Annotated in this window: 49 protein-coding genes, 1 tRNA gene and 3 pseudogenes (1 of these 53 running past the window's edge); 29 read left to right on the top strand and 24 right to left on the bottom strand. The window is 68.7% G+C overall.

Translation table 11 applies throughout. The annotated features are described in order from the left end of the window. A protein-coding gene (locus VJT49_RS28005) for an acyl-CoA dehydrogenase family protein (RefSeq protein ID WP_324167929.1) crosses the window boundary here: on the bottom strand, nt 1-1,462 show its 5' portion. 473 nt of this gene lie to the left of the window's left edge; the window shows 1,462 of its 1,935 coding nt (coding positions 1-1,462); its start codon is at nt 1,460-1,462; its stop codon lies off the left edge, out of view. A gap of 179 nt (nt 1,463-1,641) precedes the next feature. Between VJT49_RS28005 and VJT49_RS28000 the strand changes: the two genes are divergently transcribed. Continuing rightward, entirely contained in the window at nt 1,642-2,511 is an 870-nt protein-coding gene (locus VJT49_RS28000) for a patatin-like phospholipase family protein (protein ID WP_324167928.1), read from the top strand. A 109-nt stretch (nt 2,512-2,620) separates the two neighbouring features. After that, complete coding sequence (locus VJT49_RS27995; protein ID WP_324167927.1) at nt 2,621-3,844, top strand: L,D-transpeptidase; 1,224 nt, start codon at nt 2,621-2,623, stop codon at nt 3,842-3,844. Between the two features lie 367 nt (nt 3,845-4,211). Here VJT49_RS27995 and VJT49_RS27990 read toward each other — a convergent pair. The 5 genes and pseudogenes from VJT49_RS27990 to dnaE form a co-directional block, all read right to left on the bottom strand. After that, a pseudogene (locus VJT49_RS27990) lies at nt 4,212-5,330 on the bottom strand (MFS transporter); the annotation flags it as partial. A 14-nt stretch (nt 5,331-5,344) separates the two neighbouring features. After that, nucleotides 5,345-5,710, bottom strand: a pseudogene (locus VJT49_RS27985) (transposase); the annotation flags it as partial. 191 nt (nt 5,711-5,901) lie between these two features. Further along, nucleotides 5,902-6,150: a hypothetical protein gene (locus VJT49_RS27980; RefSeq protein WP_324167926.1), complete on the bottom strand. Its 249-nt coding sequence runs from the start codon at nt 6,148-6,150 to the stop codon at nt 5,902-5,904. Nucleotides 6,151-6,499: 349 nt separating this feature from the next. After that, a complete protein-coding gene (locus tag VJT49_RS27975; protein WP_324167925.1) occupies nt 6,500-6,829 on the bottom strand; it encodes a hypothetical protein in 330 nt (109 codons plus the stop codon). Nucleotides 6,830-6,831: 2 nt separating this feature from the next. Beyond that, entirely contained in the window at nt 6,832-10,413 is a 3,582-nt protein-coding gene (dnaE, locus tag VJT49_RS27970) for a DNA polymerase III subunit alpha (protein WP_324167924.1), read from the bottom strand. Between the two features lie 763 nt (nt 10,414-11,176). Here dnaE and VJT49_RS27965 point away from each other — a divergent pair. The 6 genes and pseudogenes from VJT49_RS27965 to xylA all read left to right on the top strand — a co-directional run bounded on the left by VJT49_RS27965 (nt 11,177) and on the right by xylA (nt 16,855). After that, a complete protein-coding gene (locus tag VJT49_RS27965; protein ID WP_324167945.1) occupies nt 11,177-11,848 on the top strand; it encodes a FadR/GntR family transcriptional regulator in 672 nt (223 codons plus the stop codon). A gap of 79 nt (nt 11,849-11,927) precedes the next feature. Next, nucleotides 11,928-12,842, top strand: coding sequence for an asparaginase (locus VJT49_RS27960; protein WP_324167922.1), 915 nt, complete (start codon nt 11,928-11,930; stop codon nt 12,840-12,842). Between the two features lie 103 nt (nt 12,843-12,945). Continuing rightward, entirely contained in the window at nt 12,946-13,968 is a 1,023-nt protein-coding gene (locus VJT49_RS27955; RefSeq protein ID WP_324167921.1) for a DUF222 domain-containing protein, read from the top strand. Between the two features lie 264 nt (nt 13,969-14,232). Then, the gene (locus VJT49_RS27950; protein ID WP_324167920.1) at nt 14,233-15,405 is read left to right on the top strand and encodes an aminotransferase class V-fold PLP-dependent enzyme; all 1,173 of its coding nucleotides are present in this window, start codon (nt 14,233-14,235) and stop codon (nt 15,403-15,405) included. 96 nt (nt 15,406-15,501) lie between these two features. After that, a pseudogene (locus tag VJT49_RS27945) lies at nt 15,502-15,677 on the top strand (carbohydrate ABC transporter permease); the annotation flags it as partial. Between the two features lie 20 nt (nt 15,678-15,697). Then, nucleotides 15,698-16,855: a xylose isomerase gene (xylA, locus tag VJT49_RS27940; RefSeq protein ID WP_324167919.1), complete on the top strand. Its 1,158-nt coding sequence runs from the start codon at nt 15,698-15,700 to the stop codon at nt 16,853-16,855. 128 nt (nt 16,856-16,983) lie between these two features. Here xylA and VJT49_RS27935 read toward each other — a convergent pair whose 3' ends face one another. After that, on the bottom strand, nt 16,984-18,621 hold the full coding sequence (locus tag VJT49_RS27935) for an ABC-F family ATP-binding cassette domain-containing protein (protein ID WP_324167918.1): 1,638 nt from the start codon (nt 18,619-18,621) through the stop codon (nt 16,984-16,986). Between the two features lie 12 nt (nt 18,622-18,633). Next, nucleotides 18,634-18,780 carry a hypothetical protein gene (locus VJT49_RS27930; RefSeq protein WP_324167917.1) on the bottom strand — a complete coding sequence of 49 codons (147 nt, stop codon included), beginning with the start codon at nt 18,778-18,780 and terminating at the stop codon, nt 18,634-18,636. A 68-nt stretch (nt 18,781-18,848) separates the two neighbouring features. Between VJT49_RS27930 and VJT49_RS27925 the strand changes: the two genes are divergently transcribed. Together VJT49_RS27925 and VJT49_RS27920 are read left to right on the top strand one after the other, a co-directional pair. Continuing rightward, the gene (locus VJT49_RS27925; protein ID WP_324167916.1) at nt 18,849-19,196 is read left to right on the top strand and encodes a hypothetical protein; all 348 of its coding nucleotides are present in this window, start codon (nt 18,849-18,851) and stop codon (nt 19,194-19,196) included. Between the two features lie 187 nt (nt 19,197-19,383). Beyond that, entirely contained in the window at nt 19,384-21,747 is a 2,364-nt protein-coding gene (locus VJT49_RS27920) for a hypothetical protein (protein WP_324167915.1), read from the top strand. Nucleotides 21,748-21,911: 164 nt separating this feature from the next. Here VJT49_RS27920 and VJT49_RS27915 read toward each other — a convergent pair whose 3' ends face one another. Beyond that, nucleotides 21,912-22,664 carry a glycosyltransferase family A protein gene (locus tag VJT49_RS27915; protein ID WP_324167914.1) on the bottom strand — a complete coding sequence of 251 codons (753 nt, stop codon included), beginning with the start codon at nt 22,662-22,664 and terminating at the stop codon, nt 21,912-21,914. 717 nt (nt 22,665-23,381) lie between these two features. Between VJT49_RS27915 and VJT49_RS27910 the strand changes: the two genes are divergently transcribed. From VJT49_RS27910 to VJT49_RS27895, 4 genes are all read left to right on the top strand, one after another. After that, nucleotides 23,382-24,476, top strand: coding sequence for an AI-2E family transporter (locus VJT49_RS27910; RefSeq protein ID WP_324167913.1), 1,095 nt, complete (start codon nt 23,382-23,384; stop codon nt 24,474-24,476). 95 nt (nt 24,477-24,571) lie between these two features. Further along, nucleotides 24,572-24,997 (top strand): DUF7144 family membrane protein, encoded by a 426-nt coding sequence (locus VJT49_RS27905; protein ID WP_324167912.1) that lies wholly within the window; start codon nt 24,572-24,574, stop codon nt 24,995-24,997. A 90-nt stretch (nt 24,998-25,087) separates the two neighbouring features. Next, a complete protein-coding gene (locus VJT49_RS27900) occupies nt 25,088-27,274 on the top strand; it encodes a hypothetical protein (protein ID WP_324167911.1) in 2,187 nt (728 codons plus the stop codon). Then, the gene (locus VJT49_RS27895) at nt 27,271-27,849 is read left to right on the top strand and encodes a hypothetical protein (RefSeq protein ID WP_324167910.1); all 579 of its coding nucleotides are present in this window, start codon (nt 27,271-27,273) and stop codon (nt 27,847-27,849) included. Before VJT49_RS27900 ends, VJT49_RS27895 begins: the two co-directional genes overlap by 4 nt. On the opposite strand, the gene VJT49_RS27890 is transcribed toward VJT49_RS27895, so the two are convergent. Next, on the bottom strand, nt 27,774-28,571 hold the full coding sequence (locus VJT49_RS27890; RefSeq protein ID WP_324167909.1) for a glycosyltransferase family 2 protein: 798 nt from the start codon (nt 28,569-28,571) through the stop codon (nt 27,774-27,776). The genes VJT49_RS27895 and VJT49_RS27890 overlap by 76 nt on opposite strands. A 636-nt stretch (nt 28,572-29,207) precedes the next feature. On the opposite strand from VJT49_RS27890, the gene VJT49_RS27885 reads away from it, so the two are divergent. Both VJT49_RS27885 and VJT49_RS27880 read left to right on the top strand, forming a co-directional pair. Beyond that, on the top strand, nt 29,208-29,831 hold the full coding sequence (locus VJT49_RS27885; RefSeq protein ID WP_324167908.1) for an ATP-dependent Clp protease proteolytic subunit: 624 nt from the start codon (nt 29,208-29,210) through the stop codon (nt 29,829-29,831). After that, entirely contained in the window at nt 29,828-30,418 is a 591-nt protein-coding gene (locus VJT49_RS27880; protein WP_324167907.1) for a ClpP family protease, read from the top strand. Before VJT49_RS27885 ends, VJT49_RS27880 begins: the two co-directional genes overlap by 4 nt. Nucleotides 30,419-30,428: 10 nt before the next feature. Here VJT49_RS27880 and VJT49_RS27875 read toward each other — a convergent pair whose 3' ends face one another. The 4 genes from VJT49_RS27875 to VJT49_RS27860 form a co-directional block, all read right to left on the bottom strand. Next, on the bottom strand, nt 30,429-30,776 hold the full coding sequence (locus VJT49_RS27875; protein ID WP_324167944.1) for a helix-turn-helix transcriptional regulator: 348 nt from the start codon (nt 30,774-30,776) through the stop codon (nt 30,429-30,431). 162 nt (nt 30,777-30,938) lie between these two features. Next, a tRNA-Val gene (locus VJT49_RS27870) sits at nt 30,939-31,010 on the bottom strand. A gap of 42 nt (nt 31,011-31,052) precedes the next feature. Continuing rightward, nucleotides 31,053-31,517 (bottom strand): peroxiredoxin, encoded by a 465-nt coding sequence (locus VJT49_RS27865; protein WP_324167906.1) that lies wholly within the window; start codon nt 31,515-31,517, stop codon nt 31,053-31,055. A 62-nt stretch (nt 31,518-31,579) separates the two neighbouring features. Continuing rightward, nucleotides 31,580-32,008 carry a DUF3052 domain-containing protein gene (locus VJT49_RS27860; RefSeq protein WP_324167905.1) on the bottom strand — a complete coding sequence of 143 codons (429 nt, stop codon included), beginning with the start codon at nt 32,006-32,008 and terminating at the stop codon, nt 31,580-31,582. 366 nt (nt 32,009-32,374) lie between these two features. Between VJT49_RS27860 and aceE the strand changes: the two genes are divergently transcribed. The 3 genes from aceE (at nt 32,375) to VJT49_RS27845 (ending at nt 36,878) form a co-directional block, all read left to right on the top strand. Next, complete coding sequence (gene aceE / locus VJT49_RS27855) at nt 32,375-35,170, top strand: pyruvate dehydrogenase (acetyl-transferring), homodimeric type (RefSeq protein WP_324167904.1); 2,796 nt, start codon at nt 32,375-32,377, stop codon at nt 35,168-35,170. A 64-nt stretch (nt 35,171-35,234) separates the two neighbouring features. Further along, nucleotides 35,235-36,446, top strand: a complete 1,212-nt coding sequence (locus VJT49_RS27850; RefSeq protein ID WP_324167903.1) for an alpha-hydroxy acid oxidase — start codon at nt 35,235-35,237, stop codon at nt 36,444-36,446. A 54-nt stretch (nt 36,447-36,500) separates the two neighbouring features. Further along, nucleotides 36,501-36,878, top strand: coding sequence for a VOC family protein (locus VJT49_RS27845; protein ID WP_324167902.1), 378 nt, complete (start codon nt 36,501-36,503; stop codon nt 36,876-36,878). Nucleotides 36,879-36,972: 94 nt separating this feature from the next. Here the strand turns inward: VJT49_RS27845 and VJT49_RS27840 are convergent, their stop codons facing one another. Beyond that, nucleotides 36,973-37,611 (bottom strand): nicotinamide mononucleotide transporter family protein, encoded by a 639-nt coding sequence (locus VJT49_RS27840; protein ID WP_324167901.1) that lies wholly within the window; start codon nt 37,609-37,611, stop codon nt 36,973-36,975. Nucleotides 37,612-37,845: 234 nt separating this feature from the next. Here VJT49_RS27840 and VJT49_RS27835 point away from each other — a divergent pair, with 234 nt between their 5' ends. The 5 genes from VJT49_RS27835 to VJT49_RS27815 all read left to right on the top strand — a co-directional run bounded on the left by VJT49_RS27835 (nt 37,846) and on the right by VJT49_RS27815 (nt 42,822). Next, nucleotides 37,846-39,072, top strand: a complete 1,227-nt coding sequence (locus VJT49_RS27835) for a PucR family transcriptional regulator (RefSeq protein ID WP_324167900.1) — start codon at nt 37,846-37,848, stop codon at nt 39,070-39,072. A 159-nt stretch (nt 39,073-39,231) separates the two neighbouring features. Next, nucleotides 39,232-40,140, top strand: coding sequence for an ACP S-malonyltransferase (locus VJT49_RS27830; protein ID WP_324167942.1), 909 nt, complete (start codon nt 39,232-39,234; stop codon nt 40,138-40,140). Then, on the top strand, nt 40,137-41,108 hold the full coding sequence (locus tag VJT49_RS27825) for a beta-ketoacyl-ACP synthase III (protein ID WP_324167899.1): 972 nt from the start codon (nt 40,137-40,139) through the stop codon (nt 41,106-41,108). The genes VJT49_RS27830 and VJT49_RS27825 overlap by 4 nt, the downstream gene beginning before the upstream one ends. A gap of 177 nt (nt 41,109-41,285) precedes the next feature. Further along, nucleotides 41,286-41,531: an acyl carrier protein gene (locus VJT49_RS27820; protein WP_324167898.1), complete on the top strand. Its 246-nt coding sequence runs from the start codon at nt 41,286-41,288 to the stop codon at nt 41,529-41,531. A gap of 43 nt (nt 41,532-41,574) precedes the next feature. After that, the gene (locus tag VJT49_RS27815) at nt 41,575-42,822 is read left to right on the top strand and encodes a beta-ketoacyl-[acyl-carrier-protein] synthase family protein (RefSeq protein ID WP_324167897.1); all 1,248 of its coding nucleotides are present in this window, start codon (nt 41,575-41,577) and stop codon (nt 42,820-42,822) included. A gap of 63 nt (nt 42,823-42,885) precedes the next feature. Here VJT49_RS27815 and VJT49_RS27810 read toward each other — a convergent pair whose 3' ends face one another. Together VJT49_RS27810 and VJT49_RS27805 are read right to left on the bottom strand one after the other, a co-directional pair. Further along, nucleotides 42,886-43,482: a hypothetical protein gene (locus tag VJT49_RS27810; RefSeq protein ID WP_324167896.1), complete on the bottom strand. Its 597-nt coding sequence runs from the start codon at nt 43,480-43,482 to the stop codon at nt 42,886-42,888. Nucleotides 43,483-43,553: 71 nt separating this feature from the next. Further along, entirely contained in the window at nt 43,554-44,057 is a 504-nt protein-coding gene (locus VJT49_RS27805; protein ID WP_324167895.1) for a DUF3145 domain-containing protein, read from the bottom strand. A gap of 439 nt (nt 44,058-44,496) precedes the next feature. On the opposite strand from VJT49_RS27805, the gene VJT49_RS27800 reads away from it, so the two are divergent. Continuing rightward, nucleotides 44,497-45,873 (top strand): hypothetical protein, encoded by a 1,377-nt coding sequence (locus VJT49_RS27800; RefSeq protein WP_324167894.1) that lies wholly within the window; start codon nt 44,497-44,499, stop codon nt 45,871-45,873. Between the two features lie 133 nt (nt 45,874-46,006). Here VJT49_RS27800 and VJT49_RS27795 read toward each other — a convergent pair whose 3' ends face one another. Continuing rightward, complete coding sequence (locus VJT49_RS27795) at nt 46,007-47,401, bottom strand: NAD(P)/FAD-dependent oxidoreductase (RefSeq protein WP_324167892.1); 1,395 nt, start codon at nt 47,399-47,401, stop codon at nt 46,007-46,009. 79 nt (nt 47,402-47,480) lie between these two features. Between VJT49_RS27795 and VJT49_RS27790 the strand changes: the two genes are divergently transcribed. Further along, on the top strand, nt 47,481-48,236 hold the full coding sequence (locus VJT49_RS27790) for an Lsr2 family protein (RefSeq protein ID WP_324167891.1): 756 nt from the start codon (nt 47,481-47,483) through the stop codon (nt 48,234-48,236). Nucleotides 48,237-48,249: 13 nt separating this feature from the next. Here VJT49_RS27790 and VJT49_RS27785 read toward each other — a convergent pair whose 3' ends face one another. The 5 genes from VJT49_RS27785 to VJT49_RS27765 form a co-directional block, all read right to left on the bottom strand. Continuing rightward, on the bottom strand, nt 48,250-49,629 hold the full coding sequence (locus VJT49_RS27785; protein WP_324167890.1) for an NAD(P)(+) transhydrogenase (Re/Si-specific) subunit beta: 1,380 nt from the start codon (nt 49,627-49,629) through the stop codon (nt 48,250-48,252). Beyond that, nucleotides 49,626-49,940 (bottom strand): NAD(P) transhydrogenase subunit alpha, encoded by a 315-nt coding sequence (locus tag VJT49_RS27780; RefSeq protein ID WP_324167888.1) that lies wholly within the window; start codon nt 49,938-49,940, stop codon nt 49,626-49,628. Before VJT49_RS27780 ends, VJT49_RS27785 begins: the two co-directional genes overlap by 4 nt. Before the next feature lie 37 nt (nt 49,941-49,977). Further along, the gene (locus tag VJT49_RS27775; RefSeq protein WP_324167887.1) at nt 49,978-51,093 is read right to left on the bottom strand and encodes a Re/Si-specific NAD(P)(+) transhydrogenase subunit alpha; all 1,116 of its coding nucleotides are present in this window, start codon (nt 51,091-51,093) and stop codon (nt 49,978-49,980) included. A 136-nt stretch (nt 51,094-51,229) separates the two neighbouring features. Further along, entirely contained in the window at nt 51,230-52,588 is a 1,359-nt protein-coding gene (locus tag VJT49_RS27770) for an NtaA/DmoA family FMN-dependent monooxygenase (RefSeq protein ID WP_324167885.1), read from the bottom strand. Nucleotides 52,589-52,604: 16 nt separating this feature from the next. After that, nucleotides 52,605-53,729 (bottom strand): LLM class flavin-dependent oxidoreductase, encoded by a 1,125-nt coding sequence (locus VJT49_RS27765; protein WP_324167884.1) that lies wholly within the window; start codon nt 53,727-53,729, stop codon nt 52,605-52,607. Between the two features lie 141 nt (nt 53,730-53,870). On the opposite strand from VJT49_RS27765, the gene VJT49_RS27760 reads away from it, so the two are divergent. The 3 genes from VJT49_RS27760 to VJT49_RS27750 all read left to right on the top strand — a co-directional run bounded on the left by VJT49_RS27760 (nt 53,871) and on the right by VJT49_RS27750 (nt 55,996). After that, nucleotides 53,871-54,281 carry a secondary thiamine-phosphate synthase enzyme YjbQ gene (locus VJT49_RS27760; protein ID WP_324167883.1) on the top strand — a complete coding sequence of 137 codons (411 nt, stop codon included), beginning with the start codon at nt 53,871-53,873 and terminating at the stop codon, nt 54,279-54,281. 137 nt (nt 54,282-54,418) lie between these two features. Next, entirely contained in the window at nt 54,419-55,102 is a 684-nt protein-coding gene (locus tag VJT49_RS27755) for an HAD family hydrolase (protein ID WP_324167882.1), read from the top strand. A gap of 39 nt (nt 55,103-55,141) precedes the next feature. Continuing rightward, nucleotides 55,142-55,996 carry a hypothetical protein gene (locus VJT49_RS27750; protein ID WP_324167881.1) on the top strand — a complete coding sequence of 285 codons (855 nt, stop codon included), beginning with the start codon at nt 55,142-55,144 and terminating at the stop codon, nt 55,994-55,996. Here VJT49_RS27750 and VJT49_RS27745 read toward each other — a convergent pair. Continuing rightward, nucleotides 55,993-57,671, bottom strand: a 1,679-nt coding sequence (locus VJT49_RS27745) for a proline--tRNA ligase (protein ID WP_324167880.1), incomplete at its 5' end; no start/stop codon positions are given. The two genes, VJT49_RS27750 and VJT49_RS27745, sit on opposite strands and share 4 nt — an antisense overlap.

Raw genomic sequence — 57,671 nt, 5'->3', positions numbered from 1 at the left:
CGCGGAACGCGGCCGGTGACTGCCCCTTGCCGGTGACGAGTTGCGGCAGCCACCGCGCGTAGAATCCGCTGGCCTTCGCCGCCGCCTTCGCCTTCGCCGGCAGATCGGCCTCGGTGTCGGCGAGCGCGCCGGCCGCGGACAAGTGGGCATCAACGGCTTCGCGTGCGATGAGCAGGTGCATGATCTCGGTGGAGCCTTCGAAGATCCGGTTGATCCTGAGGTCCCGCACCACCTGTTCGACGGGCACGGCACGTTCCCCGCGAGCGGCAAGGGATTCCGCCGTTTCATACCCTCGGCCGCCGCGGATCTGCATCAGCTCGTCGCCCAGCTTGCAGGCCATTTCGCTGGACCAGAGCTTCGCCAGCGCGGCCTCGATCCGGATGTCGTTGCGGCCTTCATCGGCCATATGCGCCGAAAGGTCGAGCACGCTTTCCAACGCGTACGTGGTCGCCGCGATGAAGGAGATCTTGTTGGCCACCGCGGCGTGCTCGCCGATCGGCTTGCCCCACTGCACCCGCACGGCCGACCACTCACGGGCGATCTTGAGCGCCCACTTGCCCGCACCCGCGCACATCGCCGGAATGGACAGCCGGCCGGTGTTCAGCGTGGCCAGCGCGATCCGCAGGCCCTGCCCCTCGCCGCCGACGACGTTCTCCTTCGGCACCCGGACCTTGTGGAACCGGGTCACCCCGTTCTCGATGCCACGCAGACCCATGAACGAGTTGCGCCGCTCGACGGTGATGCCCGGCGTGTCCATCTCCACGATGAACGCCGTGACGCCGCCGCGATGGCCCTCGGACTTCGGCACCCGGGCCATCACCACGACCAGTTCGGCCACCACACCGTTGGTGGTCCACAGCTTCACGCCGTCGAGCTCGTAGGCTTCGCCATCCTCGGTCGGCGTCGCGGAGGTGGCGAGCCGGGCCGGGTCGGACCCGACATCGGGCTCGGTGAGCAGGAACGCGGTGACGGCGCCCTTGGCGCACCGGGGCAGGAACCTCGCCTTCTGCTCCGGGGTTCCCGCCAGTTTGAGCGGCTCCGGCACGCCGATCGACTGGTGCGCCGAAAGCAGCACGCCGAGTGACGAATGCACCGAGCCGACCAGCATCAGCGCCTGGTTGTAGGCGACCTGGGTGAGGCCGAGCCCGCCGTAGGCCTCCGGGATCTTGATGCCGAAACAGCCGAGTTCGGCCAGGCCCTTGACGTAGGTGTCCGGGATGCGGGCCTCGCGCTCGATCACGCTGCCGTCCAGGGTTCGGCAGTACTCGCGCAGCTGGGCGAGGAACTTCTCGGCCTTGGCGCCGGCTTCCCCGCCGGTGCGCGGGTAGGGATGGATCAGGTCGAGCCGGAACCGGCCGAGATAGAGCTCCTTGGCGAAGGACGGCTTGCCCCAGCCACTTTCCCGCGCTTCCTCGGCGACCGCCCGAGCTTCCTTCTCCGTCACCTTCGGTTGATCAACCACGAGGCACCTCTTCAGGAGGAGTCAAGTCTTTGTGACCTGAGTTACTCACCAGTGTTACCCATCGGTAGCGCCGAGAAAACCCCTCTCGGCGAATGTTTCACCGCAGCCGGCCACCCGCTCCGGTAATCTGGCTCACCACACCTGGCGGCGGGTCGCCCCTTCGCGCGACCATTCATCCGATGCCCGAACTGACCCTCCCCCGCCCGATCGGCTTCGTGCTGGGCGGCGGTGGCAGCCTGGGTGCCATGCAGATCGGCATGCTGCGCGCCCTCGAGGAGGCAGGGGTCCGGCCCGACCTGGTGACCGGCACCTCCGTCGGCTCGCTCAACGGCGCGATGCTGGCCTTCGACCCCATTGACGCGGTGGACCGCCTGCGCAAGACGTGGTCGCACATGACCAGGCCGGAGGCCTTCCCCGGCGGTCTGCTCAGCCAGATGCGCACGCTGCGCAACGCCAAGACCCACCTGTTCCCGAACACGGGACTCGCCGCGATCATCAACGACAACCTCGGTCCCGATGTGCGGTTCGAAGACCTCGCCGTCCCACTCGGCGTGGTCGCCACCGACGTGGACACCGCGGAGCCGCTCCTGGTCCGCTCCGGCGAACTGCTGCCGATCTTGCTCGCCAGCGCCGCCATCCCGGGCATCTACCCACCGGTGGCCAGCGACGACCATCTCCTCTACGACGGCGGCCTGGTCGCCAACGTACCGATGCGGCAAGCGCTGGAAATGGGCGCGCGCTCGCTGGTGGTCCTCGACTGCGCCTTCCCCGGCCAGGTGCACTCGCCGCCGCAGACCTTCGCCGAGGTCCTGATGTACACCGCCATGGTCAGCATGCGAAACCAGGCGGTGCTGGAGGCGCCGATCGCCGCGGCCCAGGTACCGGTGGTCTACCTGCCGGGGCCCGCCCCGGTCCGGATGAGCCCGCTCGACTTCAGCCACACCGAGGAACTGACCGTGCAGGCGTACCACGCGGCCCGCGGCTACCTGAGCGAACTGACCGTGGACGGTCCCGGACTGTACGGGGGGCCGGGAGTCAGAGCACTCTAGGCACCGGTGACACCGGCCACTTGCGGACAACAAACCGGGTCGGTGCGCGTCATGTCGAGCGCGGTATTTTGAACCGTCCCACGCCTGCCCCCTCCGCAGAAGAGACGACATGTTGTTCACGCAGATCTCACATTCCCGTGGCAGATCGAGCGCGATCGCGGCCGTACTGACCGCCGCGCTCGCCCTGCCGGCCTGCAGCAGTTCCAGCGATTCGGGTGGCAATTCGAACGCGGCCGGTCAGGCTTCGGCCGCCCCCGGCGCCGCGGTGACCTTGTCGATCTCACCCGCCACGGACGCCACGAACATCAGCCCGGCCACGCCGATCGTGGTCAAGGCGGCGGGCGGCACCCTGACCGACGTCACCGTCACCAACACCGGCAAGAACAAGACCATTTCCGGCAACTTTTCCGCCGACAAGACGACCTGGACCACCTCGGAACCCCTGGGCTACGGCAACGCCTACGCGGTGAGCGCGAAAGGCGTGGACGGCGCCGGGAAGACCGTCGAGCAGCAGGGCAAGATCACCACCCTGTCCCCGGCCAAGCAGGCGAACCCGAACCTGATCCCGGCACCGGCGACCGTCGGGCAGACCGGGGTCGGCGTCGGCCAGCCGATCGTGTTCCAGTTCAGCTACCCGGTCAAGAACAAGGCCGCGGTGGAAAAGCAGCTTTCGGTGGTGTCCAATCCGCCGCAACAGGGCGGCTGGTACTGGATCGACGACAAGAACGTGCACTACCGGCCCAAGGAATACTGGCAGGCAGGCACCACGCTGACGGTGAGCGCGAAAATCTACGGGGTCGATTTCGGCAACGGCGTCTACGGCGCCGAGGATCGCACCGAGACGTATCGCGTGCACGATTCCTGGATTGCCAAGGCGGACGGCAACACCGAGCAGATGCAGATCTTCCACAATGGACAGATGGTGAAGTCCATGGCGATCTCGCTGGGGAAGGACTCCACCCCGACTCACCTCGGCCCGCACGTGATCTCGTTCAAGGCGCAGAAGTACACCATGGACTCCTGCACCTACGGCGTCTGTCAGGGCCAGCCGGGCTGGTACCGCTCGGACGAGTACTGGTCCGAGCGGATCTCCAACGACGGCGAGTTCGTGCACGAGAACCCGAACAGCGTGGGCGCCCAGGGCAACACGAACGTCTCACACGGCTGCATCAACCTGAACGAGGCGAACGCGGAGTGGTTCTTCAACAACCTCGGTCTCGGTGACGTGGTCGAGGTGACCAACTCTGGCGGACCACAACTCCCGCTCTGGGACCTCTACGGCGACTGGTCGCTCTCCTGGGACCAGTGGCAAAAGGGCAGCGCCCTGAACTGAAGACTGTCTTGAAAGCGTTTGCGTGGCGGTGCGGGTCGCGGAACCCAGACGACGCCGTCCGGGCAGGCAGTTTGCGCCGCCACCCGCACCGCGAGTCGCTCCAGCGCTGGGACCCGGGCGGGCCTGGCTCTCCCTCGTCCAGGTCCGCCCGGGCAGGGCCTTCGCGTGTTCCGCCGTACGGTCCCCCGCAGCCGCCGGCGGCGCTGCGGAGGGATCCGGCCGGTTCGTGATCCCATCCCCGGATCACGGCGTCCGACCACCACTTTCCGTAGCGAGGTGCCGCGAAGACCAGACAAGATTTACCGGCTTTGCGGTCTGATAACCAGCAGGTGCCGAAAGCTCTCACTCGGATGGAGCAGCAAGAGTGACGTTCAGTAGCTGATTGTCGTGCCCGTCGGGCCCGGAGTTCGGCAAGGCCAGCGCCACGAGGAGGAACGTGATGGCGCGCGCCATCGCCGCCGCGAGCGCCACCGAGACGGCACGCGTGTCCGAGGCGACCATCCGGTAGACCCGCCAGCACCGCGGTATCGATCACGGTGCCGATCCGCTGGCCGGTCTGGAGCGCGGCACCGGCGACCCCGACCATGGCGGTCGGCACGCATTCCAGAGTGAGCGCGGTGTTCGGGGAGATCACCATGCCCCCGCCGACACCCGCGGCGAGCAGCGGAAGGGCGGCGAGGATGCCGAAATTCTCGCTGGGCGCCAGCCAGGCCAGCAGCGCCACCACGGTCAGGCCGGCGACGACCAGGACCAGCCCGGCCAGCGTCAGGGCCCGGCCCCAGCGTGCGACGAGCCTGCCCGCGACCGCCGAGGCGATCGACGATCCGATCGCGAACGGCGTCACCGCCAGCCCCGACTGCAGCGGCGAATACCCCACCCCTGCTGGAAGAACAACGCGAACACCAGCCAGAGCCCGGCGAATCCGCAGAAGTAGGGCGCACCGAGCAGGGCACCCGACGCGTAACCGGGCGTCGAGGTGAACAGCCGGACGTCCATCACGGGCGGGCGTCCGGCGCGCGCGGTTCGCTGCTCCCACACGACGAACGCGAACCCGAACACCGCCGCGACGGCGAACAGCCACCACAGCCTGCGCAACCCGTCCTGCTCCGCCTCCACCAGCGGCAGCAGCACGCCCAGCACAGCCAGTCCGAGTAACAGGATGCCCACGAAGTCGATCGTCGAGATTTCCGAGGCCAGCCGCACGGAGCACCCCGCGACTGGCGGCCCCAGCCGCATCGCCAGCACAAAGGCCAGCGCCCCTGGCGTAGAACACCCACCGCCTGCCCTCCTCGGGACCGAACGCGGTGATGACCAGCCCGCCCAGCACCGGACCGACCGCCGTGGAGACCCCGATCATGGCACCGAACAAGCCGAACGCGCGGCCGCGCTCGGCGCCGCGGAACAGGTCCTGGATGAGCCCGGTGTTCTGCGGGGTGAGCAACCCGGCCGCGTACCCCTGCAGCAGTCGCGCCACGACTAGACGAGTAGGTCTGAATACGATCAGTGATCGTAGGCGGTGAGTGAGCGGGTGACTGGCTGGCTGGTGCGGAAGTTGTGCCAGATCGCTGCGCTGAGGGCCAGTAGGCGTTGGGCGATGCGGGCGCCGATGCCTTCGATGCTGCGGGCGCCGTGTTGTTCGAGGTCGAGTTGGCCCTTGAGGGTGTCGTTGACGGATTCGATGAGCTGGCGGACCTTGTTCAGCATCGGTTCGCCCGCCCGCAGGACCTCCTTCTTGCGGGAGGGACGCAGGAGCGTGATGCCCTGTTCGGACAGTGATCGTTCGAAGGTTTTCGCGGCGAAGCCCTTGTCGCTGATCAGCAACAGCCCAGCCCGGTCCTTGATCATCTCGGCGTCGACCTCGAGCATCACGAAGCCGGCCGCGAGTGTGACCGCGAGGGCCTTCCAACGTCGTGGTCGGGTTGGTAAGGCCGTTCCGTCACCTGTTCATGGTGACATCGGCCGACCACTCGCTGTGGACCGGACCAGCGCCGGCACGAACGCCTCCCACAACGCCTTCCACACGTCGTGCCCCGACCGGTCAAAACAAGCCCCACCGATCAGCAGGATCGCCGGATCAACCGGATTTCCGAAGATCTCGACGCACAGCCGCCGTTGACACCCAGGAGGTGCTCACCATCGGACAGGCAATGGGCCACACTGGAATGTACCTTCGCAGTGTCGAGAAGTGCCGTGCCCCAGGCAGGCTTGCCCCACTCATCGGGTCCTTCCTTCGGATACCAGGCCACGGCCAGCTTGAAGGCGTCGCCTTCCACGCCGCCGTAGCGGGTGGACAGGTCCTGCAACATGCTCCGGAAGTCATCCAGGAACTGCTGGCGCCGTTCCGGTCACACCCGGATTTCCCCGCGACGCCGAGTGACGGCAGTTCCGGCACGGCGCGGTCGAGTGCTGCTACCTCAGCCTGCACCTCCTTCATCAGGCTTCACCAGGTCGAGGAGGTAGCCGAAACTCAACTCGTCACGGTGGCGACGCCCGCCGATCGGGCCGACAAGACGCGGAGAGCCAGTACGAGCGCGCCGTGGTCTGGTAGATGCACCAGGGCCTGCAACTCGCCGCGTTCCCGCGTCGTCAGCTCCACCGGCCCAGTCAATACCATGACTGGTCACCCCCACGTAAACTACACAGAATCACGAGACACTAGGGGGCGCCGACGAAACCGAGGGCTTCGCGGGCGAGGTCGGGCCAGGACAGGTCCGAGTCGGGGTCCAGGGCGAGCCACTCCTTCATCGGGGTGCCCTTGTTCGCGTCGAAGCGAACACCCTCCCCCGCGGCGACGAGCTCGTCGACCCGGGTTTTCGGCAGCTTCAGCACCAGGTTTCCGCGCACGAACATCGCGAAGATCTTGTTGTTCACCCGCAGTGCCGTGCGCCCGAATCCACGGCTGGGCCTCGGCGGCGTGACACCTGGCAGCCGAAGCATCTCGTCGACGAGCGCTTCGAACCGTTGCTCACCCGGTGCCGCCGCCATGATCACGTCCCCGCGGTGATTCCCGGGATGGCCTTCAACTCGCCCATCAGCATCGAGGTGACTTTCACCGGATAGTCGTAAAGCGCGAACACCGTCTCCCGCTGCCTGCCGATCAGCTTGAGCCGGACTGGCGTTTCTCCCTTATGTGCCAACAAGGTCTGCTTGAGTTCGCCGACCACGCTCTTGTCCAGTTTCTCGGCCGCGCAGTGGAGCACGAGCGGAGGTTCGTCATCACCGTCGCCCACCTCGGACAGGTCCAGCGGCACCAGTCCCCCGCCGAAGACCGACATCTTGTCCTCGCGCCAGTTCACCCTGCCCTTGACGAGCACGGCATTGTCCTCGATCAGGTCCGCGGCGAACATGGTGTAAGCCTTGGGGAAGAACAGCACTTCCAGGGCGGCGTCCATATCCTCGACGGTGCAGATCGCCCAGGGCTCCCCCTTCTTGTTCACCCGGCGCTCCAGCGAGGTGATCAGCCCGGACACCACCAGTTCGCCTTCCCTGGGCGGGTTGTCCAGAATGGCCGCGATGGGCCGCGGGGCGTGCTTGCGCAGGATCCGCTCGGCGCCGTCCAGCGGATGCGCCGACACGTACAGGCCCAGCATCTCCCGCTCGTAGCCCAGCAACTGCTTTCGCGGCCACTCCTCCTCGCCGAACTTCAGATGCGCCAGCGGCGAGGACGAGTTGCCGACGTCGGCTGTCTCGTCCGCGGCGCCGAACAGGTCGAACTGGCCCATCGCCTCCTGTCGCTTGAGCGGGACCACCGCGTCGACCGCGTCCTCGTGCACCTGGATCATCGACAGCCTGGTGCTGCCCAGCGAGTCGAACGCGCCGGCCTTGATCAGCGACTCGATCACGCGCTTGTTGCAGGCCACCAGCTCCGACTTGTCCAGGAAATCGGTGAACGAGGCGTACTTCCCCTTTTCCGTGCGGGTCTTGATGATCGACTCGACCACGTTCGCGCCCACGTTGCGCACCGCACCCAGGCCGAACCGGATCGCGTCCCCGACCGCGGCGAACCGCTGCCCCGATTCGTTGACGTCCGGCGGCAGCACCTTGATGCCCAGCCGGCGGCACTCCGACAGGTAGACCGCCGACTTGTCCTTGTTGTCGCCGACCGAGGTCAGCAGGGCGGCCATGTACTCCGCGGTGTAGTTCGCCTTGAGGTAGGCCGTCCAGTACGCGATCAGGCCGTAGGCGGCGGCGTGACTCTTGTTGAACGCGTAGCCGGCGAACGGAAGGATGGTGTCCCACAAGGCCCGGACCGCCTCGTCGGAGAAGCCGCCGGGGACGATGTCGCTGGCCTTCATCCCCGCGTGGAAGCCCTCGAACTCCTTTTCCAGGACCTCCTTCTTCTTCTTGCCCATCGCGCGGCGCAGCACGTCGGCTCGGCCCATCGAGTAGCCGGCGACCTTCTGCGCGATCTGCATGATCTGTTCCTGATAGACGATCAGGCCGTAGGTCTCGGCCAGGATGTCCTTCAGGGGCTCTTCCAGTTGCGGATGGATGGGCTTGATCTGCTGCCGGTTGTTCTTGCGGTCGGCGTAGTCGTTGTGGGCGTTCATGCCCATCGGGCCGGGCCGGTAGAGCGCGAGGACGGCGACGATGTCCTCGAAGCCGGTGGGCTGCATACGGCGGAGCAGGTCGCGCATGGCGCCACCGTCGAGCTGGAAAACGCCGAGCGTGTCGCCGCGGCCGAGCAGCTTGTAGGCCTCGGCGTCGTCCAGGCCCAGCCGGTCGAGGTCGATCTCCCCGCCGCGGTTGGCCTTGATGTTGTCCAGGGCGTCACCGATGACGGTGAGGTTGCGCAGGCCGAGGAAGTCCATCTTCAACAGGCCGATGGCCTCGCAGGACGGGTAGTCCCAGCCGGTGATGATGGAGCCGTCGTCCCGCTGCCAGACCGGGATGGCGTCCGTCAGCGGCTCGCTGGACATGATCACCGCGCAGGCGTGGACGCCCGCGTTGCGGATCAGCCCCTCCAGGCCGCGGGCCGTGGTGAAGATCGTCGAGACCTCTTCGTCGGTCTCGATCAGCGAGCGCACCTCCGACGCCTCGGCATACCGCTCGTGCTGCGGGTCCACGATGCCCGACAGCGGGATGTCCTTGGCCATGATCGGCGGCGGCAACGCCTTGGAGATCTTGTCCGCGATCGCGTACCCGGGCTGCCCGAAGTGCACGCGCGCGGCGTCCTTGATCGCCGCCTTGGTCTTGATCGTGCCGAAGGTGATGACCTGGGCGACCTTGTCCACCCCGTACTTCTCCGTGGCGTAGCGGATCATCTCGCCACGGCGGCGGTCGTCGAAGTCGATGTCGATGTCGGGCATCGACATGCGCTCCGGGTTGAGGAACCGTTCGAACAGCAGCTTCTGCGGAATGGGGTCCAAATTCGTGATGCCGAGCACGTACGCGACCAGGGCGCCCGCGGCCGAGCCACGGCCCGGACCGACCAGGATGCCCACCTCGCGGGCGTGGCGGATCAGGTCGGCCACGATGAGGAAGTAGGCGGGAAAGCCCTTTTGCACGATCACGTCGAGCTCGAACTCGCACCGCTCGACGTACCCCTCGGGTATGCCGTCGGGGAAGCGCCACTTGAGCCCTTCCATCACCTGGTGCCGCAGCCAGCTCGCCTCGTCGTGCCCCTCGGGCACGTCGAAGACCGGCATCCGGTCCTTGTGGGTGTAGACGTCCTCGTACGACTCGACCCGCTCGGCGATCAGCAGCGTGTTGTCGGCCGCGCCGGGCACCTCGGCGTCCCAGTACTCACGCATCTCCGCGGCGGACTTCAGGAAGTAGCCGTCACCGTCGAACTTGAACCGGTTGGGATCGTTGAGCGTCTTGCCGGACTGCACGCACAGCAGCGCCGAGTGCGAATCGGCCTGGTCCTTGGTCACGTAGTGCGAGTCGTTGGTGGCCAAGGGTTTCAGGCCGAGCTTGGCGCCGATCTCGAGCAGGCCCTCGCGCACCGACCGCTCGATCGGCAGCCCGTGGTCCATCAGCTCGAGGAAGAAGTTGTCCGCGCCGAAGAGGTCCCGGTAGTCCGACGCCGCCTGGATCGCCTCGGCCCGCTGGCCCAGCCGGAGCCGGGTCTGCACCTCGCCGGACGGGCAGCCGGTGGTGGCGATGATCCCCTCATGGTGCTCGGCGACCAGTTCGCGGTCCATCCGGGGCTTGCGGTAGTAGCCCTGGATGCTGGCCAGCGAGGACAGCTTGAACAGGTTCCGCAGGCCCGTCGCGCTCGCCGCCAGCATCGTCATGTGCGTGTAGGCACCGCCACCGGAGACGTCGCCACCCTCGCCGTACTCGTCGGCGCCGCGCTGGTTGCTCTGCCCCCAGAACACGGGTTTCTTGTGGAACCGGCTCTCCGGCGCCAGGTACGCCTCGATCCCGATGATCGGTTTCAGCCCGGCCTTGCGCGACTGCTGGTAGAACTCGTCGGCCCCGTACATGTTGCCATGGTCGGTCATGCCGACGGCGGGCATCTCGAGGCGCTTCGCCTCGGCGAACAGCGGGGCGATCTTCGCCGCACCATCGAGCATCGAGTACTCGGTGTGCACATGCAGGTGGACGAAGGAATCGTTCGACACCAGCGAAAACCTCCCCATAAGTGGCGACCGCGACTGGATGGCTAGCCTAGCTCGCGCCCCCGACAGTTTCGCGGAGGCGTGCCGCACCGCGCGCGGATGATCACAGGACAGGGCCCGACCTGGAGTCCTTCCCCCAGGCCGACCCGGACGACGTGCCGTGATCGGCCGGCCGCGGCGTGTACGTCATCAGCGGACTCGGCTTCCCCGCCAGAGACGGTCTTCCCGAACTGACCGGGGAGGAGCGCACCACCCTCGCCCGGCTTTCCGGGCAGGACTGGATGAGCGGAGTCGACCACCACGCGCTGCCGCGCGCCGCAGACCTTCGCCTACGGCTGGCACGACTCGCCGACCGCCGCGCTGGCCGGCATGACGCAGAAGTTTCGCGAGTTCAGCTTGGCGGGAGCGCCCGTGCAGCTGATCCCCGGGCCCTGATCCTGACCAACCCCTGCGTCCACTGGTTCACCGGGACGTTCGGTGGCTCGTCCTGGCCGATGCACCTTACGCAGGACCCTCCACTGTAGACAGGAGCGCTGCCGGCTTCACCGGCGAGCGACGAAGTCGTCGCGGCGACCGCCGTGAACGTGCCGAGGACGTGCCGTGAACGTGCCGAGGACGTGACGGCGTCCGGGACCGTACCGAACTGATCAGGAGAGCGGTCACGGGGCACGACGCTTGACAACGAGCGGAAGGGCCTGGACTATTATTTTCCATGAACCTGTCCGACAGCAGTACAGCCGGACATCTCCCGCGCCGGGTCAGCGCGATGGAGGTCGTGCTGGCGCACCTTCGCCACGCGATCGAGCGCGGCGAGTACGCGGTCGGCGACCGGCTGCCGTCGGAAGCGAACCTGGCCAAGGAGTTCCAGGTCAGCCGGTCGGTGGTGCGTGAGGCGTTGCGCGGGCTGCAAGCGCTCGGACTGACCGAATCGCGCACCGGCAGGGGCACCTTCGTGCAGGCCTGCCGGCCCGCCGAGCATCCGACGTTCGGCTCCTACACCGCCCGTGACCTGCTCGAGGTCCGGCGCCACGTGGAGATCCCGGTCGCCGGATACGCCGCGATCCGGCGCGGGCCCGACGACCTCGACCTGCTGAACCAGTTGATCGCGCGGATGCAGGCCGAAACCGACGACCTGGCCTGGGTGGCGCTGGACACCCTGTTTCACATCACCGTGGCCAAGGCCTCCCAGAACCCGGTGTTCGGCAAGGTCATCAAGGAGATCCGCAACGCGCTGGCCGGCCAGTCGACCTTTCTGAACAAGCTCGGCGATCGCCGGGAGCGGTCCAACCTGGAGCACCGAAGAATCGTGGCGGCCATCGCGGAAGGGTCGCGGGAAAACGCGATCGACGCGATGACCGACCACCTCGACCATGTCGCCGGCGCGGTGGAAAGGTTGCGCCGCGGTGTTTCCCCCGCCGCGGGAGAACGGGAAACGTGACCGATCGGATTCTGCGGGCCACCAGCACCGCCCGGACCGACGCCGGATACCGGGACTGCGCACGAGGGCGGGTCCGGTCATGAGGCATGAACCACTGGTTGAGGTGTGGCGCGACGGCCTGCCCGAGAGTGTCCATTATGGATCGCTCGTGGTGCTCGGCCCGGACGGGGCCGTGCGCTTCGCGCTCGGCGAGATCGATGCTCCTTGCTATCCCCGGTCGACCGCGAAGCTGATGCAGGCGGTGGGGCTGGTCAGGCTTGGGCTCGACCTGCCGCCCGACCTGCTCGCGCTGGCCGCGGCGAGCCATTCCGGCGAGGAGTTCCAGCTCGCCGGAGCGCGGCGGATCCTGGACACCTGTGGGCTGACCGAGCACGACCTGGGCAACCCCGAGAGCCTGCCGTACGAGGCGGAAATCCGCGACGTCTGGCTCGCCGCCGGACGACCCGCGCGGAAGCTCGCGCACTGCTGCTCGGGCAAGCACGCCGCCATGCTGGCCGTCGCCCGTGCCCATGGATCGTCCACAGCGGACTACCTGGATCCCGGTCACCCGCTACAGCGGGCGCTGGCGGACACGGTCGAAGACCTCACCGGCGAACACATCGCGTGCGTGGCGGTGGACGGCTGCCGCGCGCCCCTGTTCGCGGTTTCCCTGCGCGGGCTGGCCCGGGCCGCCGGCCGGATCGCCGCCGCGCCCGCCGGATCGCCCGAGCGCCGGGTGGCTCGGGCGATCCGGCGTCATCCGGAGATGCTCGCCGGTCCCCGCCGTGACGTAACCCGGCTGATGACCGCGGTGCCGGGCCTGATCGCCAAGGACGGCGTGGAGGCCGTCCAGGTGGTCGGCCTGCCGGACGGCACCGCGATCGCGCTCAAGATCGCCGATGGCGGGGATCGCGCACGCATGCCCGCCACGCTCGCGGCGCTCAGCCTCACCGGTACGACCCTTCCCGGCCCGCTGGGAATGCCGGACAGCTTGAGGGCGACCTTCGGGGCCTGACACTTTTGGAAAGCGGCCTGAACTCGGGCTTCCTCGGTCGCCACCAAGAGGATTACCCTATCGTGTAAGAACACCTGTTCGCATCGGTGGCTATTATGAACGTATGTACGAGGGGATTTCTGAAGCAGGGGAGGGGGTTCCTCCCGAACCTGACGACTACCTGCGAGAGGTGTTGGAGTCCGATCTTGGGGAGTTGTCCGCGGCCGGGTCGCTGAAGTTCGCGCGGGATGTGGCGCGGCTGCGGTCGGCACTGGAGGCGCGGCGGTTGGCGGCGATCCATCGGTACGAGGAGTCGCGGGCCGAGGAGGAGTGGTCGCCGGACCTTCTGGCGTCGGAGACCAAGGTGAGCATCGCCCGCGCCAACCGGGAGGTGAGCCTGGCATGTACGTTGCGCGATCGGCTGCCCCACACCTGGGCCGCGCTGCGCACCGGCGACCTGGACCGCGCGCGGGTCGACCAGATCGAGCACGCCACCGCGGTCCTCGACGATGCGAAGGCACGCCCGGTGGGCAAGTGGCTGTTTCCGAAAGTATTGGGCTTGAATCCCCGCCAGCCGGCCGATTTCGCGCGCCTGCTGGTCGCCCGGATCGATCCCGACGGCGCTGCCGAACGGGCCCGGATCCGGCGCGAGGAAGGCCGGCTCCGCATCGAACCCGTCTCGGACAGGATGGCATGGATGAATATCCTGGGCGGTATCGAGCGCGTCCTCGCCTGCAAGGACCGCGTCGACCGGATCGTCAACGCCCTGCCCGCGGACGATCCGCGCACCTGGGACCAGCAGGTAGCGGACACCATCCTTGACCTGATCGAAGGCACCACGACCAGCGACACCCAGGCCCACATCTATGTCACCGTCGACGTCAAAACCCTGCTGGGACTGAACAACTTCCCCGGGAACCTACGCGGCTACGGCCCGCTGCCCGCCGACATCGGGCGGGAGCCGGCCTACAGCCTCAAGACTGAATGGGCCGGAGTCCTGGCCGATCAGGACGGGCGCAAAAGGAATGGTCACCAAAAAATACCGATTCCGCGGCCGACTCGCCGAATTATCCGGCTCCGAGACCAAAAATGCGATTTTCCGGACTGCAACCGTTCCGCCCGATACACCGACGTCGACCACACGTAACCACACCACGCCAACGGCCCCACCGACGAAGACAACGGCCAATGCCGCTACCGACAGCACCATCGCGCGAAAAAAATTCCCTTTTGGACAGTCAAACAGCATGCCGACGACAGCACCACCTGGGCCTCCGACTTCGGCAACACCTACGCCACGCAACCCGAACCGATCGCCGACCCGGACGTTGAGCCACCATACTTCTCAGACCCGTTGGCCTGGTCGGCAAACGGCTGAGCAAGGCGGAAAATCCCTGCTAGGGTCGGACACATGCGAGACGACGACGTGGTGCGGCTGCGGGCGGAGACGCCAGGCTGTGCCGAGGTGGTCCACCTCAACAACGCGGGCTCGGCGCTGCCGCCTGCCCCCGTGACCGACGCCGTGATCGACTACCTGCGAACGGAGTCCGTGCTCGGTGGGTACGAGGCTGCCGACGCCGCCGCGGATCGCCTCGAAGCCGTATACGCTTCACTCGGGCGTTTACTCAATGCCGGCGTCGACGACATCGCACTGACCGACAACGCCACCCGCTCGTGGCAGGCCGTGTTCTACGCGCTCCGGCTCGGGCCCGGGGACAAGATCCTCACCTGCCGTTCGGAGTACGCCGGCAACGCCATCGCCTACCTCCAGTCCGGTGCCACCGTGGAGGTCGTCGGCGATGACGAGACCGGACAGCTCGACGTCGCCGACCTGGAGCGCCGAATCGACGACCGCGTCAAGCTGATCTCGATCAACCATGTGCCCACACAGGGCGGCCTGGTCAATCCAGCGGAGGAGGTCGGCGCGGTCGCCGAGCGGGCCGGGATCCCCTTCCTGCTCGACGCCTGCCAGTCCGCCGGCCAACTCGACCTCGACGTGACCCGCCTGCGCTGCGACGCGCTGAGCGGCACTGGGCGCAAGTACCTGCGCGGCCCGCGCGGCACCGGGTTCCTCTACGTCCACCCGCGACTCCGCGCGAGGCTCGAGCCCGCGATGCTCGATCTGCACTCGGCTGCCTGGACCGAGCCCGGGAAATACGAGATCCTCGATTCGGCGCGGCGGTTCGAGGTGTGGGAGCGCAACATCGCCGCGACCCTCGGCCTCGGCGTGGCCGTGGACTACGCGCTCGCGATCGGCCTGCCCGCGATCGAGGAACGCCTAACCGGGCTGGCCGCCCGGCTGCGCGGCCTGCTTTCCGGGATCGACGGCGTGAGCCTGCACGATCAGGGCAAGCGCCAGTGCGGCATAGTCACTTTCAGCGTCGCGGGGGTGCCCGCCGACAAGATCAAGACACGGCTGAGTAACGCGAAGATCAACACCTCGATCGTGCACCGCTCCTCGGCCCAATATGACTTCACCGCTCGGAACCTGCAAGAGACGGTGCGAGCCTCGGTGCACTACTACAACACCGACGACGAACTCCGCCTCCTCGCCGAGGAGGTCGAGCGCATCAAACAGGAGTAACGGTGACCGGGGTGGCCAGGACGCGGTCGTGGCCGATTTCCCGGCCGGGACGGTCAGCCCGAACGACGCCAAAGCACGGCAGATCGGCCGAGGCCGCAGGATCCGGAGCAGCGGGTGCTGCCGATGTCACTATGGGCGTGGCAGGGCAAGCTTTGGGGAACGTTTCCGCGGTGCTGGCGGCCGTCGTGTTCTCGACGCTGTCAGTGTTAGCGCTATACATTCTGGGCCGGCGACGGCTCGTGAGCGGGCTGACGCCGGGCTTCGGCAAGTGACCGGCAAGGAGGCAGTAGGCATGCCAGACTTCACGCCTACCCGTGAAGACAAGTTCTCGTTCGGGCTATGGACCGTGGGCTGGCAGGGGGTGGACGTGTTCGGCAGCGCCGCCCGGCCGCCGCTGGACCCCGCGGACGCGGTACACAAGCTCGCCGAACTTGGTGCGTACGGAATCACCTTCCACGACAACGACGTCTTCGCGTTCGGCGCCGGCGCGGGGGAAAAGGAGGCGGCGCTCAAGCCGTTGCGGGAGGCACTGGCCGCGACCGGGCTGGCGGTGCCGATGATCACCACGAACCTGTTCTCGCACCCGGTGTTCCGCGATGGCGGTTTCACCAACAACGACCGGGACGTGCGCCGGTTCGCGCTGCGCAAGGTGCTGGACAACCTCGACCTCGCCGCCGAACTGGGCGCGCGCACGTTCGTGTGCTGGGGCGGGCGCGAGGGCGCCGAATCCGGCGCCGCCAAGGACATCCGGGCCGCGCTGGACCGGTACGCCGAGGCGGTGAACGTGCTGACTCGGTACATAGTGGACTCTGGTTACGACCTGCGGATCGCGATCGAGCCCAAGCCGAACGAGCCGCGCGGCGACATCCTGTTACCGACCGTCGGGCATGCGCTGGCGTTCATCAACGAGCTGGAGCGCTCCGAACTGGTCGGGCTCAACCCCGAGGTCGGCCACGAGGAGATGGCCGGACTGAACTACGCCCACGGACTCGCGCAGGCACTGTGGCACGGCAAACTGTTCCACATCGACCTCAACGGCCAGCATGGCCCGAGGTTCGACCAGGACCTCCGCTTCGGCGCCGGCAACGCGCGTGGTGCGTTTTGGACGGTCGACATCATCGAAAGCGGCGGCTACGACGGCCCCCGGCACTTCGACTTCAAGCCACCGCGCACCGAGGACTTCGACGGCGTCTGGGCCTCGACCGCAGGCTGCATGCGGAACTACCTGATCCTGCGGGGAAAGGTCCGCGCGTTCCGGGCCGACCCGGAGGTTCAGCAAGCGCTCACCGCGGCTCGCGTGCCGGAGCTGTCCGAACCCACCTTGTCGCCGGGCGAGACGCTCGAATCCCTGCGTTCCGACGAGTTCGACCCCGAGGCCGCCGCAGCTTCCGGCATGGCGTTCGAGCAACTCGACCAGTTGGCCCTGGAGCACCTCTACGGCGTCCGCTAAGGACAGGACGGGTGAGCATTGCCAAACGTTGTCACCGCGGCGAAACAGTGCTCAGGCCCATGGCCCGCTGAGCGCGAGAGGAGCGGGCCATCCGCCTGATCTGGTCAACAACGAGCCCGATCAACCGGTTACCGCTCCACGACCTTCCCGGCAAAGACCTCAAGGCGGCGGGTGGTGTGCACGGCATCGAGCATCCGGCGGTCATGGGTGACCAGCAGGAGCGTGCCGGGGTAGCCCGCCAGCGCCGACTCCAGCTGCTCGATGGCGGGCAGGTCAAGGTGATTGGTGGGCTCGTCGAGCACCAGCAGGTTGACCCCACGCGCCTGCAGCAGCGCGAGTGCGGCGCGGGTCCGCTCACCGGGGGACAGCGTGGCGGCCGGGCGCAGCACGTGCGCGGCGCCGAGGCCGAACTTCGCCAGCAGGGTGCGGACCTCGGCAGTCGCGAGCTCCGGAACCGCCGCACCAAACGCTTCGACCAGCGGCGCGTCGCCGTGGAAGAGTCCGCGGGCCTGATCGATCTCGCCGACCACCACGCCCGGGCCGAGCACGGACTGCCCCTCGTCCAGCGGAATCCACCCCAGGAGGGCGCCCAGGAGCGTCGACTTGCCTGAGCCGTTCGCCCCGGTGATCGCCACCCGGTCGGCCCAGTTGATCTGGAGGTCCACCGGCCCCAGGGTGAACGCACCGCGCTGGACCACCGCGCCGCGCAGGGTCGCCACGACGGCGCCCGCGCGAGGTGCCGCGGCGATCTCCATCCGCAGTTCCCATTCCTTGCGCGGCTCCTCGACCACTTCGAGCCGTTCGATCAGGCGCTCGGTCTGGCGGGCCTTCGCAGCCTGTTTTTCGGTGGCTTCGGTGCGGAACTTACGGCCGACCTTGTCGTTGTCGCCCGCCTTCCGCCGCGCGTTCTTGACACCCTTCTCCATCCACGCCCGCTGCGCCCGCGCCCGCTCCTCCAGTGCGGCGCGGGTTTCGGCGAATTCTTCGTACCGTTCGCGTGCGTGCCGCCGCGCGACCTCTCGCTCCTCGAGGTACGCCGCATAGCCACCGCCATAGCTCCGCACCTGCTGTTGCGCCAGGTCGAGCTCGACCATCCGGTTCACCGTCCTGGCCAGGAATTCCCGGTCGTGGCTGACCACCACCGTGCCCGCACGGAGCCCGGTGACGAACCTTTCGAGCCGGTCCAGACCATCAAGGTCCAGATCGTTGGTCGGCTCGTCGAGCAGGAAAATGTCGTACCGGCTCAGCAACAGGGACGCCATCCCGGCTCGGGCCGCCTGCCCGCCCGACAGCGCGGTCATCGGCTCGTCGAGGGCGACCACCAAGCCGAGTTCGGCGACTATCACTTCCGACCGCTCGTCCAGGTCGGCACCGCCGAGCGCCAGCCAGCGCTCCAGCGCCTCGGCATAAACGTCTTCGGCGCCCTTTTCGCCCGCGCCCAACGCTTCCGCGGCCACGTCCAGCGCGACCTGCGCGGCGCCGACCCCGGTCCGGCGCTCCAGGAAGGCACGCACGGTCTCGCCCGGCCGCCGGTCCGGCTCCTGCGGCAGATGTCCGACCGTGGCGTTCGGCGGGCTGAGCCGCACTGTGCCCTGCTCGGCCGGGATCAAGCCGGCCAGTGTCCGCAGCAAAGTCGACTTGCCGGCACCGTTCGCGCCGACCAGCCCGACCACGTCCCCGGGCGCGACCACGAGGTCGAGTCCGTTGAACAGCACGCGGTCCCCATGGCCGGCGGCCAAGCCCTTCGCGACGAGTGTGGCGCTCACTCCCTGATGGTGTCATGCGCGAAATCGACGAATTCCTTGGCCACCCGGTGGGGTTTCGTCGCTGACCGCGAGCACGCCCGCCGCCGCGGAGAAGGCGGCCATGTCGTCGCGCGCGCGGAAGGCCAGGGCGCCTGCCACGCGGTCGCGGCGGGCCTGCACACGAAACGAATTCCTTGGCCACCCGATGGGAAAGTATCCTAGCATCCGGTGAACACTGGGAGGATCTCATGACTTCAGACCGCTGCGCCGTCGTGATCGGGGCGCTCCTGCTCACAGCCCTGGCGAGCCCGGCGACGGCCTCGGCCGACGTCAGCCCGCACTGCCAGGACAGCAACTACTGCCTTTTCCCGGGCGCCAACTTCACCGGGACCAAAGCCGTCGCCTCCGGCCGCGGCTGCCAGCCGGTGAGCCGTCTCGGCTTCACGCCCGCGCGTTCGGTGGCCCGCGGGTATGGCGACAGCTACGCACTCGAGTTGTATGCCGACACCAGCTGCACAACTTCACTCGGCACGGTCTCGTATGAAGTGCCGGACACCTCGGCCTTGGCCTACCAGCTCGTCGCCATTCCGGGCTGACGCTTCGCCATCCGCTCGACGAGAAAGTAAACAACTTCCACTCCTTGGGGTAACGACCGGGTGTCAACCAAATGCATGGCGTAACCGGCGGGACCACGGTTGCGAATCCCAGTCGAGACCGACTGGGGGAGGTTCGTTCATGCGAAGACGGTGGAGCCGGAATCGTCCGGGGGCCGATCGGGTTCCCATGCCCCATCCGCTCCGGTGGACGTTCGTCTTTCTGGTGCTGTTCACGGCTTCCGCCACGCTTTTTCTCGCCGGGACCGTCTTCCTGGCTCACCTGACCGCCTGGCTTCGCACGGTTCGTGACGCGCACCTGCTCGACGTCGTTTCCGCGGTACTCGCGGTCACGGGAATTCTTGCCGTGCGCAGGGCGCTTTTCGCCAGACTCGCCCGCAAACCCGGCCCGATCCAGATCACTTCGGCCGGGAGCACGATCACGGAGGGCGGGCCGGCTGTCGACGGGATTCTGGCCGACATCCGGCAAACGCTGACCACCATCAGCATTTCGACTCCGCAATCGTTTCCGAACGCACCGTCCTCCAGCAACATTCTCGACGACGTGAAAACCGCGGCCGATACCACGAAGAACGTGGTGGCCACGGCCGCGGCGTTGCTGAACGCGATTCTCCAGGTTCGGCACGCCTACCGCGTTTCCGTGCTCGTGCGCGGCCCCGAGGGGGCACGGCCGTGTGGGTTGACCGTGCACGTGACGATGCTGCCGGGCAATCACGGGGTGATCGAAACCGTCTGGGGCGACGACTGGGCCGACGTGGTGAGCCAGGCCGCGCACCTGATCGGTTCGTTCATCCTGCCCCGCAGCCGCCTCGCCGCACTGCCGCCGTGGACGTCCTGGCACGGCCGGAACATGCCGAGCGAACTGTTCCATCACCATCAGCAGGCGCGGCATCACCTTCGCGAGCGCGAGTACGAGCGGGCCATCGGCGCGTTCCACCGCGCGCTCAAGATCGATACCCAGAACTCCTACCTGCGGATCGAGCTGGGCCAGGCGCAGGAACAGCTGGGCCTGTTCATGGACGCGCTCGCGACCTACGCTGACGTCATCTCGGTCGAGTCCTGGTACGACCGGCAGCTGTGGCGTCGCCTGTGGGGAGTCCACAAGACCAGCATGGACGGCACGCCGCCGAAACGCTTCGGGCGCAGTCCGCACGGGCGCGACGCGCTGCTCATCGCCCGCTACCGGCTCGTTTCCCGGTTGGCCGCCGCCGACCGGCTCGCCGACCAGTGGCAGCGCGGGCTGGCCCCCACCGACGGCGGAACTCCCCGCAATCCGATCCGCGCCGTCGAACGGCACGCGCTCCGCGGGCGCCTCAAGGGGTGGCTGGCCGGATATGCGGTGGCCTACTGCGACCAGCAGGGGCTCACCGACCCACAGGCCGACGTGTTCGACGCCGGCCGAACCCGCGTTCGCCATTTTCTGCAGTATGTCGCCACCCGTGAGTCGGCACAGCTGGTTTCCGACTACCGGTGGACCGGGGGCCGCCGCCGGCCGGGAATGCCGGTATCCCAGACGGCGCTCAACGTCCTCGCCGTCTGGGCACCGCTCTACCTCGATTTCGCGGATGCCTGGCTCCACACCAATGGCACCGACGAGCGACGGAAGAAACCGCCCACCGCGGCCGAACTCGACCTCAAGATCGAAAACGTCCTCAAAAAGAAACCCGCCAGGGCACGAGAATGGCAGGAATACTACAACGCCGCGTGCGCCGTCGCCGTCGCCTTGGGCGACTGGCCGGGAAACACCGTCGACGAACAGAGCCGGAAAGAGCTGGCTCGGTGCGCGGTCCGCTATCTCGAGCGCGCCGTGAACTGCACGGACAGCGGAAACGTCAGCGTTTACGCGCAATGGCTCGCCACCGGTGACCAGGATCTGAACCCGCTGCGCACGACGAGCGAGTTCGTCGTCTTCCTCGACCGTTACCTGCCCAACGACGAACTCCGGGTGCCCCGGCCGGAAAACCTGCTGACCTTCATCATGGCGATGCACAACATCGCACTGCTCCACCGGTATGCGGCGATGCGCGCGGCCTGGTGGTCCCGGCTTCGCCGCACGGCCAGCCAGGAGGAACTCGAAGCCGAAAACCGGGTGGCCGGGATGGTGCGCGCGTTCGCACTCAACGACCGTGACTGGCGGACCAGGCTGGAACTCATCGAAGAAGCGCTTTCCTTCGCTCACCGGACGAACCAGCGGACATTCAGCAGCGCACTGCCGCAGTTCCAGGCCGACCCGAACATTCGCCGTTATTTCGCCGATTCCTCGTCACGGTCCGTGAACGAGTACTACGACGGCATCGCGGCAAAGCGGGACGGCGTGTGGCAAAGGGTGCTGGCGTTGCTGCCGGAACCGTCCACCGGAAACGGGAACGGACAACCGGTGCACACGACTCCCGGCGCGGCGATGGCGTTCTGGCGGCGGCTGGCCGATGAACTGAGCGCCGCCTTGCACAGCGATTACGGCACGAACTCCGCGGAAGCGTCGGTCAGCCAACCGGCCGCCGTGGCAAACGAACCGAAGACGAACAGCAGGTAGACCGGCGTCCGAGCTTGCCGGAGGATGACCTGCGTGCGGGCCAGGCTGGCCGGGGTAGCCGACAACGCGTCCGGGGCCGCCGCGGCCACTGGCAGCGATCCTCGAACACCGCGAGATGCCGGAACGGATCGGCATGGATCGGCATGGATCGGCGTCTGACCGGGTCACCGGGCGGCTGACATGACCGGCCACTTCCAGCCGAGCTGCCGGAGAACCCTGGCCCGGTCGAGCACTACGGTCAGCCTCGCCCGGTCCTCCTCGGGATTCCAGTACCGGGCCGAGGCGGTGGTCTGGTCGTCGTGCTTGCGGTAGAGCATGCTCGGCTCGGCGATGAACTCGCCAGGAGTCACCGCCTCCAGCACGAGCAGGAGGCCGATCGTCTCGGCTCCGGTGACGGCGGGCCAGCCGCCGAGCGCCCGGACGAGGTCGGTGTGCGCGGCCAGGTTGGCGGCCAGCACGGACAGCCGGTCCTCGAGTTGTTCGGTGAAGAAGAGATCGTCGGGCAGCGGCCCGCCGGGCGGGTCGTAGGGGCCGGGTGAGGTCGTGCCGTCCTGGTTCAGGTCAAGACCAGCCGAGGTGCACCAGGCCACCCGGCCGAGCGTCTCAATATCACGGGCCAGCGCGCCGGGAAGGAACAGGTCGTCGGCGTCGAGCGTGCGGACGTACCGCCCACGGACCCGGGACAGGGCCATGGTCCGGGCCACTCCGGCACGCCCCGGCAACGCCGAGGAAAGGGAAATCCGGGGATCCTCAGGCAACCCGGCGCCGGGCAGCCCGGTGGTGCCGTCTTCCTGGACGCACCATTCCCACGTCCAGCCGGGCGGCATTTCCTGGCCGCGCAAGGATTCGTAGGTTTCGAGAAGGTGGTGGTGACCACCGCTGAACACCGGTGTCACCACCGTGATCACTTCCTGCACCCGTCCAGACTAGCGGCCCCACAGGTACGCCCTCGAGTTGTCCACAAGGGACTTTCGGGCCTCCCCGACCCGCGAGTCGGGCTTTCGGAACACGCGAGTCGGGCCTTCGTGACCAGCGAGTCGGGCTCTCCCGAAGGGCGAGTCCGGCTTTCCCGACCGGCGAGTCCGGCTTTCCCGACCAGCGAGTCCGGCCTTCCCGACCCGCGAGTCCGGCTTTGAATAGTCCTCGGCGACAGGTACACGGTCACCCGGCACCAACGCCGGTCTCGAGCACCTTGGGCCCGCCCGGATCAGCTTGCCCGGTCCCGGCGCGCCCAGTTCGCGCGCCGGCTGCTGGACGACACCGATCTCTCGGCATCGCCTTCGCGTCGGGATTCGGCAGCCCCCGGCAACCCGGACTGTTGGAGGTCTTCTCAGGCGGCGGGCACCTGCTCCGGCGCGCCCCTGCCGTGCGGGGAAGGCCTGACCCACGTTGTCAACCGGGTTGGCGAAGTGCACCGACACCGACCCCGGCGCGGAAGTCGCCGTCCTCTCCTAGGGCCGGCCCCCTGGTCAGGGTCCGCCCCGGGCTGGTGGGTTTCGGCACGGGGAGCACGTTCGAGATCGGCGTCCGCCCGATCCTGACCCGTTCCCCGCTGCGGAAGGCCTCGACTTCAAAAGCACCCATCGCCCGCTGCGGGTGAGGGCATGGGGCCATCTCGCATTTAGCGTCATCGAATGACCACGATCAAGGCTGGTTCTCCGATGCCGCGCGTCCTGGTGATCCTCGTGGGCGTCGCGGCGGGTGTCGTGGCCCTCGCCGGGATCAAGGCGACCGCTTGGCTGCTCGCGCCGACCTTGCTCGCCCTCGTCATCGTGATCACGATAGCCCCGGTGCACCGGTGGTTGCGTGCGCACCGCGTCCCGGCCTGGGCCGCCACGACCGCACTGATCCTGACCGTCTACGGCGTGATTGTCACGTTCGGCGTCACGGTGGTCGTTTCGGTGGCACGCCTGGCCAGCCTGCTGCCACAGTACACACAGCGGTTCGACGAACTGCGAGCCGGGATCGCCGATCAGCTGGCGCGGCTGGGCATCGCGCCCGGCCAGGTCCGTGAAGCCGTCCAGGGCCTGGACTTCAGCAGGATCGTATCCTACCTCGTTTCCTTCCTGACGGGACTGACCGGTGTCGTGACGGGCCTGGTGTTCCTGCTGGCGCTGTTGCTCTTCCTCAGCGTCGAGACGAACGGGTTCGACGAACGGATGGCCGCGGTAGCGACGGCCCGGCCGCACATCGGAGGCGCACTACGGGAATTCGCCGGGAAGACCCGCCGCTACCTCTGGGTCACCACGGTCTTCGGACTCATCGTCGCCGTCCTGGACACCGTCGCGCTGGCGCTGGTGGGTATCCCGCTGGCGCTGCTGTGGGGACTGCTGTCCTTCGTGACCAACTACATCCCGAACGTGGGATTCCTCCTGGGGCTGCTGCCACCGGCGCTCCTCGCCCTGCTCAGCGGAGGCTGGCAGACCATGCTGGTCGTGATCGCGCTCTACTGCCTGCTCAACTTCGTCGTGCAGTCCCTGATCCAGCCCTATTTCGTGGGTGACGCGGTGGGGATGTCCGCGGTCATGACGTTCCTGGCCCTGATCTTCTGGACGTGGGTCCTCGGTCCGCTCGGCGCGATCCTGGCGATCCCGGTGAGCCTGCTCATCAAGACCACGCTCCTGGACGCCGACCCGGACGCCGGCTGGCTCTCCGCGCTGCTGCACCTCTCCGGCGCCGACTCCGGTGACAAGGCGCCGAAGAAACGGCGTATCCCGAAAGACGGATGACCGGCCCGAGCACCACGGCCCGCCGATTCATCACGACGGGGTGAGGCAGCCGCCCGCCGTCCGGTGGAGGGTCGAGCCGAACCTTGGAGGACGTCATGACCCAGGCCGGCGCACACTACGCCACCCCCAAGCAACCCACCGGCTGGACCGGCTGGGTCGCCTTCGGCGGGATCATGCTGATTCTGCTCGGACTGTTCCAGGCGGTCGAAGGACTCGTCGCGATCTTCGACCACGGCTACTACCTGGTCACCTCGGCCGGACTCGTGGTCAACGTCGACTACTCGGCGTGGGGCTGGCTGCATCTCGCTCTCGGCATTCTCGCCGTCGTCGTCGGCATCGGGCTGATGACCGGCAACAAGGTTGCCCGCGTGGCCGGTGTGATCATCGCCGCCCTGAGCGCGATCGCGAATCTCGGCTTCGTCGCGGCCTATCCGGTATGGTCCCTGCTGGTCATCGCCCTCGACGTGCTCGTGATCTATGCGATCGTGGCGCACGGCGAGGAAATGACGCTCACCCGGTAAGTACCCGCCCGAAGGGGCAGCACCGCCCGCTCTTTCGCAGGGACCGCGGGTCCTTTCGTGGGGGACGCGACGGGCCTAACGTTCGACGGGATGTCGCGAGAGTTCGACCTTCCTGCCGAACGGGAGCCGCGAAAGGACCGGCGTCCGGTAGCTACGCGTGCCGACGCCGTGGCGAACGAGCGATCTCCGGCGGGAATGCTACGGCTGCAGAACTCGGCCGGAAATCGCGCGGTCACCGGCGCGGTCGTCCAGCGCGCGCCGCGGACCGCCGCCCCGGCCACGGCCGTGCACGAGGGAGTGCCCATCACCGCCGATCCCGCCCAAGTCAGCGAGGCACTGAAACAGCAGGTGGTGTTGAAGGGCTGGGAGAGTGCGCGCGGCTGGGCCACCCGGTTCATCAACATGGACATGACCGCCGAACTGAAGTTCGCAGAGCTGGGCCAGGGCATTCCGCGGGACACCCTGCGGCAGCTCCGGGACGTGCTGAACCGGCAACTCGACAAGCTGGCGCAGGAACGTCCCAAGTTCCTCCAGGACTTCGAGCAGGCCTCGGTACGCAGGGCCAAGGAGGTGCTGGCCGCCAGCGAAAAGGAGATCACCGAGCAGCTGACGTCGCTGGGCATCAAAGAGGACACCCTGCTGGGCATCAAGACCGGCGGCTACGTCATGGACCAGGGCAAGGCCACCGGGCTCAAGTCCGCGACCCAGGAGCTGATCAGCAAGCGGATGGAGGCCGACAAGGCCGCCAACGTCTATTTCAAGGCCCGGGACGAAGCACAGGCGATCTTCGCCAGGAACAACGCGCCTTCGCTGGCCGAGGCGCTGCCGGAGCTGACCCTCCCGCCCGAGCTTTTCCAGCGAATGGAGGCCAGCCGCGCGGACGGGCTGCGGGTCGCTCGCGAATACGACGCACTGGCCGCCGAAAAGCACAAGGCCTTCCCGATCCTGGCCACCCTGTCGACCGGGCCGGACGCGCTCAAGCAACTGATGGATCTCGCCGGGCGCAAGCCCGACGACATGGCCACGAAGATCGCCCTGACCGCGCAGGAGAAGCTCGACAACATCAAGACCGTCCGCGGCGAGCTGGGCGGCCGGTTCTCGGTGTGGACGGAGCCCCACCTCCGCGAGCTGACCAAACAGGAGGTCAAGGTCGAGTCCTGGCAGAGCCGGCTGATCGACGAAAAGGTCGCCGCGGTGGCCGCGGCGGACAAGGACACCCAGATGCTGATCGCGGCGATCGCGATCGGGCTGGGCCTGATCGCCGCGATTCCCACCGCGGGCGCGAGCCTGGCGGTCGCCGGGGTGGTGACCGCCGCCGCGGTCGGCAGCATGGCGTTGTCGGTGTATGGCGCCTACGAGCACTACCAGGACTACAAGCTGGCGACGGCCGCGCAGAGTTCCAGCTTCGACCGGGCGAAGGCGATCTCCCAGGGCGAGCCGCCGGACATCTTCTGGCTTGCCGTGGACGTCGTCACGGCCGTCGCGGACATTCAGGCCGCGGCCAGCGCGTTCAAGACCATCAAAACGCTGCTGGCCGAGGCCAAGGCCGCCGAATCGGCCGAGAAGGCGATGGAACTTGTGCGGGCCAGCCGCAAGGCCGGGCTGGCCGAGGAAACCGAAACCAAACTGGTGGCGGCGGCCATGGGAGGCGGCGACGAGAAGAAGGTCGCGACCAGCCTCGAGCAGATCAGGCAGGTGTTCAAGCGGGCCGTGGCCAAGGGCACGGACGCCGAACTCTCCGAGGCGTTCCTGAAGGCGGCCGAAAAGGCGATGGCCGAGGAGAAGATCGCGCTCTATGCCGGCACCGCCGAAGAGAAGCAGGCAATGATCCTCGACCTCGTGAAGCGCAACGCGAAGCCAGGCATGAACGTCGAAGCCAGGGCAGCGGAACTCACCCGGCAACTCGAAAAGGCCACCGGGCTTTACGACCCGCTGACCGACACCATCATCGTCAAGGGCAACCGGTCGGCGTCGGCGGTGGCCGCCACCTTGGCCCACGAGCTGACCCACCAGCGGCAGAACCTGGTGATCGGGCTGGAGAACATGGGCTCCCTGCACCAGGAGTTCCAGGCGTTCTACGCGCAACAGCAGTTCCTGCGAAACCTGAACCTGCCGCCACATCGCATTCCGGAGGCCTACCGGTGGCTGGTGACCGCCGACAACGAAGCGATTCGCGCCTACGTCTCGGCGCGGTACAAGACGACTCTGGGACCGGTAACCTTCAAGAACCTCGACGAATCGTCCGCCTGGATCATCAAGATGATGAAGAGCCGATGACCGCCGCCACGCCGTCCGACATCGCACGCCGTCTCGTCGCCGAGTTCCTGCTCCCGCCCGGCGATGAAATCCTCGAGGTCCGCGCCGGGACCGCGGCCACTCTGGTGGCCACCTCCCGGACCGGCTGGCGGGTGGAACCGGTGCCGGAAATCGGCACCACGCCGGTCGGCGACGGATATCGGCTGTTCGGCGTCCAGAAGGCGACAACGGACACCGGCGACCCGGTCGAAGGCTTCGCGGTGCTGCCGGACGGACGGGCCTTCCGGATGGGCGATCCGGCCCAGCTTCGAGCGTTCTACCGCGAGGTCACGCCACGACTCGCGCCGCTGGAGGCCGCGTTCCTGGTCGCGTTGTTCGTGGCACCGCAACCGGCGCCGCGTTTCCTTGTTACCGACGACACGCCCGGTCCGCCCCAGGTCGTGGCCGACGCGCCAAGCCGCTCCCGGGTCACGCTCCACACCTACACCTGGCAGTTTCCCGACGAGACCGAACTCCGCGTCTATGAACGGTGGGAAGTGCGCCAGGACGACGAAATCGAGTGGGACCGCGACGACCTCGGTGCGCTTACGCCGTAGTGGCGACGGCTCAACCTGCGCCGGTACTCGACCAGGATCGTCCGCAGCACCCGGGCGCCGTCGGCGAACGTCCTGAGGTTGGTCTTTCCGAAGATCCGCGGACGCTCCACGCTCGGCACTTCCGCGATCGCGAGACCCGCGGCGGCGGCCCGGCAGTGGAGGACCGCCTCGATCTCGAACCCGTCGCCCCACCTGGGCGTGTCCAGATTGGTGGGTGGCAGGTCGAGCCGGGGCACGATGTCCCGCCAGAGCGCGTTGTACCCGTAGCACAGGTCGGTGAACGACGTGCCGAACAGCAGGTTGGTCAACCCGTTCAGGGCCGCGTTCCCGGCGGACCGCAGCGCGGTCAGGTCGTCACTTCCCCCGTCGGGGTGGAACCGGGTGCCCTTCGCGAAATCAGCGCCACGGACCAGTACGCGCACGAACGCCGGGATCTCCTTGGGGTCGGCGGAACCGTCCGCGTCGAACATCACCACGATGTCCCCCCGCGCCGCGGCCAAACCGCACGCCAGCGCGTTCCCCTTCCCGGTCCGGGTCTGCGTCAGGGTTTCGATCGAGGGCAGTACCCGCCGGGCCACGTCCACCGTCCCGTCCACCGACCGCCCGTCGACGAGCACGACCTGATCGACACTCGGCAACTCCGGTAACACCACTTCGAGATTCCGTGCCTCGTTGCGGGCGGGAATCAGGACAGTGATCGTGGGATCCGCGCACCGGCCCATCTGCTGCTCCGTCCGGCATGACCAATTGGCTGATGCTTATGAGTCGATGCGCGGTTCACCCTTGTTACCACAGAATTTGTTTTCCGAACCAGGCGAAGGGAATTCAAGAGACGGTGTCACACCTCGTTCATCGATCACCCGGACGCCGAAACAGCGAATATCACTCACGTTTTCGGGCGACATCTCGGGACCTTCGGCCCTTGCTCTCGTTCTTCCGCGGTAATGCGTGGCATGCGTGCGGAACAAGACCCGCGGCGGGAGCGCCTGCGGTGAACCCGGCAGGAGGGTGAGGAGCCGGTCATTGGCCAAGATGGTGGTTGCCGGGCAGGGTTGCGTTGTCCTCTTGTTGTTGAGGCACCTCGTGCGCGCGGGCACCTCGTGACGGGGCTGGACACCTCGAAGAAACGCTCGAAGCCGGCAGCGGACTCGTCCGCGGCGACGACTTCTTCGTGGGCGGCCTGTAGCCCAAGGCCCCAATGCCCCACGGCTCGCGCTTACGGCCTCGGCCCGAAGCCGGCCGGCGAACGCCGGGCCGTGAAGTCCACAGTGGAGCGTTAGGCTCCCAGGCTGCCGAGGGCTGATCTGCTCACAGCGGAGAAACCGGCGAACGGCACCGGGTGGCGGCATTGTCGGAGCATGACCAACAACGAGAAGCAGCTGTTCGACCACCGACTCCGAGAACGGTTCTTCAGCCAGCGGGTACTGGTCCTCGACGGCGCGCTCGACGACGACAACGGGACAGTGCTCGCCACCCAGCTGCTGTCCCTCGCGAGCGAGGATCCCAGGAACCACATCGCGTTGTGGATCCACTCACCAGGCGGCTCGGTCCCCGCGATGCTGGCCATCCGCGACGTGATGCGGCTCGTGCCGTGCGACGTGGCCACGCTCGCGCTGGGACTGGCGTGCAGTGCCGGGCAGTTCCTGCTGTCCGCGGGCACCCCGGGCAAACGCTTCGCCCTCCCGCACGCCCGCATCCTGATGCACCAGGGCTCGGCGGGAATCGGCGGATCGGCGGTCGAGGTGGAGGTGCAGGCGGACGACCTGCGGCACACCCGGGACACGGTGCTCGGGATCATCGCGGAGGACACCGATCAGCCGATCGACCGGATCTTCGCCGACTCGCTACACGACCGCTGGTTCACCACCGAGCAAGCACGCGAGTACGGCTTCATCGACCACATCGTCGACAGCCTCGGCCAGGTTGTGCCCGTGCGCACCCACTCGCTGGGGCTCGGCCCGGCGATGGGAGCCCGCGCATGAGCACGTACACCATCCCCAACGTCATTGCGCGCGGTGTGGGTGGCGAGCGGATCATGGACGTCTACTCGCACCTGCTGTCGGAGCGGATCGTCTACCTCGGCACCGCGATCGACTCCGGTGTGGCGAACGCGTTGATCGCCCAGTTGCTGTACCTGGAGGCGGACAACCCGGAACGGGAGATCAACCTGTACATCAACTCCGAGGGCGGCGACCCGTCCGCGATGCTCGCGCTGTACGACACCATGCGCTTCATCAAGGCGCCGGTGGCGACGACGTGCGTCGGCCAGGCGGTCGCGGCCGGAGCGGTGCTGCTGGCCGCTGGCGAGGCCGGGCACCGCTTCGTGCTGCCCCATACCCGGGTGGTGCTGCACCAGCCCGCGGCACAGGGCCGCGGCACCATCCCAGACCTCATTCTCCAGGCCGACGAGGTGGTGCGGGTGCGCACCCAACTGGAGGAGATCCTCTCGGCACACAGCGGCCGCGCTGTCGCGGACCTGCGGCACGACACCGACCGGGACCGCGTGTTCGACGCGGCGGGCGCCGTCGGCTACGGGCTCGCGGACCGCGTCCTCGAGCACCGAACCTGAGACCGCGGTCTCAGGCGGCCATGAGCACGGGTCCCGCGGGACGGCGCCCGACCGCGGGGCTCGCACCGCGGCGCTGCCGGATGTCGCTCACGATGCCGGCGAGCAGGTCGGCGAGGTCGACTCCGAGCGCACCGGTGACCGCGGCGATCATCTCGCTGGAGGGCTCCTTGCGACCCCGTTCGATCTCCGACAGGTACTGCGGCGAGATGCCGGCCCGCTCCGCGATGTCGACGAGGCGGCCGCCCTGCTCCTCCCTGGTCGCTCTCAGGCTCCGGCCGAGCACCTGACGCCACAACGGTTCCAGCTCATGATCCGGGGTGGGGGTGGGCTTCTGGTGGAAGGGAAGAATGTCCGCCACAACCGTCATTTTGGCACCGGTCCGGCGCCCGGGGCAGCGGTTCCGCTCCCAGCGGAAACACCCGCGACTGGAGCCCGCGGGGCGGCGTCACCTCGTCGTCGGTCGTCGGCAGACCAGACCCCGACGGTAGCCGACGTCCGGTCATGCCGACCAGCTCGATTGTGGGCGCAGCAGGGTTCGAACCTGCGACCCCTTGCTTGTAAGGCAAGTGCTCTTCCGCTGAGCTATGCGCCCTCGACCCGGCGGTGTCCGTGCGGACACCGCCGGTGACGAAGATCAGGCCGTGAGCTCGGCCACAGCCTTCTTCCAGGACTGCTGGTCACGAGCTTGTCCCGGCGGGTTGACCTCGGCGTAGCGGACCACGCCCGCGGTGTCGATCAGGAAGGTGCCCCGCACCGCCAGGCCCGCGTCTTCGTTGAAGACGCCGTACAGCTTGGCGACCTCGCCGTGCGGCCAGAAGTCCGACAGCAGCGGGAACTGATAGCCCTGCTGCTCGGCCCAGGCCTTGAGCGAGAACGGCGTGTCCACCGAAACTCCCAGGACCTGCACGCCCTGGCCGTCGTACTCGGCGAACTCGTCGCGCAGCTGGCACAGCTCGCCGGTGCAGATCCCGCTGAAAGCGAACGGGTAGAACACCAGCAGCACCGGCTTCTCGCCCTGGAAGGACGACAGGGTGACCGCCTGCCTGTTGTAGTCGTTGAGCGTGAAGTCCGGGGCCTTCGAACCGACCTCGACCGCCATGAGTGGGCACCTCTCCCGCGTGGCTTGCTGTCCTCTGGCCTCCAACCTTAGCGTGCGCGGGTTCAGCGCTTGGACTTCGACTTCGGCGACACCAGTTTCGTGCCCGCCCAGTTCGGCCCGACGCTGATGCTGGAGGTCTGGGCCAGCCCCACGGTCGGCACGGCTTCGGCGATCTCGCTCGGCTCGACGTGCCCTGGCTGCCCGGTCTTGGGTGTGAGCACCCAGATCACGCCGCTCTCGTCGAGCGGGGCACGCGCGTCCATGATCGCGTCGACCAGGTCGCCGTCATCCTCGCGCCACCACAGCAACACGACGTCGACGACCTCGTCGGCGTCCTCGTCGAGGAGGTCGCTGCCGATATGTTCCTCGATCGCGGCGCGCAGGTCGTCGTCGACGTCGGCGTCCCAGCCGATCTCCTGAACCACCATGTCCGGCTTGATCCCAAGCCTCTCGGCGACGCTGCGGTACTCAGCGTCTCCAGCGGCGACCACTGCTTTCACTCCTCCAACTACGACGGGGACGGGTCTCCATCCCCCTTGCTACACGGATGGGGCTAGCGAACACGGCCGAAGCCCGGGGCGCAACCGTCCACACCGGATCTGGTGCCAACTCGTTTCGCCGCGTAGGAGCACTCCAACACTGTCGGCGACCGGATTAACACCGCCGAACGGAGCCAGCCGGACACACCTGGCTTAGGGTGGATGTTGCCTCTCGCGCGTGTACGCGCGTATGTCGCGGCGAGGCGGCTGAACGTTACCGCCCAGTAGCGATGACGGCAAGCCCGTAAAGGACGACGATGACAGGGCAAGGCTTTGCGAACCCTGCCCTGAACCAGTGACAACCGGCGAGGAGATCCCTTGGCCCCCCAGAACGACCGCGCCGGCGCGCAGCAGGCCCCGGCCCGAGTGCGCGTCATCCGCGACGGTTTGGCCGCGCACCTGCCCGACATCGACCCTGAAGAGACCGCAGAGTGGCTGGACTCCTTCGACGAGGCGCTCGCCAGGGGTGGTCAGCAACGGGCCAGGTATCTGATGCTGCGCATCCTGGAGCGCGCTCGCGAACGCAACATCGGCGTACCCCCGCTGACGGCGACGGACTACGTCAACACCATCCCGACCGAGAACGAGCCGTGGTTCCCCGGTGACGAAGAGATCGAGCGGCGGTACCGGGCCTACATCCGGTGGAACGCGGCGATCATGGTGCACCGCGCGCAGCGGCCCGGGGTCGGCGTCGGCGGGCACATCTCGACCTACGCCTCCTCGGCCGCGCTCTACGAGGTCGGTTTCAACCACTTCTTCCGCGGCAAGGACCACTCCGGCGGCGGTGACCACGTCTTCATCCAGGGCCACGCCTCGCCGGGCATCTACGCGCGCGCGTTCCTCGAGGGCAGGCTGAGCGAGCAGCAACTCGACGGGTTCCGCCAGGAGTACTCGCACGCCGGCGAGGGCGGCGGGCTGCCGTCGTACCCGCACCCCCGGCTGATGCCGGCCTTCTGGGAGTACCCGACGGTGTCCATGGGGCTGGGCCCGATGAACGCCATCTACCAGGCCAGGTTCAACCGCTACCTGCGTGACCGGGGCATCAAGGACACCGACGACCAGCACGTGTGGGCGTTCCTCGGAGACGGCGAGATGGACGAGCCCGAGTCGCGAGGCCTTGTCCACGTGGCCGCGGGCGAGGGCCTGGACAACCTCACCTTCGTGATCAACTGCAACCTGCAGCGGCTGGACGGCCCGGTCCGCGGCAACGGCAAGATCATCCAGGAGCTCGAGGCCTACTTCCGCGGCGCGGGCTGGAACGTGATCAAAGTCATCTGGGGCCGCGAATGGGACGCGCTGCTGCACGCCGACCGCGACGGCGCGCTGGTCAACCTGATGAACGTCACTCCGGACGGCGACTACCAGACCTACAAGGCCAATGACGGCGCCTACGTCCGCGAGCACTTCTTCGGCCGCGACCCGCGGACCAAGGACCTGGTCAAGGACCTCTCCGACGCCGACATCTGGAATCTCAAGCGCGGCGGCCACGACTACCGCAAGGTCTACGCGGCATACAAGGCGGCGATGGAGCACCACGGCCAGCCGACGGTCATCCTCGCCCACACCATCAAGGGCTACGGCCTCGGCCCGGCGTTCGAGGGCCGCAACGCCACGCACCAGATGAAGAAGCTCACCCTCGACGACCTCAAGCTCTTCCGGGACTCGCAGCGCATCCCGATCAGCGACCCCGAGCTGGAGCGCGACCCGAAGCTGCCGCCGTACTACCACCCCGGCCCGGACTCACCGGAGATCGAGTACATGATCGGGCGGCGCCGCGCGCTGGGCGGGTTCCTCCCGGAGCGGCGGGCCAACCGGGCCAAGCCGCTGGTGCTGCCGGGCGACAAGGTCTACGAGGCGGTCCGCAGGGGCTCGGGCAGGCAGGAGGTCGCCACCACGATGGCGTTCGTCCGGCTGGTCCGCGAGCTGGCCAAGGACCCCGAGATCGGTCCCAGGGTGGTGCCGATCATCCCGGACGAGGCGCGCACCTTCGGCCTGGACTCGATGTTCCCGACCGCCAAGATCTACAACCCGCACGGGCAGACCTACACCTCGGTCGACGCCAACCTGATGCTGGCGTACAAGGAGTCCGAGCACGGACAGCTGCTGCACGAGGGCATCAACGAGGCCGGGTCGACCTCGTCGTTCACCGCCGTGGGCACCTCCTACGCCACGCACGGCGAACCGATGATCCCGATCTACATCTTCTACTCGATGTTCGGGTTCCAGCGCACGGGCGACGGGCTGTACGCGGCGGCCGACCAGATGGCGCGCGGTTTCGTGCTCGGCGCCACCGCGGGCCGTACGACACTGACCGGTGAGGGCCTGCAGCACGCCGACGGCCACTCGCTGCTGCTCGCGCACACGAACCCGGCCGTGGTCGCGTACGACCCGGCGTGGTCGTTCGAAGTCGCGCACATCGTGCGGGACGGCCTGCGCCGGATGTACGGCGAGACCGGGCCGGACGGCAACGGTGAAAACGTCTTCTACTACATCACCGTCTACAACGAGCCGTACCAGCAGCCGGCCGAGCCCGAGAACCTCGACGTGGACGGCCTGTTACGCGGCCTCTACCGGTACGCCGGGGCCCCGGCCGGATCCGGCCCCGAGGCGCAGATCCTGGTCTCGGGCGTCACGATGCCGGACGCGCTGAAGGCGCAGCGGATGCTGGCCGACGAGTGGGGCGTGCGGGCCGCGGTGTGGTCGGCCACCTCGTGGTCGGAGCTGCGGCGTGAGGCCGTCGAGGTGGACAAGGACAACCTGCTCCACCCGGCCGACTCGCCGCGCGTGCCCTACGTGACGCAGGCTCTGCGGAACGTGGCGGGCCCGGTGGTGGCGGTGTCCGACTGGATGCGCGCGGTGCCGGACCTGATCCGGCCGTGGGTGCCGACCGACATGATCACGCTGGGCACCGACGGGTTCGGTTTCTCCGACACCCGCCCGGCGGCACGGCGGTTCTTCCTGGTGGACGCCGAGTCGATCACGATCGCGGCGCTCACCGCGCTGGCCCGCCGAGGCGAGGTGTCGCAGGAGACGGTGATCGAGGCGACGCGCCGCTACCGCATCCACGACGTAAGCGCCGCGGGGCCGCAGCTTTCGGACTCCGGCAACGCGTAAGGCGACCCGCCCTCAGGCCGTCCAGCCAGGCGGCCTGAGGGCCATTTTCCGATTGGATCATCAGGTGACGAACAGGCGACTGCCGAGGCCCAGCGAGCTCGCGGAGATCCTGCGGCCCAAGCCGATCAGGCTGAATCCGACCGAGCGGCGGCTGGCGAACGCCCACACGATCGCCGACCTCCGCACCATTGCCCGCCGGCGCACCCCGCGCGCGGTGTTCGACTACACCGACGGGGCGGCGGAACTGGAGGACAGCCTCCGCCGGGCGCGTCAGGCGTTCCGGAACGTCGAGTTCCACCCGAATGTCCTGCGGGGTGTCGACGACGTCGACCTGAGCAGGGAAATCCTCGGCAAACGCTCGGCGCTGCCGTTCGCGTTCGCGCCGACGGGGTTCACCGGCATGATGCACCACGAAGGCGAGCGTGCGGTGGCTCGCGTCGCGCAGCGCGAGAACATGCCCTACACCCTGTCGACGATGGGTACGACATCGATCGAGGACGTCGCCGCGGCCGCGCCCGGCGCGCGTAAGTGGTTCCAGTTGTACGTGTGGCGGGACCACGGCGCGGGTCAGGAACTCATGCGGCGCGCACACGAAGCCGGGTACGACACGCTGATGCTCACCGTGGACACCCCGGTCAGCGGGGCGCGGATGCGCGACCTGCGCAACGGCCTGACCATCCCACCGGCGCTGACACTGCGCACCTTCCTTGACGGCGCCACGCACCCGGCGTGGTGGTTCAACCTGCTGACCACCGAACCGCTGCAGTTCGCGTCCCTGAACTCGTTCGGCGGCACGGTCGCCGAACTGATCAACAAGCTGTTCGACCCGACGCTGAGCTTCGACGACCTGGCCTGGGTACGCGAGAGCTGGCCGGGCAGGCTCGTGGTGAAGGGCATCCAGAACCCCGACGACGCCCGCGACGTGGTGAAGCACGGCGCGGACGCGGTGCTGCTGTCCAACCACGGCGGCCGCCAGCTCGACCGGGCGCCCACCCCGCTGGAGCTGCTTCCCTCCACTTTGGACAGTGTCGACGGCGAGGCCGAGGTCTGGGTGGACACCGGCATCCTCTCCGGTGGCGACATCGTCGCGGCGCTGGCCCGTGGCGCCGACGCCTGCCTGATCGGCCGGGCCTATCTGTACGGGCTGATGGCCGGTGGCGAGCGCGGTGTCCAGCGTTGTGTCGACATCTTGCGAAGCGAGATGGTGCGCACCATGCAACTGCTCGGGGTCCGCACCCTGGCCGACCTCCAGCCCACCCACGCGACCCTTCGATGAGTTTCACCCGCTCGGCCGGTCTCTCTTGGCAAGGACCCTGAACAGGAGGAGATCATGACCGAGCGGACCGTGATCACCGGCGTGCCCGTCGTGGGTGTGCCCGTCACCGACCAGAACCGGGCGCTTGAGTTCTACACCGGCACGCTGGGCATGGAGAAACGGGTGGACGTCCCGCTGGCTCAGCTCGGCGGGCGCTGGCTCGTCGTCGCCCCGCCCGGCTCACCCACGGGCCTCGCCCTCGTCCCGGCTCACGAGGGTGTTCCCGCGGGCGTCGAGACCGGCATCCGGCTGGCGACCCCCGACGCCGCCGCGCTGCACGCGCAACTGCGCGAGCGCGGCGTGACCGTCGGCGACCTGCTGCGCTGGGAGGGCGTACCGCCGATGTTCGCCTTCCAGGACCCGGACGGCAACGGCCTCGAGATCGTGCAGTAGAAGACCCGCCCCCCGCGCGAGTCCCACACTCCCGTAGCCCGAGTTCCACGTTCGCGGGCGCCGGCCGCATCACGAACGCAGAACTCGTACGCCATCAACGTGGGACACGCGTGCCGGGAAGGTGGGACTCGCGATTCCGCCGGGCGCGGTTCCAGCTCCACCAGCCGTGGATCACCAGGCCGGCGAACACGAGGTAGACGGCGGCCGAGAACCACAAGTGCGCGCGGATCTGCAGCGGTACCCCGATCGCGTCCACGACGAGCCAGACCAGCCAGAACTCGACCAAGCCGAGTCCCTGCGCGCCGAAGGCGACCAGGGTGCCGACGAAGATCGCGGCGTCCGGCCACGGCGCCCACGACGCGTCGAGCGCGTCCAGCAGTAGCGCCATCGCCAGCGTGCCCGCGCCGAACAGCGCGGCCATCGCCAGCCGCTCCACGCCCCGGCCGCGCCGCACGACCACCCCGTACACCGGGTCGCGGCGGCGGACCCACGCCCACCAGCCGTAGATCGAGATCAGCAGGATGGCCACCTGACGCGCCGCGAGCCCGCCGAGGTGCGCCGAAACGTACACGGCGAACAGGAGCACGGTCGCGCCCACCTGCACCGGCCAGGCCCACAGCGTGCGCCGCTCGGCCAGGAAGACCACGGCCAGCGCGCACAGCTGCCCGGCCAGCTCGGCGGTGGAGATCCATTGGCCGAACACCGTGAGCCCGTGGTGGAGCAAGAAGTCCATAGCGCCGCCAACGCCCGGTCGCACTCGGTAATTCCGACCCTTACCTTGAACACCGTTCCCCTATCGGGTGAGGTGGGTGGCGACGGGGCGCGGAGCGGTCCATAGTGGACGCTACCGGTGGGGACCGGGGAGAGGAGGCCGCCCGGCGCCGCGAGAACCGCGACGCGCCGGGCGGCCTTGCACGTTCCTCACCCTGGGTGGGCGCGGACCAGGCGGCCTACGATCGAGCACATCATGACCCAGACGAACGCCGCGCGGCCGGCCCCGAAACACGCGCCGAAGCACCACGGCCTGTCCGCCAAGACCTTGCGCCGTCTGGAGCGCGCGTCCGGCCGGCTCGCCTCGGCGAGCATCGTCGCCATGGAACAGCACCTGCCGTGGTTCAGCAGACTGCCCGCGGACCAGCGCGCGAGTGTGCTGATGATCACCCAGACGGGCGCCGCCGGATTCGTCGACTGGCTGCGCGATTCACAGGAAGCGCTCAGGCTCACCACCGACGCCTTCCGCAGCGCGCCGCAGGACCTGTCCCGCTGGATCGGGCTGCGCCAGGCGGTCGGCCTGGTCCGGCTGGCCATCGAGGTGTTCGAGGAGCACTTGCCGGAGTTCGCCGCGAACGAAGCCGAGCAGGCCGCCCTGATCGAGGGAATCCTGCGTTACGGCAGGGAAATCGCCTTCGCCACGGCCAACTCCTATGCGGCTGCGGCGGAGGCGCGCGGCGCGTGGGACGCCCGGCTGGAGGCGCTGGTCGTGGACGGCATCGTGCGTGGCGACGCCGAGGAGTCGCTGCTGTCGCGGGCCGCCGCGCTGGGCTGGGATCCGGCGACGGAGGCGACCGTGCTGGTCGGGCCGCCGTCCTCGGACGATCCGCCAACCGTGGTGTTCGAGGTCCGCAGGCTCGCCGCGCGGCTGGGCAGGCCCGTCCTGCTGAGCGTGCAGGGCTCACGGCTGGTCGTGGTGGCCGGCGGCCCGACCGAGGGCGCGGCACGCGACAAGGAGTTCCTCGGCAAGCTGTCGGTCGCGTTCGGCGAAGGGCCGGTGGTCGCGGGGCCGACCGTGGCCAGCCTGGGTGAGGCGCACCGCAGCGCCACGGAAGCGCTTTCCGGGCTACGGGCGGTGGTGGGCTGGCCCGGGGCGCCCCGGCCGACGCGGTCTGGCGACCTGTTGCCGGAGCGCGCCCTGTCCGGCGACCCGGAGGCCGAACGGCAGTTGATCGAGGAGATCGCCGCGCCGCTGGAAGACGCCGGCCCCACCCTGCTGCACACCGTCGACGCGTATCTCGAGTCCGGCGGCGTGCTGGAGACCTGCGCGAAGACCCTGTTCGTGCACCCGAACACCGTTCGGTACCGGCTGCGCCGGGCCGCCGAGCTCACCGGCCGCAACGCGGCGCATCCCCGCGACGCGCTGGTGCTGCGGGTCGCGCTCACCGTCGGCAGGCTCGCCAGGGCACGGGGAACATGGTGACCCAAATCACCGGATTTATGCCCGGTTCCGACAAGGCATTCGGGTCAGGAAACTCGGCCTGCCGGTCATCTTTGTAGACCCTCCACAACATCGTCGCGAGGACTTCGTGACCAGCGGCATGCCGACCATAGGCCGCGGCCGTGTTCCCTGAAAGACGTGATGGCACTGCTCGCCCCTGGACAGGGATCTCAGGCGCCCGGGATGTTCACACCGTGGCTCGAACTGGACGGCGCGCGCGAAAAGCTCGAGCGCTGGTCGAGCCGGACCGGTCTGGACCTGGTGCACCTCGGCACCGAGGCGGACGCCGAGACCATCCAGGACACCGCGGTCGCCCAGCCACTGATCGTCGCGTTGTCACTACTCGCCTACGAAGAGCTGGAGGGGATCCCGGCGAACGTGCCGGTGGCCGGCCACTCGGTCGGCGAGCTCGCCGCCGCGGCCCTGGCCGGGGTGCTGCCGGACGAGGACGCGGTGGTACTGGCCGCCGTCCGTGGTGCCGAGATGGCCAAGGCCTGCGCGGCCGAGCCGACCGGCATGGCGGCGGTCATGCTGGGCGAGCCGGAGCGGGTCGTGGCCTGGCTGGACGAGCACGGCCTCACCGCCGCCAACCGCAACGGCGCCGGGCAGATCGTCGCCTCCGGTGGGCTTGAGGCGATCGAAGCGATCGTCGCCGAGCCGTTGGCGGGCACCAAGATCCGGCAGCTCAAGGTGGCCGGCGCCTTCCACACCGGCTACATGGCCCCCGCCGAGGCGGCGCTGCGCGAGCACGCCGCGACCATCACGCCCAGGGACCCGCTCCGCCCGCTGCTGTCCAACGCCGACGGCACCGTCGTCACCAGCGGCGCCGAGTACCTCGACCGGCTCGTCGAGCAGGTCACCCGGCCCGTGCGCTGGGACCTGACCATGGACGGCCTGGCCGGGCTCGGCGTGACCACGACCGTGGAGCTGCCGCCCGCCGGCACACTGACCGGCCTGGTCAAGCGCCAGCTCAAGGGCGTGGTCACCAGGACCGTCGCATTGAAGACCCCGGCCGATCTGGCCGCGCTGACCCCCGAGGAGACCGAGTGACGCTGCGGCTGAAGCAAGGGGCTGCCGCTACCCGTGTGCTGGGCATCGGCAGCACCCAACCCGACCGGGTGGTGACCAACGACGACCTGTCCAAGATCATGGACACCAACGATCAGTGGATCCGGGACCGGGTCGGCATCATCGAACGCCGCTTCGCCGACAAGGACGAGTTGCTCGTGGACATGGCCGTCAAGGCGGGCACGAGCGCGCTCGCCGACGCCGGCGTCCAGCCGTCCGAAGTGGACACGGTGATCGTGCCGAACTGCACGATGCCCTCGCCGATCCCCAACGCCGCGGCGCAGGTCGCCGACCGGCTCGGGATCAAGCGAGCCGGCGCGTTCGACCTCAACGCCGCCTGTGCCGGGTTCTGCTACGCGCTCGGTGTGGCCTCCGACCTGATCCGCGCGGGCTCGTCGGGGAAGGTGCTGGTGATCGGCGCGGAGAAGCTGACCGACTGGGTCGACCCGGTCGACCGGGCCAACGCGATCATCTTCGCCGACGGCGCCGGTGCCGCGGTGGTGGGGCCGGCCGAGGAGCCGGGCATCGGCCCGGTGGCCTGGGGCAGCGCGGGCGACCTCGTCGACACGATCTACACACGCGATCACCGCTACCTCACCCAGGAGGGCCAGTCGGTGTTCCGCTGGGCAACCACCCAGATCGCGCCGATCGCGCTGAAGGCGCTGGAACTGGCCGGGCTGCAACCGTCCGATGTGGACGTTCTGGTCCCGCACCAGGCCAACCTGCGGATCGTCGACGCGATCGCCAAGAAGCTGCGCGTCAACGGTGCGCGGGAGGACATGGTGGTCGCCGACGACATCAAGTACTCGGGCAACACCTCGTCGGCGTCCATCCCCATGGCGCTGGACCACATGCGCGCCAAGGGCAGTGTGAAGGCCGGCGACATCGTGCTGGCAATCGGCTTCGGCGCCGGGCTGTCCTACGCCGGTCAGGCCTTCATCTGCCCGTGATACCAATACCAAGGAGACCGAAAGTGAGCCCGACGACGCGACCGGCGGCCGACCTACGTTCCGGCTCCGCGATGCCTTCGGTCGGACTGGTATCTACTGACACTGGTATCCACTAACACTGCGCCGGCAAGCACTTCGCTGCCGGGTAGGACCAAGAAGGAAGAAAGGGAACAAACAGTGGCGGACAAAGAAGAGATCCTCGCCGGCCTCGCCGAGATCGTCGAAGAGGTCGCCGGTGTCGCGCAGGACGACGTGAGCTCGGAAAAGTCGTTCGTGGACGACCTGGACATCGACTCGCTGTCCATGGTCGAGATCGCCGTGCAGGCCGAGGACAAGTTCGGGGTCAAGATCCCGGACGACGAGCTCGCCAACCTCAAGACCGTCGGCGACGCCGTGGACTACGTCGCGGCGAACGCCGCCTGACAGACCTTCCGCCTTTCCTGTAAGTGCCTCGGGAGATGAGCACATGAGCAACATCGACGTCGTGATCACCGGGGTGGGTGCCACCACACCGCTCGGCGGGGACGTCGCCTCCACCTGGGACGGCCTGCTCGCGGGCCGTAGTGGCGTGCACCGGATCGAGGCCGACTGGACCGACCGGTTCGACCTGCCGGTCAAGATCGCCGCCGCGCTCGCCGAGGAACCGACGGAAAGGCTTCCGCGCGTGCAGGCACGCAGGCTGGACCGCTGCGAGCAGATCGCGATGATCGCGGCGCGGCAGGCGTGGGCGGACGCCGGGTTCGCCGAGCCGACCGACGAGCACACGGATGTCGAGCCCGAACGGCTCGGCGTGGCCATCGGCACCGGCATCGGCGGCCCGGTGACCCTGCTGTCCCAGGACGACCTGCTGGAGGAGCACGGCATCCGCAAGGTGTCGCCGCTGACCGTGCCGATGCTGATGCCGAACGGTCCCGCCGCACATGTCGGCATCGACCTGCGGGCCCGCGCCGGAGTGCATTCACCCGCCTCGGCGTGCGCTTCCGGTGCGGAGGGAATCGCCACCGCCTTCCAGATGATCCAGAACGGGCGGGCCGATGTGGTGGTCGCCGGCGGGGCGGAGGCGTGCATCGCGCCCATCACCGTCGCCGGTTTCGCGCAGGCCCGGACCGTGTCCACCCGCAACGACGACCCGGAGCACGCCTCGCGGCCGTTCGACGCCGACCGTGACGGGTTCGTCCTCGGCGAAGGCGCCGGAGTGGTCATCCTGGAGCGCGCCGACCGGGCGAAGGCCCGAGGCGCGAAGATCTACGGCCGGCTGGTCGGGTACGGCATCACCTCCGACGCCTACCACATCACGGGCAACCACCCGGACGGCATCGGCCAGGTGGCCGCGATGGCCAACGCGATCACCATGGCCGGACTCACTTCGGCCGACATCGGCCACGTCAACGCGCACGCCACTTCGACGGTGGTGGGCGACCTCGGCGAGGCCAACGCGATCCGCAAGGCGATCGGCGACCACGTGGTGGTGACCGCACCCAAGGGCGCGCTCGGTCACCTCGTCGGTGGCGCCGGCGCGGTCGAGGGCATCGCCACGCTACTGGCGTTGTACCACGGGGTTGTGCCGGCGACACTCAACCTGGAGAACCTCGACCCGCGGGTCGAACTGGACGTGGTGGCCGGGGAGCCGCGCAAGGTCGAGCTGACCGCGGCCATCTCCAACTCGTTCGGCTTCGGCGGCCACAACACCGCCCTGCTGTTCACCACCGCCTGATCGAGGCGAACGAAGGCCACCTTCCGGCAGGAACCCGGAAGGTGGCCTTTCCGCATTACCGGGTCAGCAGCGGGAGTGCTCGGGACTGACCAGGCCGGAGACGGTGTCCACCCGCCAGCGGTTGGCCTCCAGGGTGAGCGGGAGCACCAGCTTCCAGCGTAGGCACGGCCCGGGCAGGTCCTCCGGGGCGGCGGAGGGGTCCTGTGTGCTGGTGAACCCGACGAACGCGCGAACTGCCTTGTCCGAGGCCACTTCGATGCGGTAGACGAGAATGCTGCCGTCCCTGGTCGTCGCGAAGTCCTGCTCCCAGGTGGCCTTGGGCTGGTTCTGGAAGCGCGCCTTGGTCACGGTGGCCTTCCAGGCTTCGTAGTCCTGGTTGTTGATCGCGTCGAAGTATGCCTGCAACACGGAGCGGACGTTCTCGTGCTGAGGATGCGCCGCCGCGTCCGGGGTGAGCTCCACGATGCCGGGGCCGGGCTGCTGGTCGGGCGCGAGCGTGATGCTGGTGGGCAGCGCCAGCACCACGGCGGGCCGGGTGTCGGGCAGCCGGTAGAGCTCGCGGGCCAGCAGCCCACCGCCGACCATCATCGAGACCACCACGACCAGGACGGGGATGAGCCAGCGGGGCTGCGGCGTCGGGATGGCGGGCAGTGCGGGCACGTACGAAGAGTAGTGCGGCCGAGGCCTGCCGCGGTGTCAAGCCACCCCGATTGACCAGGTTTGACCGCCGTTCAGCCCACTCTGTGCAACCACGTGACCGGTGCGCCGTCGCCGGCGTGCCGGAACGGCTCGAGCGCCTCGTCCCAGTTCGCGGCCAGCAGCTCGTCAAGCCGGTGCGCGAGTTGCTCCCCGGAGCGTGCCTGGCTCACCAGGGCACGCAACTGGTCCTCGCCGACGACGATGTCACCGTTGGCGCTCGTCCGCCCGTGCCAGAGGCCGAGGCCGGGCACGTAGCAGTACCGCTCGCCGTCCACCCCGGGACTCGGGTCCTCGGTGACCTCGAAGCGCAGCATCGGCCACGCCTTGAGCCCGGCGGCGAGCTTGCCGCCGGTGCCCGTGGGCGCGCTCCAGGCACACTCGGCCCGGAGTTGTCCCGGCGCGGCAGGCTGTGCCGTCCATTGTAGATCGACCCGGGTACCCAAGGTACCCGAGATGGCCCACTCGACGTGCGGGCATACCGCAGACGGCGACGAGTGGACGTACACCACGCCACGGGTGTTGCCACGGGTGCTCACTGCTGACCTCCGCTACTCGACGAGGGGCGTCTTCCCCTACGACCTCGCGAGTTTCGGCGATCTTGGTGACGCGGCTATGGGACATTCTGCACTGTGATCACCCATTTGGCCACACGAACCTCAGCAGCCGCACCCGAAAGGTGGGGCCGGCTCCGGCTCGAGCCTGCCGCGTTGCCAGCAGGATGATCTGCGCGAGGCTTCTCACCGGACTGGACACGCGCAGCAAGGCCTTACCGCTGACCTGTGGCGCCCAGGGACCTCCCGACGGCGACGGGTACCGACGAGCCCGATCCCCTTGTTCTAGCTCGATGTGAAGGCACCGACGGACTGGCAGGGGCGCGGTCGTCGCACTTGCGGAGAAAGCTGCCGCCCTCCGCCGCGGCGCGCGCCGCACGAGTTAGCCTCTACCCCAGCGTTCACCCGTTCGGGGAGGTGTGGAGTGCGGCTCGTTCGTCTCGGTCAGCAGCCGTCCCGGGTGGCGGAAGACATCAGAGCGGCACTCGCGTCGCTGGGGCGCGGCAACACCGTGATAGGCGGGGTCGCCCTGATCGGCCCGCGCCCCCTGCCCACCGCGAAGCCCGTCGACGCCGTCCTTCTGATGCCCCGCGGCGTGATCATCGTGCTCGGAGTCGACCTGCCAGATCCCGCGATGCGTCTCGAAGCCCCGCTGACCGGGCAGTGGAAGGCCGACGGCTGGCCACTGGTCGGTCCTGACCACGCGGCCAACCCGGGCACCACCGCACTGGCGCAGGCCGAGTCGCTCACCCGTGAGCTCCGCCGGAAGGCGCCGGAGTCCCTGCCGATCGGGACGATCGTGGCGGTCGGCCCCTTCGTGGAAACCGTCGAACAATCCCCCGCCGACCTCGCCGGCACCACGCGCGTACTGCACCCCAAGCCGACGAGCATGCTCGCCGCCACCATCTCGCTCGCCTCGGCGAAGGAACCGTGCACGGTGGATCAGGCCCGCGCCCTGTTGAGCGTGCTCGCGCCGGAAACCACTCAACTGGCCACCGAAGTGCTGGCCGGCGAAGGCTTCGCCAGCCGGCCACCACCCGCCGAAGCCGGTCCGGCTCCGATGTCCGGGACGACGGATCGGCTACCGGCGGTCCCCGCGGTCGTGCGGGCCGAACGCCCCGTCCCGGCCGCGCCGGTGCGACCACAGCCGCCGAAACCGCCTGCGCCGGAACCGATCGAAGTCACCGCGCCGGTGCCGAAGGTCGAGATCCCGCTCGCGCGGGAAGGGAAGTCGAGGACGGTGCGCTGGTTGCCGATGGCCGCGATCGGGCTACTGGCCGTACTGCTGGTGGCGGCCATCACGGTGGCCGCCACCAGCGGCGGGCCCGCGAAGAGCGCGCCTTCCTCACCCGCGCCGGCCGTCCAGGCGGTGCAGGGCCTGCAGTTCGTGCCGCACGCGACGGACGCCGGCCAGCGATGCGCCGACCACGCCTACGGCGACGTGCAGGCGAGCCTGCAGCGCCACCCGTGCACGATGATGGCCCGCGGCAGTTTCGAAACCACGGTCGGCAGCAGGCCGGTGGCGGTGTCGATCGCCACGATCTACTTCGGCGACGAGACCGCGGCGTCGGCGTTCAAGAAGACCGCCGACACCCCGGGCGGCGGCGGGATCACCGATCCGGCGACCGAAACCGGGAAGTGGCCGCGCTCGCCGAAGTTCGACGGCGCGGCCTACGTCAGCTCACTCGCCGGCACCGCGGTACGCCTGGTGCTGGCGGCGTGGTTCGACGGTCCGTCCTCAGCCGGCGACCCGGGCCTGGCCCAGGCCGCGACCGCGGCGCTGAATGTCCAACTCTCCTGAGTTCCCTGCGCACGATCGGATTTGCGTGACCAGACCGTGCCTGCCCCCGTCTTTGGCTGCTTCGGCGGCTGCACGCCCGAAGCCCCTGGCCCCATACATCTGAGCTGGCAACACGGACCCTTCGAGGCGTCACCTAGAGGCCGTAGGTTTCCAGCAACCGCAGCCAGATTTCGCTGATCGTCGGGAAGGACGGCACGGCGTGCCAAAGCCGCCCCAGCGGCACCTCGCCGACGATCGCGACGGTCGCCGAATGCAGCAGTTCGGCGACATCCTGGCCGACGAAGGTCGCCCCGACCAGCACCTCCCGCTCGGTGTCCACCACGATCCTCGCCTTGCCCGCATAGCCGTCCGCGTGCAGCGAAGATCCGGCGACCGCGATGTCCAGCTCAACCACGCGATGCGGCGCGCCCTCCACCGGCTCCGTGAGCCCGACCGACGTGACCTCCGGGTCGGTGAAGACGACCTGAGGCACCGCGTAGTGGTCCGCCGTGCTCGTGTACCGGCTCCACGGCCGCGCGTCCACCCGCCGCCCGGCAGCCTTGGCCGCGATCACGTCACCGACCACGCGCGCGGCGTACTTCCCCTGGTGCGTCAGCAGCGCCCGGCCGGTGACGTCGCCCGCCGCGTACAGCCATCCGCCGTCCACTTCGGACACCAGGCCGGAGTCGTCGACGGTGAGCGGCCTGCCGGTGGGCAGGCCGAGCGACTCCAGGCCGAGGTCGTCGGTGGCCGGCCGGCGGCCGGTGGCCACCAGCAGCCGGTCGGCGGTCAGCACTACGTCGCCCTTCAGGCCCAGCCGGGCGGCTCCGTCCACTTCGGAGGCACGAACCAGGCCCGAATTCAGGTGTACCGTGACACCGTCCACGCGCAATCCTTCGGCGACCGCGTCCCCGGCGAAATCCGGGTAGCGAGGCAGGGGCCGGGGGCCGGTCACGATCAGATCCACCTTCGCGCCGAGCCTCGCCCATGCCTGCGCCATTTCCACCCCGACGACCCCGCCGCCGAGAACGGCGAGCCGCGCCGGGGCCTCTCCCGACGACGTGGCATCACGTGATGTCCAGATCGGCACTTCGGCGAGCCCCGGAATTTCGGGTATCTTCGGCACGCTGCCGGTGCACACCACCACCGCGTGCCGGGCCAGCAGCACCCGGCCGTCGTCCACTGTGACCTTTCGCTCACCGGTGATCCGGCCGTGGCCGCGAACCGTTTTTATCCCGACGCCGGCTGCCCACTCGACCTGCCCGGAGTCGTCGCCTTTGCCGGTGAACAGGTCGCGGCGCTCGAACACCGCGGCCGGATCGAGGCGGTCACCGACCGGCATCCCCGGCATCCGCCTCGCCGCCGCCAACAGGTTTCCCGGGCGTAGTAGAGCTTTGCTCGGGATGCACGCCCAGTAGGAGCATTCGCCGCCGAATCGCTCGTGTTCCACCAGCGCGGCGGTCAGCCCCCCGCCGACCGCCCGGGCGGCGGCGTTCTCGCCCACCGGGCCGGCACCGATCACGACGACGTCGAAGGTCTCTTGACTCATAGGGGCAACGTAACCAGGAGGGCGCGGGACGCAAGCCGGGGAGGTATTCTGCCCGCAGAATCCAACACAGGAGGTCTCGGTGGCCAAGAACACCGCGGTGGAATTACTGGACGACCTGAACGGCGAACCGGCCGCGGAGACGGTCAGGTTCGGCCTGGACGGTGTCGACTACGACATCGATCTTTCCGACGAGAACGCGGAAAACCTGCGCGAGGTGCTCGCCGCGTATGTCGAGCACGGCCGCCGCACCGGTGGCCGCAAGCGTGCGCCGCGCCGCCTGGCACCGCCGAAGCGCACCCGGCGCGCGGCCGCGAAAACCGCGCCCAGGACTCCGGCGAAACCCGCGGCGACGAAGACCCGCGCGGCCAAGGCCCCGGCCAAGACGGCGGCGGCGACTTCGAAGGCCGCGGCGGGCAGGACGGCCAAGGCCGCGCCCGCGAAATCGACGACGGCGAAGACGAAGCCGGCTTCGAAGCCGGCCGCGCGGAGGGCCGCTCCCGCGAAGCCGGTAGCGAGCAAGGCAGCCAAGACCACCGCGGCGAAATCCGCCCCGGCGAAGGCGGCGAAAACCACGGCTAAAACCTCCGCGAAGAGCACGACCACGAAAACCGCGGCCGGGAAAACCAGCACCGCGAAAACCACGGCAGCGAAGCCGGCGGCGAGCAAGGCGGCCGCCACCAAGACGGGCACCGCCAAGACAGCCGCCGCCAAGACGGGCACTGCCAAGACGGGCACGAAGACGACGGCCACCGCGAAGAAGGTGGCGTCGGCGGAAAAGGCTCCCCGCCGCGCCACCCGCAAGGCTCCCCCCGTCCTCTTCTCCGCCCAGGAATAGGCCCGGGGAACAGCTAAAGAGTCTTGAGCTCCTCGACGATGTCGGCGACGGACGACTTGGCGTCCCCGAAGAGCAAGCTGGTCTTCGGGTCGTAGAACAGGTCGTTGTCGATACCGGCGAACCCGGAGTTCATGGACCGTTTCAGCACGATGACCGACCGGCTCGCGTTCACCTTCAGAATCGGCATCCCGTAGATGGGTGACGACGGGTCGGTTTCCGCGGCCGGGTTGGTCACGTCATTCGCCCCGATCACCAGCGCCACATCGGTGTGCGCGAACTCGGAATTGATTTCGTCCATTTCCTTGAGCTGCTCGTAGGGCACATCCGCCTCGGCAAGCAGCACGTTCATGTGCCCGGGCATCCGGCCGGCCACCGGATGGATGGCATAGGCCACCGAAATGCCCTTCTTTTCCAGTAGATCCGCCATTTCCCGCACCGCGTGCTGGGCCTGCGCCACCGCCATCCCGTAGCCCGGCACCACCACGACCTTGCCGGCGTAGGCCATCTGGATCGCGGTGTCGGACGCGCTCGTGCTGCGCACCGGCCGGGCCTCCGTGGTGCGGGCGACGGCCGTGCCGCCACCGAACCCACCCGCCACGATCGCCGGAATCGAACGGTTCATCGCCTTGGCCATCAGGTTCGTCAGAATGGAACCGGAGGCCCCGACGATCATGCCGGCCACGATCAGCGCGGTGTTCTCCAGAGCCAGGCCCATGGCCGCGGCCGAAAGCCCGGTGAACGCGTTGAGCAGCGAAATGACCACCGGCATGTCGGCGCCGCCGATGGGCAGCACCACCATCACGCCGAGCACCGCGGCCGCGAGCAGCAGCACGATCATCAGGAACTCGTCGTGGTTTCCCGCGACGACCGCCCCCGCGCACCCGAGCGCACCGAGCAGCAGAACGATGTTCAGCGGTTGTTGCAGCGCGCGGAGCGTGACCGGCCTGCCCGGCAGCACTTCCTGGAGCTTGCCGAAGGCGATCAGTGAACCCCAGAAGGAAATCGAACCGACGAGGGCCGCGAAGAGGGACGCGACCGCGACATACCGGGGTTCGGCGGCGTAGCCGCCGGAGGTCCGGAACTCCACCCAGGCGATCAGCGCGACCGCGCCACCGCCCACCCCGTTGAACAATGCCACCATCTGGGGCATCGCGGTCATCTTCACCTTGCGCGCGGCGGGAATGCCGATCGCCGTGCCCAGGGCGACCCCGAGCGCGATCAGTACCCAGTTGCTCATGCCCGGCGTGAGCAGGGTGGCCACCACCGCGATGAGCATGCCCACCGCGGCGATCCAGTTGCCGCGCACCGCGGTGCGCGGGCCGGTCAGCCCCATCAACCCGTAGATGAACAGGGCGAACGCGACGATGTACAGGGCGCCGATCAGGGTGGTCATTTCCGCGCCACCTTTTCGCTGCTTTCCGGCGCCTGCGGCTTCTGTTTGAACATCGCGAGCATCCGGTCGGTGACCAGGAACCCGCCCACGATGTTGATGGTGCCGAAAACGATGGCGATCACCAGCAAAACCTTGTTCAACACTCCCTCGGCGCCCAGGCCCAGCACGAGCAGCCCACCGAGCAGCACGATCCCGTGAATCGCGTTGGTGCCCGACATCAACGGCGTGTGCAGCGTGTTGGGCACCTTGGAGATCACGGCGAAACCCACGAATCCGGCCAGCACCAGGATTGCCAGGCTGGACACGAGCATCAGAACCCCGCCTCCCCTGCCGGCACGCGAAGACCTTTCATACCTTTCCGCTCTCCTTCTCGCGTCCGCCGACCGCCACGCAGGCGCCCGAGACGATTTCGTCCGAAAAATCGATCTTGAGTCGTCCTTCGGCGTCCAGCAGCAGCTCGACAAGTTCGGTGAGATTGCGCGCGTACAGCTCGCTGGCGTGCGCGGGCATTTCCGCGGCCAGGTTCAGCGGCGAGCAGATCGTGACGTTGTTCGTGACGACGTCGCGGCCCGGCTGGGTCAGCTCGCAGTTTCCGCCCGTCTCCCCGGCCAGATCGACCACCACGGCACCGGCGGGCATGCCGCGCACGGCTTCGGCCGTGACCAGAATGGGTGCGCGGCGGCCCGGTACGAGCGCGGTGGTGACCACGACGTCGAACCGGGTGATCGCCTCGGTCAGCCTGCGCTGCTGCTCGGCCCGCTCGTCCTCGGTCAGCTCGCGGGCGTAACCGCCCTCCCCGACCGCCTCGATGCCCAAATCCAGCCAGTGCGCGCCGACCGAGCGAACCTGCTCGGCGACTTCGGGGCGCACGTCGTAGCCCGTGGTCTGCGCACCGAGCCGCTTGGCCGTGGCCAGCGCCTGCAGCCCGGCCACACCGGCGCCGAGGACCAGCACCTTGGCCGGGGGCATGGTGCCCGCCGCGGTGGTGAGCATCGGAAAGAACCGCGGCAGGCGCTCGGCGGCCAGCAGCACCGACCGGTACCCGGCGACGCTGCTCTGCGAGGACAGCGCGTCCATCGCCTGGGCACGGGTGATCCGCGGGACCGACTCCATCGCGAACGCGGTCACCCCCGCCTTCTCCAGCTCGGCGATCCTGTCCAAATCGGACAGCGGGCGGAGGAAGCCGATGAGCACCGTGCCCGGCGCCATCCGGGCCACCTCCGCGCTGCTCGGCGGTGCCACTTTGAGCACGACGCCGGCCCGCCACGGGTCGCCGATCACCGCACCCGCCTGTCCGAAGGCGGCGTCCGGCAGCCGCGCGCCGACTCCGGCGCCCGCCTCGACCACGACCCGAAGCCCTCGCTTGACCAGGCGCTCGACGAGCTTGGGCACGAGCGCGACCCGGCGCTCGCCGGGCTCGGACTCCCGCACAACGCCCACGATCAAGGCCTCGCTGTCGGCCACGGCACCACCTCCGCGGTGAGATCACTGTGGCTAACAGAAAAGATCCAGCGGTGTACGGAGTCAAGTACCCCTGCCGGACACGAACAGGGATAGTGTGTCCGTGCCCGGCGCGGTTTCCCCGACCGGGTTAACCCGATCAGTTCACGGCAGCTATCCCCAGATGGTCGCGGAGCGTCGGACCGGTGTATTCGGTGCGGAACGCCCCGCGCTCCTGCAACAGCGGGACCACCTTGGCGGCGAACTCGTCGAGTCCGCCCGGCGTGACGTGCGGAACCAGGATGAAGCCGTCGCTCGCGTCCGACTGCACCAGATCGTCGATCGCGTCGGCCACTGTGGACGGTGCGCCGACGAACGTCTGGCGGCCGGTGACCTCGATGATCAGCTCGCGTAGCGAAAGGTTCTTGGCCTCCGCGAGTTCGCGCCACTGCCGCACGGTGGCCACCGGATCGCGGTACATCCGGACGCTGGCACGGCCCTTGGCGATGGTGTTCTCGCCGACGATCGGGTCCACGTCGGGCAGCGGGCCGTCCGGGTCGTAGGCGGACAGGTCCCGGTTCCACAACTGCTCGGCGAACTTGATCGCGGTCAGCCCGCTGACCTGCTGGCGCCGCACGATGTCGGCCAGTTCCTGCGCCTCGGCGTCCGTGTCGCCCAGCACGAACGTGGCGGCCGGCAGCACGACCAGTTGTTCGGGACGCCGCCCGTAGCGGGCCAGCCGCCCCTTCACGTCGGCGTAGAACGCCTGGCCGGCCTCCTTGGTGCCGTGCCGGGTGAAGATCGCGTCGGCCGTCGCCGCGGCGAATTCCCTGCCCTCGTCGGAATCACCGGCCTGCAGGATCACCGGCCTGCCCTGGGGGCTGCGCGGAACGGTGAACCGGCCGCGGATGTCGAACTGCTCGTCGTGCCGTTCGAACGCGCCCACCCGCTCGCCGCGCAGGAACACCCCCGACTCCTTGTCGGCGACGATCTCGTTGGCACCCCACGAATCGAACAGCTCGAAGGCGGTCTCCAGGAATCGCTTGGCCCGCACGTACCGCTGGTCCTCCGGGAGGTAGCCGCCACGCCGGAAGTTCTCGCCGGTGAAGGCGTCCCACGAGGTGACCACGTTCCACCCGGCGCGCCCGGCGGAAAGGTGGTCGAGGCTGGCGAACTGCCGCGCCACCTCGTACGGCTCGTTGAACGTGGAATTGATGGTGCCGGTGAGCCCGAGCCGCTCGGTCACCCCGGCCAGCGCGGCGAGTACGGTGAGGGTGTCCGGACGGCCGACCACGTCGAGGTCGTAGGTCTTCCCACCCTGCTCACGCAGCCGGAGCCCCTCGGCGAGGAAGAAGAAGTCGAACTTCGCCCGCTCGGCGGTCTGCGCGAGGTGCGCGAAGGAACTGAACTCGATGTGGCTGCCCGCCTCCGGGTCGCTCCACACGGTCGTGTTGTTCACTCCCGGAAAATGCGCAGCGAGGTGGATCTGCTTGCGTGGCCGGGTCGATTCGACTGTCATTTCGGTTCTCCTCAGCTCAGGCGGCGTACCGGTTGGCGGGCCTGGACAGGCCGAGCAGTCCCCGCAGTGTGGTGGCTTCGTAGCCGGTGCGGAACAGGCCGCGCCGCCGCAGTTCGGGCACCAGCCCCCGGGTGATCGCGGTCAGGTCGTGCGGAATGGCGCCGGGCCGCAGGCGAAATCCGGTAATGCCCGCCTCACCAAGGGCCACGAGTTCGTCGGCGAGTTGTTCCGGCGTGCCGGTGAAGACGCGGGCGTCGGAGACGAATTCCTCACCGGCCGTTTCGTCGAGACGCGCCTTGCGGTCCGCGGCGTCCTCGCCGAGAAAGACCACGAGATCGGCGAACACCGACAGCGGCTCGTCCGCACGCCCCGCCTCGGTCCGCAGCGCCCGCAGTTCCGCCGCGATCGAGCGTGCCTGCTCGATGTCCCGCGGGGTCACGAACACCATGTCGGCGCTGCGCGCGGCCAGCCGGTAAACGGGCGTGGTGTGCGCCAGCGCGGCGACGACCGGCTGGCCCTGCGGCGGCCGCGGAGTGATCGAGGGACCCTTGACGCTGAACCACCTGCCCTCGAAGTCGATGTAGTGCAGCTTGTCGCGGTCGATGAACCGGCCGGTCGCGACGTCGCGGATTTCGGCGTCGTCCTCCCAGCTGTCCCAGAGTCTGCGGACGACCTCGACACAGTCGGCCGCCTCGTCGAGCAGGTCCTCGAGCGGTTCCAGGAGTTCCCGGCGGCCGAAATGGGCCGCGTCGCGCTGGTCCCTCGAAATCCGCACGCGCAGGCCGCCGCGCCCGGTGCTCACGTAGTCGAGGGTCGCGACCGCCTTCGACAGGTGGAACGGTTCGGTGTGGGTGACGACCGCCGTGGGCAGGAACCCGATATGCCGGGTCTGGGACGCGATCCGGGACGCGATCAGCACGGCGTCGAGCCGCCCCCGCACCCGGTCGGTGCGGTCGGTCTCCGGCCCCAGCGAGTCTTCGATGGTGACGAAATCGAGCAGGCCCCGCTCCGCTTCGGCGACGAGGTCGCCCCAGTAGCCGGCGGTCAGCAGGTCGGCGGGCCTCGCTTCCGGCTCCCGCCATGCGGCGGGGTGCCAGCCGGCCCCCTCGAGTGCAACCGCCAGATGAAACGCTTGCGCCATGCCCAGATCCCTTCCGCATGCCGATCGGTGCTCACTCGCCAACGATCTGCCAGGGCCGGGGTATTTCCCGTCCCACCATGCGGGAAAGTCCGCAAAGGACAACAACGGGCCGGGCATCCCGCGGCGGCTACGGTTGGAGGTATGCACTCCACGGAGATCGAAGTTCGCACCGGCGGCCGGCCGGTGGTGCACGACCTGACCAAGGAAGCCGAGTCGTTCCTCGCCGGGGCGGACGCGAACGACGGGCTGTTGCACGTGTGGGTACCGCACGCCACGGCGGGGCTGGTGATCCTGGAGACCGGCGCGGGCAGCGACGACGACCTGCTGGCGGCGCTGGACGACCTGCTACCCCGCGACGACCGCTGGCGGCACCAGCACGGCAGCCGTGGCCACGGCCGGGATCACGTGCTGCCGGCACTGCTGCCGCCCTACGCGAGCGTGCCGGTGCTCGGCGGGACGCTGGCACTGGGCACCTGGCAGTCGATCTGTCTGGTGGACACCAACCTCGACAACCCGGTCCGGCGCGTCAGGCTGAGCTTCCTGCCGGGCTGACTCCCGGCCGGGCCACCCTGCCAAGCAGTTGAGTTGCGAACGACCCCGTCACGACAACCGATTTTCCGGGAAGCATTCGGCACCGCGAAGCACGGAAGCCGACAGGTGCTGGATATCCGGCAGGTACCGTTCGTCTCGTGACTGACCGACTGGTGCTCTGGGACATCGACCAGACCCTCATCGACCTGCACGGAGCCGCCCGCGAGTGGTACTCGCAGGCGCTGTCCGAAGTGGTCGGCGTAACGATGGCGGAGATGCCCCGGTTCTTCGGCCGTACCGAACGCGCGATCACCTCGGAGGTGCTCGCGGCCCATGGCATCGAGCCGGTCGAAGAGCTGATTCAGCGGGTCTGGGTGGCGCTGGTGGCCGCGTCCGAGCGGGCGCTGCCCACGCTGCGCCAGCAGGGGCTGGCGTTACCCGGTGCGGCAAACGCGCTCTCCAGCCTCACCTCGTACGAGGGAGTGGTGCAGTCGCTGGTCACCGGGAACCTGCGGGAGATCGCGTGGCACAAGCTGTGGGCCTTCGAACTCCACACGTATCTCGACTTCGAGATCGGCGGCTACGGATCGCTCTCGGCGCACCGGCCGGACCTTGTCGCGCACGCGATCGAGCAGGCGAGCGCACGGCACGGCAAGCCGGATTCGGTGATCGTCATCGGCGACACGCCCCACGACATCGACGCGGCACTGGCGCACGGGGCGGTCGCCGTCGGTGTGGCCACTGGTCGCTTCGACGCGCGAACCTTGCGTACGGCGGGCGCGCACACGGTACTTCCCGACCTGTCCGACACGCCCGCGGTACTCGACGCCGTGTTCGGCTAGGTTCTCGAAAGTCGCCTTTCCCCTGGTTACACTCCCGCCGTGACCGAGACTGGGGGTGACGACCGCTACGTCGATCCGCTGACCGGCGAGCCCATCGCCAACCCCAACCTGCCGCCGCCGTACTTCGGCGGTTATGTCGATCCGCCCGGATACCATGACGAAGATCCGGAGCCGCCGCGGTCGGGGCGCCGGTTGCTCGTGGCCGGACTGGTGGCGATCGTGCTCGCGGCCGGCGGGATCGTCACGCTAACGCTCGTCAAAGCCGGCACCGACGACACACCGGCGGCACAGCCTCCGCGGACGACGGCACCACGGGCGTCAAGGAGTTCGGCTCCGCGGTACTCCGTCGCCCCGGTCCTCAAGGGCTGGCAGGCGGTGGCCGCCGACCTCGAGAGGGTGGCCTATGACGTGCCGCCGGACTGGAAGGTGGAAGAGCCGGGCACCCTCGTCGGGTTCGAGGACACGACCGGGCCGCGCACCGCCATCCACGCCGTCAGCACCTACCAGCCCGAAGCGTGTGTGAACGCGTCCGGCTCCTATCGCGCGCACGCCGGGTTCACGAAGCTGACCGGCCGCGATCCCCGATCGGCCGCCGGCGCCGTCGCCAGGCTCTGGGCCGAGGCCGCCGCCCAAAAGCCGCAGGGCGACCCGTCGGTACCAGAACCGCCCGCCGTGGCGACCCATATCTCCACCGGGGCGCCTGCCTGGACCGCGAGTGCCACGGTCACACCCCGGCCCGGCTACTGCGAACCGCCCACGCTCAAGATCACGACGGTCACGTTCGGCGTCGCGGGCGGAACCGCGGTGTTCGTGATCTACGCCGACCAAGGCGTGCCGGACGCACTCCCCGACACGATCACGGACAGGATCATCACGACCTTGCGGCCCGCTTAGCCCTTGACCAGCGTCACCAGGTGCGCGACCGCCTGCTCCACGGCGATTTCCGCACGGTCGCCACTGACCCGGTCCTTGACCTCGACGACACCCTTGGCCAGACCGCGGCCGACCACCAGGATGGTCGGCACCCCGAGCAACTCGGCGTCGGCGAACTTCACCCCGGGCGTCGACTTGCGGTCGTCCAGCAGCACCCGCACCCCGGCGGCGTCCAGTTCGGCGGCCAGCTTCTCCGCTCCGGCGGTCAGCGTCTCGTCCTTGCCCGCGATCACCACGTGCACGTCGAACGGCGTCACCGCGCGCGGCCACACCAGGCCCAGCTCGTCGTGGTGCTGCTCGGCGATCACCGCGACCAGCCGCGAGACGCCGACGCCGTAGGAACCCATGGTGATCCGGATCGGCTTCGAGTCGGCGCCGAGTGCGTCCAGCCCGAACGCGTTGGTGTACTTGCGGCCCAACTGGAAGATGTGCCCGATCTCGATGCCGCGCGCGGGGACCAGCGTGCCGTGGCCGTCCGGCGATGCGTCGCCTTCACGGACCTCCGCGGCCTCGATCGTGCCGTCGGGCGTGAAGTCGCGGCCCACCACCAGGTCCACCACGTGGTGGTCGGCCTTGTCCGCGCCGGTCACCCACGCGGTGCCGGTCGCCACGCGGGGGTCGACCAGGTAGCGGACGCCGTTGTCCCGCAGGGACTTCGGGCCGATGTACCCCTTCACCAGGAACGGGTTCGCGGCGAAGTCGGCTTCCTCGATCAGAGCCACCTGGGCGGGCTCCAGGGCGGCTTCGAGCCGCTTGGCGTCCACCTCGCGGTCGCCGGGGATGCCGATGCCCAGGATCTGCCAGTCCTTCTCGCCCGGCTGCCGGATCTTCACCATCACGTTCTTGAGCGTGTCCGCGGCGGTGAAGGTGCGGCCGAGGCCGGTCTTGGTGTTGAGGTAGTCGACCAAAGTTTCGATGGTCGGGGTGTTCGGGGTGTGGTGCACCTGCGCTTCGGGCTTGTCCGCCACGGACTGCTCCGGCGGCGCGGGAGTGACGACCGCCTCGACGTTGGCCGCGTAACCCGATTCGGTACTCCGGACGTAGGTGTCCTCGCCGGTCTCGGCGACCGCGAGGAACTCCTCGGACGCCGAGCCGCCCATCGCGCCGGAGGTGGCCGCGACGATCACGTAGTCGAGGCCGAGCCGGTCGAAGATCCTGATGTAGGCGTCGCGGTGCAGCTGGTAGGACCGCTTGAGCCCGTCGTCGTCGAGGTCGAACGAGTAGGAGTCCTTCATGACGAACTCACGGCCGCGCAGGATCCCGGCGCGGGGGCGCGCCTCGTCCCGGTACTTGGTCTGGATCTGGTACAGCACGACCGGGTAGTCCTTGTACGAGCTGTACTCACCCTTCACAGTGAGCGCGAACAGCTCCTCGTGCGTCGGGCCGAGCAGGTAGTCGGCGCCCTTGCGGTCCTTCAGCCGGAAGATGTTCGGCCCGTACTCGGTCCAGCGGTTGGTCGCCTCGTAGGGCTCGCGCGGCAGCAGCGCCGGGAACAGCAGTTCTTGGCCACCGATCGCGTCCATCTCCTCGCGGACGATCTGCTCGACCCGGCGCAGGACTCGGAGGCCGAGCGGCAGCCACGTATAGATCCCCGGAGCGACCCGGCGGATGTAGCCGGCGCGGACCAGCAGCCGAT

It is taken from the genome of Amycolatopsis sp., from assembly GCF_035276945.1.
Classification (GTDB): Bacteria; Actinomycetota; Actinomycetes; order Mycobacteriales; family Pseudonocardiaceae; genus Amycolatopsis_E.
This window is presented reverse-complemented; position numbering and strand designations above follow the sequence as displayed.

Coding starts and splice junctions, on each gene's coding strand:
- VJT49_RS28000 (WP_324167928.1), top strand. CDS start 1,642: ATGCCCGAACTGACCCTCCCCCGCCCGATCGGCTTCGTGCTGGGCGGC.
- VJT49_RS27995 (WP_324167927.1), top strand. CDS start 2,621: ATGTTGTTCACGCAGATCTCACATTCCCGTGGCAGATCGAGCGCGATC.
- VJT49_RS27980 (WP_324167926.1), bottom strand. CDS start 6,150: ATGTTGCAGGACCTGTCCACCCGCTACGGCGGCGTGGAAGGCGACGCC.
- VJT49_RS27975 (WP_324167925.1), bottom strand. CDS start 6,829: ATGGCGGCGGCACCGGGTGAGCAACGGTTCGAAGCGCTCGTCGACGAG.
- VJT49_RS27965 (WP_324167945.1), top strand. CDS start 11,177: ATGGAGGTCGTGCTGGCGCACCTTCGCCACGCGATCGAGCGCGGCGAG.
- VJT49_RS27960 (WP_324167922.1), top strand. CDS start 11,928: ATGAGGCATGAACCACTGGTTGAGGTGTGGCGCGACGGCCTGCCCGAG.
- VJT49_RS27955 (WP_324167921.1), top strand. CDS start 12,946: ATGTACGAGGGGATTTCTGAAGCAGGGGAGGGGGTTCCTCCCGAACCT.
- VJT49_RS27950 (WP_324167920.1), top strand. CDS start 14,233: ATGCGAGACGACGACGTGGTGCGGCTGCGGGCGGAGACGCCAGGCTGT.
- xylA (WP_324167919.1), top strand. CDS start 15,698: ATGCCAGACTTCACGCCTACCCGTGAAGACAAGTTCTCGTTCGGGCTA.
- VJT49_RS27925 (WP_324167916.1), top strand. CDS start 18,849: ATGACTTCAGACCGCTGCGCCGTCGTGATCGGGGCGCTCCTGCTCACA.
- VJT49_RS27920 (WP_324167915.1), top strand. CDS start 19,384: ATGCCCCATCCGCTCCGGTGGACGTTCGTCTTTCTGGTGCTGTTCACG.
- VJT49_RS27910 (WP_324167913.1), top strand. CDS start 23,382: ATGACCACGATCAAGGCTGGTTCTCCGATGCCGCGCGTCCTGGTGATC.
- VJT49_RS27905 (WP_324167912.1), top strand. CDS start 24,572: ATGACCCAGGCCGGCGCACACTACGCCACCCCCAAGCAACCCACCGGC.
- VJT49_RS27900 (WP_324167911.1), top strand. CDS start 25,088: ATGTCGCGAGAGTTCGACCTTCCTGCCGAACGGGAGCCGCGAAAGGAC.
- VJT49_RS27895 (WP_324167910.1), top strand. CDS start 27,271: ATGACCGCCGCCACGCCGTCCGACATCGCACGCCGTCTCGTCGCCGAG.
- VJT49_RS27890 (WP_324167909.1), bottom strand. CDS start 28,571: ATGGGCCGGTGCGCGGATCCCACGATCACTGTCCTGATTCCCGCCCGC.
- VJT49_RS27885 (WP_324167908.1), top strand. CDS start 29,208: ATGACCAACAACGAGAAGCAGCTGTTCGACCACCGACTCCGAGAACGG.
- VJT49_RS27880 (WP_324167907.1), top strand. CDS start 29,828: ATGAGCACGTACACCATCCCCAACGTCATTGCGCGCGGTGTGGGTGGC.
- VJT49_RS27865 (WP_324167906.1), bottom strand. CDS start 31,517: ATGGCGGTCGAGGTCGGTTCGAAGGCCCCGGACTTCACGCTCAACGAC.
- VJT49_RS27845 (WP_324167902.1), top strand. CDS start 36,501: ATGACCGAGCGGACCGTGATCACCGGCGTGCCCGTCGTGGGTGTGCCC.
- VJT49_RS27840 (WP_324167901.1), bottom strand. CDS start 37,611: ATGGACTTCTTGCTCCACCACGGGCTCACGGTGTTCGGCCAATGGATC.
- VJT49_RS27835 (WP_324167900.1), top strand. CDS start 37,846: ATGACCCAGACGAACGCCGCGCGGCCGGCCCCGAAACACGCGCCGAAG.
- VJT49_RS27830 (WP_324167942.1), top strand. CDS start 39,232: ATGGCACTGCTCGCCCCTGGACAGGGATCTCAGGCGCCCGGGATGTTC.
- VJT49_RS27815 (WP_324167897.1), top strand. CDS start 41,575: ATGAGCAACATCGACGTCGTGATCACCGGGGTGGGTGCCACCACACCG.
- VJT49_RS27795 (WP_324167892.1), bottom strand. CDS start 47,401: ATGAGTCAAGAGACCTTCGACGTCGTCGTGATCGGTGCCGGCCCGGTG.
- VJT49_RS27785 (WP_324167890.1), bottom strand. CDS start 49,629: ATGACCACCCTGATCGGCGCCCTGTACATCGTCGCGTTCGCCCTGTTC.
- VJT49_RS27780 (WP_324167888.1), bottom strand. CDS start 49,940: ATGCTCGTGTCCAGCCTGGCAATCCTGGTGCTGGCCGGATTCGTGGGT.
- VJT49_RS27770 (WP_324167885.1), bottom strand. CDS start 52,588: ATGACAGTCGAATCGACCCGGCCACGCAAGCAGATCCACCTCGCTGCG.
- VJT49_RS27765 (WP_324167884.1), bottom strand. CDS start 53,729: ATGGCGCAAGCGTTTCATCTGGCGGTTGCACTCGAGGGGGCCGGCTGG.
- VJT49_RS27760 (WP_324167883.1), top strand. CDS start 53,871: ATGCACTCCACGGAGATCGAAGTTCGCACCGGCGGCCGGCCGGTGGTG.